This window comes from Reyranella sp. (genome assembly GCF_044224635.1).
Taxonomy (GTDB): Bacteria; Pseudomonadota; Alphaproteobacteria; order Reyranellales; family Reyranellaceae; genus Reyranella.
Genome location: NZ_JBGAKA010000010.1, coordinates 1 through 57,089, shown reverse-complemented (window position 1 = coordinate 57,089; position 57,089 = coordinate 1). Strand labels below are relative to the sequence as shown.

Annotated in this window: 53 protein-coding genes and 1 pseudogene (1 of these 54 running past the window's edge); 31 read left to right on the top strand and 23 right to left on the bottom strand. The window is 67.1% G+C overall.

The genetic code is table 11. From position 1 onward, the window contains the following. From ACILR9_RS11790 to kynB, 10 genes are all read left to right on the top strand, one after another. Positions 1-754, top strand: partial view of an aldo/keto reductase gene (locus tag ACILR9_RS11790; RefSeq protein ID WP_395710120.1) — the 3' portion only. The gene continues 326 nt to the left of window position 1, outside the view; the window shows 754 of its 1,080 coding nt (coding positions 327-1,080); the start codon falls outside the window, past its left edge; it ends in the stop codon at positions 752-754. 494 nt (positions 755-1,248) lie between these two features. Next, a complete protein-coding gene (locus ACILR9_RS11785) occupies positions 1,249-2,523 on the top strand; it encodes an ABC transporter substrate-binding protein (RefSeq protein WP_395710119.1) in 1,275 nt (424 codons plus the stop codon). A gap of 269 nt (positions 2,524-2,792) precedes the next feature. Next, positions 2,793-3,548: an ABC transporter ATP-binding protein gene (locus ACILR9_RS11780; RefSeq protein ID WP_395710118.1), complete on the top strand. Its 756-nt coding sequence runs from the start codon at positions 2,793-2,795 to the stop codon at positions 3,546-3,548. Beyond that, on the top strand, positions 3,545-4,297 hold the full coding sequence (locus ACILR9_RS11775) for an ABC transporter ATP-binding protein (protein ID WP_395710117.1): 753 nt from the start codon (positions 3,545-3,547) through the stop codon (positions 4,295-4,297). Before ACILR9_RS11780 ends, ACILR9_RS11775 begins: the two co-directional genes overlap by 4 nt. Then, complete coding sequence (locus ACILR9_RS11770) at positions 4,294-5,184, top strand: branched-chain amino acid ABC transporter permease (RefSeq protein WP_395710116.1); 891 nt, start codon at positions 4,294-4,296, stop codon at positions 5,182-5,184. The genes ACILR9_RS11775 and ACILR9_RS11770 overlap by 4 nt, the downstream gene beginning before the upstream one ends. After that, complete coding sequence (locus tag ACILR9_RS11765) at positions 5,184-6,134, top strand: branched-chain amino acid ABC transporter permease (RefSeq protein ID WP_395710115.1); 951 nt, start codon at positions 5,184-5,186, stop codon at positions 6,132-6,134. The genes ACILR9_RS11770 and ACILR9_RS11765 overlap by 1 nt, the downstream gene beginning before the upstream one ends. Before the next feature lie 526 nt (positions 6,135-6,660). Beyond that, positions 6,661-6,957: a hypothetical protein gene (locus ACILR9_RS11760; protein WP_395710114.1), complete on the top strand. Its 297-nt coding sequence runs from the start codon at positions 6,661-6,663 to the stop codon at positions 6,955-6,957. Between the two features lie 347 nt (positions 6,958-7,304). Then, entirely contained in the window at positions 7,305-8,444 is a 1,140-nt protein-coding gene (locus ACILR9_RS11755) for a DUF262 domain-containing protein (RefSeq protein ID WP_395710113.1), read from the top strand. A gap of 2 nt (positions 8,445-8,446) precedes the next feature. After that, positions 8,447-8,914, top strand: coding sequence for a HEPN domain-containing protein (locus ACILR9_RS11750; RefSeq protein ID WP_395710112.1), 468 nt, complete (start codon positions 8,447-8,449; stop codon positions 8,912-8,914). Positions 8,915-9,065: 151 nt separating this feature from the next. Further along, positions 9,066-9,692 (top strand): arylformamidase, encoded by a 627-nt coding sequence (gene kynB, locus ACILR9_RS11745; RefSeq protein ID WP_395710111.1) that lies wholly within the window; start codon positions 9,066-9,068, stop codon positions 9,690-9,692. Positions 9,693-9,775: 83 nt separating this feature from the next. On the opposite strand, the gene ACILR9_RS11740 is transcribed toward kynB, so the two are convergent. Continuing rightward, positions 9,776-10,840, bottom strand: coding sequence for a LacI family DNA-binding transcriptional regulator (locus ACILR9_RS11740; RefSeq protein ID WP_395710110.1), 1,065 nt, complete (start codon positions 10,838-10,840; stop codon positions 9,776-9,778). 149 nt (positions 10,841-10,989) lie between these two features. Between ACILR9_RS11740 and ACILR9_RS11735 the strand changes: the two genes are divergently transcribed. The 9 genes from ACILR9_RS11735 to ACILR9_RS11695 all read left to right on the top strand — a co-directional run bounded on the left by ACILR9_RS11735 (position 10,990) and on the right by ACILR9_RS11695 (position 20,082). Then, a complete protein-coding gene (locus tag ACILR9_RS11735; protein ID WP_395710109.1) occupies positions 10,990-12,096 on the top strand; it encodes a glycoside hydrolase family 172 protein in 1,107 nt (368 codons plus the stop codon). 36 nt (positions 12,097-12,132) lie between these two features. Then, positions 12,133-13,134 carry an ABC transporter permease gene (locus ACILR9_RS11730; RefSeq protein WP_395710108.1) on the top strand — a complete coding sequence of 334 codons (1,002 nt, stop codon included), beginning with the start codon at positions 12,133-12,135 and terminating at the stop codon, positions 13,132-13,134. Between the two features lie 4 nt (positions 13,135-13,138). After that, positions 13,139-13,960 carry an ABC transporter permease gene (locus tag ACILR9_RS11725; protein ID WP_395710107.1) on the top strand — a complete coding sequence of 274 codons (822 nt, stop codon included), beginning with the start codon at positions 13,139-13,141 and terminating at the stop codon, positions 13,958-13,960. Continuing rightward, positions 13,957-14,916: an ABC transporter ATP-binding protein gene (locus ACILR9_RS11720; protein ID WP_395710106.1), complete on the top strand. Its 960-nt coding sequence runs from the start codon at positions 13,957-13,959 to the stop codon at positions 14,914-14,916. Before ACILR9_RS11725 ends, ACILR9_RS11720 begins: the two co-directional genes overlap by 4 nt. Continuing rightward, positions 14,916-15,734: an ABC transporter ATP-binding protein gene (locus tag ACILR9_RS11715; protein ID WP_395710105.1), complete on the top strand. Its 819-nt coding sequence runs from the start codon at positions 14,916-14,918 to the stop codon at positions 15,732-15,734. The genes ACILR9_RS11720 and ACILR9_RS11715 overlap by 1 nt, the downstream gene beginning before the upstream one ends. A 17-nt stretch (positions 15,735-15,751) precedes the next feature. Further along, on the top strand, positions 15,752-17,629 hold the full coding sequence (locus ACILR9_RS11710) for an ABC transporter substrate-binding protein (RefSeq protein ID WP_395710104.1): 1,878 nt from the start codon (positions 15,752-15,754) through the stop codon (positions 17,627-17,629). A gap of 175 nt (positions 17,630-17,804) precedes the next feature. Further along, a complete protein-coding gene (locus ACILR9_RS11705; RefSeq protein ID WP_395710103.1) occupies positions 17,805-18,791 on the top strand; it encodes an aldo/keto reductase in 987 nt (328 codons plus the stop codon). After that, complete coding sequence (locus ACILR9_RS11700; protein ID WP_395710102.1) at positions 18,788-19,651, top strand: amidohydrolase family protein; 864 nt, start codon at positions 18,788-18,790, stop codon at positions 19,649-19,651. The genes ACILR9_RS11705 and ACILR9_RS11700 overlap by 4 nt, the downstream gene beginning before the upstream one ends. Further along, entirely contained in the window at positions 19,651-20,082 is a 432-nt protein-coding gene (locus ACILR9_RS11695; RefSeq protein WP_395710101.1) for an RbsD/FucU family protein, read from the top strand. The genes ACILR9_RS11700 and ACILR9_RS11695 overlap by 1 nt, the downstream gene beginning before the upstream one ends. Positions 20,083-20,301: 219 nt before the next feature. On the opposite strand, the gene ACILR9_RS11690 is transcribed toward ACILR9_RS11695, so the two are convergent. The 11 genes from ACILR9_RS11690 to ACILR9_RS11640 all read right to left on the bottom strand — a co-directional run bounded on the left by ACILR9_RS11690 (position 20,302) and on the right by ACILR9_RS11640 (position 30,531). Then, positions 20,302-21,606 (bottom strand): NtaA/DmoA family FMN-dependent monooxygenase, encoded by a 1,305-nt coding sequence (locus ACILR9_RS11690; protein ID WP_395710100.1) that lies wholly within the window; start codon positions 21,604-21,606, stop codon positions 20,302-20,304. Positions 21,607-21,608: 2 nt separating this feature from the next. Then, entirely contained in the window at positions 21,609-22,313 is a 705-nt protein-coding gene (locus ACILR9_RS11685; RefSeq protein WP_395710099.1) for a DUF1028 domain-containing protein, read from the bottom strand. 1 nt (position 22,314) lies between these two features. After that, positions 22,315-23,022 carry a DUF1028 domain-containing protein gene (locus ACILR9_RS11680; RefSeq protein ID WP_395710098.1) on the bottom strand — a complete coding sequence of 236 codons (708 nt, stop codon included), beginning with the start codon at positions 23,020-23,022 and terminating at the stop codon, positions 22,315-22,317. A 183-nt stretch (positions 23,023-23,205) separates the two neighbouring features. Next, positions 23,206-23,913 (bottom strand): DUF1028 domain-containing protein, encoded by a 708-nt coding sequence (locus ACILR9_RS11675; protein WP_395710097.1) that lies wholly within the window; start codon positions 23,911-23,913, stop codon positions 23,206-23,208. Beyond that, positions 23,910-24,623, bottom strand: a complete 714-nt coding sequence (locus ACILR9_RS11670) for a DUF1028 domain-containing protein (RefSeq protein WP_395710096.1) — start codon at positions 24,621-24,623, stop codon at positions 23,910-23,912. The genes ACILR9_RS11675 and ACILR9_RS11670 overlap by 4 nt, the downstream gene beginning before the upstream one ends. A 166-nt stretch (positions 24,624-24,789) precedes the next feature. Continuing rightward, positions 24,790-25,575: a GntR family transcriptional regulator gene (locus ACILR9_RS11665; protein ID WP_395710095.1), complete on the bottom strand. Its 786-nt coding sequence runs from the start codon at positions 25,573-25,575 to the stop codon at positions 24,790-24,792. 4 nt (positions 25,576-25,579) lie between these two features. Next, complete coding sequence (locus ACILR9_RS11660) at positions 25,580-26,422, bottom strand: ABC transporter permease (RefSeq protein WP_395710094.1); 843 nt, start codon at positions 26,420-26,422, stop codon at positions 25,580-25,582. Between the two features lie 5 nt (positions 26,423-26,427). Next, positions 26,428-27,342, bottom strand: a complete 915-nt coding sequence (locus tag ACILR9_RS11655; RefSeq protein ID WP_395710093.1) for an ABC transporter permease — start codon at positions 27,340-27,342, stop codon at positions 26,428-26,430. Between the two features lie 12 nt (positions 27,343-27,354). Further along, positions 27,355-28,857 (bottom strand): ABC transporter substrate-binding protein, encoded by a 1,503-nt coding sequence (locus ACILR9_RS11650; RefSeq protein ID WP_395710092.1) that lies wholly within the window; start codon positions 28,855-28,857, stop codon positions 27,355-27,357. A 256-nt stretch (positions 28,858-29,113) separates the two neighbouring features. Then, entirely contained in the window at positions 29,114-29,794 is a 681-nt protein-coding gene (locus tag ACILR9_RS11645) for a DUF1028 domain-containing protein (RefSeq protein WP_395710091.1), read from the bottom strand. Further along, positions 29,791-30,531 carry a DUF1028 domain-containing protein gene (locus ACILR9_RS11640; RefSeq protein ID WP_395710090.1) on the bottom strand — a complete coding sequence of 247 codons (741 nt, stop codon included), beginning with the start codon at positions 30,529-30,531 and terminating at the stop codon, positions 29,791-29,793. The genes ACILR9_RS11645 and ACILR9_RS11640 overlap by 4 nt, the downstream gene beginning before the upstream one ends. 93 nt (positions 30,532-30,624) lie before the next feature. Here ACILR9_RS11640 and ACILR9_RS11635 point away from each other — a divergent pair, with 93 nt between their 5' ends. The 9 genes and pseudogenes from ACILR9_RS11635 to ACILR9_RS11595 all read left to right on the top strand — a co-directional run bounded on the left by ACILR9_RS11635 (position 30,625) and on the right by ACILR9_RS11595 (position 36,852). After that, positions 30,625-31,641, top strand: a complete 1,017-nt coding sequence (locus ACILR9_RS11635; RefSeq protein WP_395710089.1) for an ABC transporter ATP-binding protein — start codon at positions 30,625-30,627, stop codon at positions 31,639-31,641. Beyond that, positions 31,638-32,615 carry an ABC transporter ATP-binding protein gene (locus ACILR9_RS11630; RefSeq protein ID WP_395710088.1) on the top strand — a complete coding sequence of 326 codons (978 nt, stop codon included), beginning with the start codon at positions 31,638-31,640 and terminating at the stop codon, positions 32,613-32,615. The genes ACILR9_RS11635 and ACILR9_RS11630 overlap by 4 nt, the downstream gene beginning before the upstream one ends. A gap of 230 nt (positions 32,616-32,845) precedes the next feature. Next, positions 32,846-33,088, top strand: a pseudogene (locus tag ACILR9_RS11625) (BrnT family toxin); the annotation flags it as partial. Next, positions 33,078-33,308 (top strand): CopG family antitoxin, encoded by a 231-nt coding sequence (locus tag ACILR9_RS11620; protein WP_395710087.1) that lies wholly within the window; start codon positions 33,078-33,080, stop codon positions 33,306-33,308. The pseudogene ACILR9_RS11625 and the gene ACILR9_RS11620, both read left to right, overlap by 11 nt. A gap of 382 nt (positions 33,309-33,690) precedes the next feature. Continuing rightward, positions 33,691-33,984, top strand: a complete 294-nt coding sequence (locus ACILR9_RS11615) for a hypothetical protein (protein WP_395710086.1) — start codon at positions 33,691-33,693, stop codon at positions 33,982-33,984. A gap of 199 nt (positions 33,985-34,183) precedes the next feature. Next, positions 34,184-34,591, top strand: a complete 408-nt coding sequence (locus tag ACILR9_RS11610) for a hypothetical protein (RefSeq protein WP_395710085.1) — start codon at positions 34,184-34,186, stop codon at positions 34,589-34,591. Then, positions 34,588-35,409, top strand: coding sequence for an ABC transporter ATP-binding protein (locus tag ACILR9_RS11605; RefSeq protein ID WP_395710084.1), 822 nt, complete (start codon positions 34,588-34,590; stop codon positions 35,407-35,409). Before ACILR9_RS11610 ends, ACILR9_RS11605 begins: the two co-directional genes overlap by 4 nt. Continuing rightward, the gene (locus ACILR9_RS11600) at positions 35,406-36,317 is read left to right on the top strand and encodes an ABC transporter permease (protein ID WP_395710083.1); all 912 of its coding nucleotides are present in this window, start codon (positions 35,406-35,408) and stop codon (positions 36,315-36,317) included. Before ACILR9_RS11605 ends, ACILR9_RS11600 begins: the two co-directional genes overlap by 4 nt. Positions 36,318-36,399: 82 nt before the next feature. Continuing rightward, positions 36,400-36,852, top strand: coding sequence for a hypothetical protein (locus tag ACILR9_RS11595; protein WP_395710082.1), 453 nt, complete (start codon positions 36,400-36,402; stop codon positions 36,850-36,852). Between the two features lie 178 nt (positions 36,853-37,030). On the opposite strand, the gene ACILR9_RS11590 is transcribed toward ACILR9_RS11595, so the two are convergent. From ACILR9_RS11590 to ACILR9_RS11560, 7 genes are all read right to left on the bottom strand, one after another. Next, positions 37,031-38,455, bottom strand: a complete 1,425-nt coding sequence (locus ACILR9_RS11590; RefSeq protein WP_395710081.1) for a L,D-transpeptidase family protein — start codon at positions 38,453-38,455, stop codon at positions 37,031-37,033. 483 nt (positions 38,456-38,938) lie between these two features. Continuing rightward, complete coding sequence (locus ACILR9_RS11585; protein ID WP_395710080.1) at positions 38,939-39,898, bottom strand: Bug family tripartite tricarboxylate transporter substrate binding protein; 960 nt, start codon at positions 39,896-39,898, stop codon at positions 38,939-38,941. A gap of 13 nt (positions 39,899-39,911) precedes the next feature. Continuing rightward, positions 39,912-41,288, bottom strand: coding sequence for an MmgE/PrpD family protein (locus ACILR9_RS11580; protein ID WP_395710079.1), 1,377 nt, complete (start codon positions 41,286-41,288; stop codon positions 39,912-39,914). Between the two features lie 10 nt (positions 41,289-41,298). Continuing rightward, complete coding sequence (locus ACILR9_RS11575) at positions 41,299-42,201, bottom strand: polysaccharide deacetylase family protein (RefSeq protein ID WP_395710078.1); 903 nt, start codon at positions 42,199-42,201, stop codon at positions 41,299-41,301. Next, a complete protein-coding gene (locus ACILR9_RS11570; RefSeq protein WP_395710077.1) occupies positions 42,198-43,160 on the bottom strand; it encodes an oxaloacetate decarboxylase in 963 nt (320 codons plus the stop codon). Before ACILR9_RS11570 ends, ACILR9_RS11575 begins: the two co-directional genes overlap by 4 nt. A 9-nt stretch (positions 43,161-43,169) precedes the next feature. Further along, positions 43,170-44,132 carry a tripartite tricarboxylate transporter substrate binding protein gene (locus ACILR9_RS11565; protein ID WP_395710076.1) on the bottom strand — a complete coding sequence of 321 codons (963 nt, stop codon included), beginning with the start codon at positions 44,130-44,132 and terminating at the stop codon, positions 43,170-43,172. Beyond that, positions 44,129-44,875 (bottom strand): GntR family transcriptional regulator, encoded by a 747-nt coding sequence (locus ACILR9_RS11560; protein ID WP_395710075.1) that lies wholly within the window; start codon positions 44,873-44,875, stop codon positions 44,129-44,131. Before ACILR9_RS11560 ends, ACILR9_RS11565 begins: the two co-directional genes overlap by 4 nt. Before the next feature lie 34 nt (positions 44,876-44,909). Here ACILR9_RS11560 and ACILR9_RS11555 point away from each other — a divergent pair, with 34 nt between their 5' ends. Beyond that, a complete protein-coding gene (locus ACILR9_RS11555) occupies positions 44,910-45,887 on the top strand; it encodes an isopenicillin N synthase family dioxygenase (RefSeq protein WP_395710074.1) in 978 nt (325 codons plus the stop codon). 48 nt (positions 45,888-45,935) lie between these two features. On the opposite strand, the gene ACILR9_RS11550 is transcribed toward ACILR9_RS11555, so the two are convergent. Then, the gene (locus ACILR9_RS11550; RefSeq protein WP_395710073.1) at positions 45,936-47,525 is read right to left on the bottom strand and encodes an ABC transporter substrate-binding protein; all 1,590 of its coding nucleotides are present in this window, start codon (positions 47,523-47,525) and stop codon (positions 45,936-45,938) included. A 262-nt stretch (positions 47,526-47,787) separates the two neighbouring features. Between ACILR9_RS11550 and ACILR9_RS11545 the strand changes: the two genes are divergently transcribed. Then, on the top strand, positions 47,788-48,747 hold the full coding sequence (locus ACILR9_RS11545) for a D-2-hydroxyacid dehydrogenase (RefSeq protein ID WP_395710072.1): 960 nt from the start codon (positions 47,788-47,790) through the stop codon (positions 48,745-48,747). Between the two features lie 5 nt (positions 48,748-48,752). On the opposite strand, the gene ACILR9_RS11540 is transcribed toward ACILR9_RS11545, so the two are convergent. Together ACILR9_RS11540 and ACILR9_RS11535 are read right to left on the bottom strand one after the other, a co-directional pair. After that, positions 48,753-49,481 (bottom strand): LytR/AlgR family response regulator transcription factor, encoded by a 729-nt coding sequence (locus ACILR9_RS11540; RefSeq protein WP_395710071.1) that lies wholly within the window; start codon positions 49,479-49,481, stop codon positions 48,753-48,755. Beyond that, a complete protein-coding gene (locus tag ACILR9_RS11535) occupies positions 49,466-50,563 on the bottom strand; it encodes a sensor histidine kinase (protein ID WP_395710222.1) in 1,098 nt (365 codons plus the stop codon). The genes ACILR9_RS11540 and ACILR9_RS11535 overlap by 16 nt, the downstream gene beginning before the upstream one ends. Positions 50,564-50,832: 269 nt before the next feature. On the opposite strand from ACILR9_RS11535, the gene ACILR9_RS11530 reads away from it, so the two are divergent. Then, the gene (locus ACILR9_RS11530) at positions 50,833-55,626 is read left to right on the top strand and encodes a Calx-beta domain-containing protein (protein ID WP_395710070.1); all 4,794 of its coding nucleotides are present in this window, start codon (positions 50,833-50,835) and stop codon (positions 55,624-55,626) included. A 255-nt stretch (positions 55,627-55,881) separates the two neighbouring features. On the opposite strand, the gene ACILR9_RS11525 is transcribed toward ACILR9_RS11530, so the two are convergent. Further along, positions 55,882-56,784 carry a 2-hydroxyacid dehydrogenase gene (locus tag ACILR9_RS11525; RefSeq protein ID WP_395710069.1) on the bottom strand — a complete coding sequence of 301 codons (903 nt, stop codon included), beginning with the start codon at positions 56,782-56,784 and terminating at the stop codon, positions 55,882-55,884. Positions 56,785-57,089 lie beyond the last annotated feature (305 nt).

Here is a 57,089-nt window from a genome sequence, read left to right as displayed (position 1 = left end):
ACGCCTCGGCGTCGACACGCTCGACCTGGTCCAGTTCTTCTGGTGGAACGCCAAGGTGCCCGGCGCGGTGGAAACCGCGCTGGTGCTGAAGGACCTCCAGCGCTCGGGCAAGATCCGGCACATCGGCGTCACCAACTTCACCACGCCGCAGCTCGGCGAGATGATCGCGGCCGGCGTGCCGGTCGCCGTCAACCAGCTGCAGTATTCGCTGGTCGACGGCCGGCCGGAACGCGGCCAGCTGCACTTCTGCCGCGCCAACAACATCGCCGTCGTCACCTATGGCCATCTGCTCGGCGGGTTCATCTCGGAGGCGTGGCTCGGCAAGCCGGAAGCCGGCGAGCCCTTCGCCAATCGCAGCCTGCGCAAGTACAAGCTGATCATCGAGGATTTCGGCGGCTGGCCGCTGTTCCAGGAATTGCTCGCGGCCCTGAAGGGGATCGGCGACCGGCTCGGCGTCGGCCCCGGCGAGGTGGCGCTGCGCTGGACGCTCGATCGGCCGGACATCGCCGGCTGCATCGTCGGCGCCACCTCGACGCGCCATCTGGCGCGCAACCAGAAGGTCTTCGACATCGCCCTCACAGATGCCGACCGCGCTGCGCTCGCTGGGATCTGCGCCCGCCGCACCGGTCCCCTGGGCGATTGCTACGAGCTCGAGAACGACCGCACCGGCCGCCATGGCCGGATCATGCGGCCCAACCAGAATTCGCTCGAGGACCGGCCGTGGCAGGACACCGGCACGGAAACTGCGACGTGACCAGCTTCATGGCAACACGGCAAATGCATATGACAATTTCTCCGCCATCCCGAGCGGAGCTGCCCGCTGGGGGCGCGCCACTCATAGGCGCCAACTTGCAAAGGGACCTCACCCTGAGGAGCGGCCCGGCGGGCCGCGTCTCTAAGGGTCGGCAACAGAGCAGGTGCTGCGACACCGCATATTCACGGATTTTGCGTGTGGCCCATCCTTCGAGACGGCCGCGGAGTTTATCCCGAGGAACTCGAGGGGCGGCCTCCTCAGGATGAGGATTTTGTTGGCCCGCCAACCAAAGTTGGCGCCTATGTGGCGCGCCACTCCCGTGGCGCGTCTTCTGTGTGATCGACGATGACCGCGCCACGGGAGTGGCGCGCCCCCAGCGCTCGGTTCTGGTCAGAATGAAGGGCTTTTTCAAGTGCGACGGCCCTGCATCATAGGCCCATAAGCGTCGTCAAATCGTCAGACAGGTGGAGAGGCAAGAAAGGGAGACTTCCATCATGAGCACATTCAAGACGTTGCTGCTCGCCGGCATTGCCGGGGCGCTGTTCGCGGGATCGGCCGCGGCCTGCCCGGCCAAGATCGGCGCGGTGCTGTCGATGACCGGCTCCTACGCGACCTTCGGACCGCCGATCAGCAATGCCGCGGCACTCGCCGTCGAGCAGCTGAACGCCGCGGGTTGGAAGGTCGGCGACTGCAGCAAGCTCGACTACATCGTGCGCGACGACCAGACCCAGCCATCGGTCGGCGTCGATGCGGCGCGGCGCCTGGTCGACCTCGATGCGGTCGGCGCCATCGTCGGGCCGGTCACGTCGGGCGTCACCGGCCCCGTGCTGACGTCGGTCACCGTCGACAAGGGCGTTCTGGTGATCGTCTCGGCCTCGTCGTCGCCGACCTTCACCGAGATGGCGCGCCAGGGCAAGCTGAAGGGCTTGTTCTTCCGAGTGCTGCCGTCCGATGCGCTGCAGGCCGTCGCCGCAGCCAAGATCGCGTGGGACGCCGGCTACCGCAAGATCGCGGTCTTCAACCTGAACAACGACTGGGGCAACAATCTCGGCAAGCAGTTCGCCGCCACCTTCAAGGCGATGGGCGGCGAGATCACCGGCACGGTCACCTACAACGCCGAGCAGCCGAGCTATCGCGCCGAGGTCAACAAGGCGCTCGAGGCCAAGCCCGAGGCCGTCTATATCGCCGCCACGCCGATCGACGGCAGCAAGATCCTGCGCGACTGGATCTCGCTCGGCGGCACGCAGAAATTCATCTTCCCGCTCGGCATGAACGACGCCAAGGTGGTCGAGCAGATCGGCGACCAGTACCTCAAGGACGCGTGGTTCGTGACGCCCGGTGCGCCGCAGCCCAACAGCCGCAGCGTGTTCTACGAGACCTACGAGAAGCGCTACAATCTCGATCCCGGCAAGGGACCCGGCCCGGGACGCGATTCGGGCTACGACGCCGCCGCCCTGATCGGCTTGGCCATGATGGCGGCCAAGGACTACAAGGACGGCAAGGCGATCGCCGCCGCCATCGGCAAGGTCACCGATCCCAACGGCACGCCGATCATGGCCACGGTCGACGACTACAAGAAGGCCGTCCAGCTGCTGGGCGACGGCAAGACCATCCGCTACGTCGGCGCCACCGGCCCGATGACCTACGACCAGTACGGCGATGTCTCGACGCCGTTCGTCGGCTGGCAGCTCGAGAACAAGATTTTTACGCAGAAGAAGAACGTGTCGGCCCAGGACGTCGCCGACATCAAGGCGAAGACGGGGACGTGACTATCATATTCCATCATATTCCTTCCCTGTAATCGGGCAGGGCATTCGCATTTGGACGCGCCTACATTCTCCTCCCCAGCTTCGCTGGGGAGGTGTCGCCGTCTTACGGCGACGGAGGGGTCATGAGGCATGGCCCCGTTGCCTCTTGTGACTCATGACCCCTCCGCCCCGTATGACCGGGCACCTCCCCAGCAAAGCTGGGGAGGAGATGATTTTTCTTGTCGTATGCGAATGCCCTGCCCCGACTACGGGAGAGGCGAGAGGATGTGATGCTTGCGTTGCACGGCGCCTCCAAGCATTTCGGCGGCGTGAAGGCCGTCGACGACGTGAGCTTCACGCTGGCGCGCGGCACCATCACCGGCCTGATCGGCCCCAACGGCGCCGGCAAGAGCACGCTGTTCAACATCGTCGCCGGCGCGCTCAGGCCAAGCGGCGGCCGCATCGTTTTCGGCGAGCGCCGCATCGACGGGCTGTCGCCACACCTGATCTACCGCCACGGCATCGCCCGCACGTTCCAGATTCCCCGGCCGTTCGGCACCATGTCGGTGTTGGAAAACGCCATGCTGGCGCCGCTCGGGCAATCCGGCGAGTCGTTCTGGAACACCCTGCTGCGCCCCGGCCGCGTCCGCGCCGAGGAGCGCGCCAACCGCGACAAGGCGCGCGAGATCCTGGCTTTCCTCAATCTCGTCCATCTCGCCAACGAGCCCGCGCGCAATCTCTCCGGCGGGCAGCTCAAGCTCCTGGAACTGGCGCGCGCGCTGATGTCCGACCCGTCCCTGATCCTGCTCGACGAGCCCGGCGCCGGCGTGAACCCGACGCTGCTCGGCCAGATCATGGAGCGCATCGCCGAGCTGAACGCGCGCGGCATCACCTTCCTGATCATCGAGCACAACATGGACCTCATCATGCGGTTGTGCCGCCCGCTGGTGGTGATGGCCGGCGGCCGGCTGCTGATGGAGGGCGAGCCTGAAGCCGTGCGCAACGACCCGCGGGTGCTCGACGCCTATCTCGGAGGCGCGGCGTGAGCGCTGCCGTGCCCCAGCCTGCCGTGCCGCATCTCGCCGTCACCGACCTGGTGGCGGGCTATGTCCCGGACGTGCCGATCCTGCGCGGCGCCTCGCTGCGGGTCGACGACGGCGAAATCGTCGCCGTGCTGGGGCCGAACGGAGCCGGCAAGTCGACCCTGGTCAAGGCAGTGGCCGGCCTGGTGCCGGCGCGCAGCGGCGACATTCTGGTTCGCGGCGAGAGCATCCGCGGCCTTGCCACGCACAAGCTGGTCGGCACCGGCGTGGCCTACGTCCCGCAGGTCGGCAACGTCTTCACGCGCCTCTCCGTCGAGGAAAATCTCGAGCTTGGCGGCCTCGGTGCACCCGCCAAGATGCGCCAGCGCATCGCCGAGATGTATGCGCTGTTTCCCGACCTCGCCCGCTTTCGCCGCCTGGCGGCCGGTCGCCTGTCGGGCGGACAGCGCCAGATGGTGGCCGTCGCCCGCGCCCTGATGGCCGAGCCGCATCTCCTCATGCTCGACGAGCCGTCGGCCGGCCTCAGCCCCAAGATGGTCGAGCTGGTGTTCCAGAAGCTCCTCGAAATCCGCTCAAACGCCGTCAGCATCCTGCTGGTCGAGCAGAACGCCAAGGCGGCGCTGGCGATCTGCGATCGCGGCTACGTGCTCGCCGAGGGACGCGAGCGCTTCGAGGGCAGCGGCCACGACCTGCTCGCCAGCCCCGAGGTCGGCGCGCTTTATCTCGGCTCGACGACGAGGCTGGCGTCGTGATCCAGGTGCTGGCCGACGGCGTCGTCGCCGCGTCGTTCATCGTGCTGGGCGTGGTCGGCCTCAGCATGATCTACAACATCCTGAATTTCCCGAGCTTCGCGCAGGGCGATCACATCGCCACCGGCGCCTACATCGCGCTCGGCGGCGTAGCGCTCGCCGGCACCGCCGGATCGATCGCCGGCCTCGCCTTCGGCTGGCCGCTGATCGGCGCGCTCGCCTGCGCCACCCTGCTCAACGGCCTGCTGGCGCTGCTGATCGACCGCTCGATCTACCGACAACTGCGGCTGCGCAACGCCTCGCGCATCAGCCTGATCATGGCCTCGTTCGGCGTCGCGCTGATGCTGCGCAACCTGGTCGTGCTGTTCGCCGGCCACGATCCGCAATTCTATGCCTTCGCGATCCAGCCGGCGCTCAGCATCGGCGGCGCCCGCATCACGCCGAACGACCTTTTAGCAGTCATCGTGACGACGGTGATGGTCGTCGCCCTGCACCTGTTCCTCTCGCGCACGACGCTCGGCAAGTCGATGCGCGCGGTGTCCGAGAATCCGTCGCTGGCGCGCGTCAACGGCATCGACGTCGATCGCGTGATCCGCTTTACGTGGCTGATCGGCGCCGGGCTGGCGGCGATCGCCGGCGTGCTGCTCGGCCTCTCGGTCCAGCTCAATCCGTCGATGGGCTTCGAGCTCCTGCTGCCGATGTTCGCGGCGATGATCGTGGGCGGCGTCACCAGTGTCTACGGCGCGGTGCTGGGCGCGCTGCTGATCGGCATCGCCGAGGCGATCACGGTGCAGTACATCGCGCCGGAATACCGGCAGGCTGTCGCCTTCCTGGTCGTCATCCTCGTGCTGCTGGTGCGACCGCAGGGCATCCTCGGGGAGAAGGCCTGATGGATATCCTGTCCTACCTGGTCTTCTTCTCCGTCGTGTCGGGCATCTACGCCATCGCCACCCTGGGCCTCAACCTGCAATGGGGTTTCACCGGCATCATGAATGTCGGGGTCGTCGGCTTCTTCGGCGTTGGCGCCTACGCCACGGCGTTCCTGACCGGGCCGACCTATGCCGACGCGTTCGGCGGCTTCGGCCTCTCGCCGCTGGCGGGGTATCTCGGCGCCATGATCGCCTCGGGGCTGGTCGCCCTGGTGGTCGGCCTGCTCACCATCCGGCTGCGCCACGATTTCCTCGCCATCGGCACGTTCGGCGCCGCCGTGTGCATCCAGCTGCTGGCGATGAACCTGAAGCCGATCACCCGCGGCTTCGACGGCCTGCACAGCCTGCCGCGGCCGTTCGCCGGGCTGGCCGCATCGCCGGTCGCCGCCAACACCTACTTCCTGGTGATGGTGGTCGCCATCATCGCCGCCGTGGTGTGGGCGCTCGAACGCATGGTGCGCTCGCCGTGGGGCCGCGTGCTGCGCGCCATCCGCGAGGATGAGGAGGCGAGCGCGGCGCTCGGCAAGAATGCCTTCGCCTTCCGCCTGCAGACCTTCGTCATGGGCTCCATGCTGATGGGCCTCGCAGGCGCGCTCTATGCCAGCTTCACCGGCTTCGTCAGCCCGCAGGACCTGCTGCCCATCCTGACCTTTCAGGTCTACGTGATGCTGATCGTCGGCGGCAGCGGCAACAACTACGGCGCCGTGCTGGGCGCGGTGCTGATCTGGGCGCTGTGGACCATGACCGAGACCGTCCTCGGCGCCGTCCTGCCGACCGGACTCAAGCAGCAGGCCTCGGCGCTGCGCGTCGTCCTGGTCGGCCTGATCCTGGTGCTGATGCTGCTCTATCGGCCGCAAGGCCTGCTGCCCGAGCGCGCGAACGTCTCGCGCGAGGCGCGGCTGCAGCGATAGCGGAGGGTCGGCCTGGATCAGGCATCGACAAGACGAAAGGTCCCCCGCTGCCTGGGATGACATCGGTTATCTCGACACCAACGCGGTCATCCTGAGCGAAGCGCCCTGCCCTGCGCGCTAAGCCTCATCTTCGCGAGGCATCTCAGATTTCCTTGACGTCACACAATGCAGGCGGGTGGCCGCCTCGAACGATCCAACGGCCGACAGCATCGATCCGCCAGCTGCAGGCGGGAAGCCTGTTCGGGAAGACGGTGACGGAAGTTCGCAATCGTCACCGGGAGAGGGCAGCGACACAGCATGTAGCTGTCCACGTTGTCCACGCTATTCAGTCCTATTGGACAGTTGTGGCGAGATTATCCCCAGGAATGGCCTGTACTCTGACGCTGTTCGCGGGTGGAGACGGCCACCTCTCCCAAGGTCAAGACCGTCATCCCCTCCCGGGATCTGCGAACTGGCAGGAGTGGGGTCGAGTGCCTAGTCCACCCGCGGCACTCGACCTTGCCGTCAAGCGTAACTTACCAGTGTCATGCGTCAACGAGACCATCCACAGAACGGGATATTTTGTCCCGACCTCGCATCGTCGGAATTCCTGCCGATCAGAGACCGGCTGGCGCACGCCTTTCTGGAGCACAAAACCGACCTGGACGTGCCGCTCTTCGACGACGTCGATGCGATCACTCACCTACTCGTCGACCGTGCCGGCATCGCGCTCTGCAACCGACCCTGGCTGGCGCGCTATCGATGGTTCGCCGAGATCATAGATGATCTGACAGAGCAACGACTCGACAAGCGGCTCGACGCGTACACGATCTCCCTTTCGTGATCCAGGGTGGCCAGCGTGCAAGACCAAGGTGCTCGCAAAGTGATGACACAATGTGGCCAATGCGAGCGCTTCGGAATCTCTCACAGTCTGTTAGATTGGCAGTCGATGGCTCATCGCAGGTACCATTGCGTACAGCGGCCAGCGAAGCGCAGGATCCTGCGACATGTCAGGCAGTCCGCTGTCGGGACATGGCGAGGCGAGGCAAGGAGTGCGCACCTCACGACGGCCAGCCGGGGCACGCTGGGCACGACTGCAGGATCGCAAGCCTCGACCCGCACCGGCTTCCCATTGTGCGTGGCTATTTGCGCCTGGGGCCAGTACAATTGAAAGGCGACGATGAGGTATTGATGGCAACCAAAACAACGCCAGCAGACGAAGAGGGTGTTCCTGAGGACCAGCCACCTGAGATCGAGGACGAGTACCGGCTGGCACTTGACGTTGATGTCGAGGATGAGTCGTTGCTCGAGCAACCGGGCGACGCGAAGTTTACGATCACGAGTTACGGTGTCGACTACACTGTCGATACGCTCGTCTCGCGGATGAACTCTGAAGCCTTCTTTGTTCCGCAATTCCAGCGCCGCTTCGTTTGGTCGCAAAGGCATGCCTCAAGATTCATCGAGAGCCTGCTCATGGGTTTGCCCATTCCAGGCATCTTCCTCTACAAGGAAGTAGAGACGGGTCGGCACATGGTTGTCGACGGCCAGCAACGACTACGCACGCTTCAGTTCTTCCATAGCGGCCTGTTCGGTGAACGCGCGTTCCGCCTCGTCGGGGTTCGCCAGCAATGGGCGAACTTGACCTACGGCGAGCTCAGTGCCGCCGACCGCCTCAAACTCAGCGACTCGGTAGTGCACACGACGGTATTCCAGCAGGATGAACCGAAGGACACGCTCAAGAGCCTCTATTTCGTGTTCGAGCGCATCAATACCGGCGGCATTCGCCTCTCGCCGCAGGAAATCCGCAACTGCATCAACGACGGCCCGTTCCTCGACACCATTCGGCTGCTGAATGAAGATAGGAACTGGCGAGCGGTCTTCGGAAGCCGCCGCAATGCGCGCCTCAAGGACCATGAACTCATCCTGCGCTTCTTGGCACTCAGGGAACGGCACGAAAAGTACAAGGCGCCTATGCGAGACTTCCTAAACACCTTCACAGCCGAGTACTCGAACGCCGATGCCGGGAAACTGATGGCACTGAAGAAGACGTTCGCAGACGCGATCAAAGCGTGCTTCGAGGCCAAGGGGGCGACGGTTTTCCGACCAATCCGGGCACTGAACGCTGCCGTGTACGAGGGCGTGATGTTAGGGGTCGCGGAGCGACTTGCGGATCACTCCAAGCCTCCTCCTACAACTGCGTCTCTTGCGGCGGCGTACGACACCCTACTGAAGGACAAGAACTTCCTGCGCTACTGCGAGCGTGCAACCGCGGTTGAGGACAGCGTCAAGAACCGCCGTTCTCTTGCCGTGAAGGCCTTTAGGGGCGCCTAGGTGTGTCCTTCACGACTGAAGCGAGGTTCGCCTCCCTAGAGAAACTCATCCTGGCCGCGAAGGCGACTTCACAGAGCGATCCTCTGATTGCGGAGCATCTGTGCCGACTGGCGTGCATACAGATTTGTGGAAATATCGAGCGGTGCGTTGAGTTGCTTATCATGGAACGCTTTGACAAGCGCATTCCACCACAAGTAGTGGAATTCCTCTCTCGATACTTCCGGCGCGGCACAAACTTCGACTGCGATGAGATATGCGCCTTTCTTTTCAGGTTTGACTCTAACTGGGGCCGCAAGTTTGAGGCGTTTGTCAACACGAACCACCAGGTGAAAACGCAAATCAATGGCTGCTATGGAATACGCAACGTTCTTGCGCACGGAGGCGGCCACACACCCGGATACAAAGCCGCACAAGAGTATTTTGATGCGAGCAAGATCCTCATTGCCAAGTTTGAAGAGGTCATCAAGTAGACGGCCATTCATGTGTGTACAAATTTGGGTACGAATGTTCGGCGCAGGCCCAAGAACCCGATAGAATGGGCGTCCTATGGGATTCATCAGCGCCTGCCCCGAGCGAAGTCGAAGGGAGGGATTTTTCGTTCAGAACCGACAGGAGTGCGCCATGCTGATCGATATCTCGCCGGTGCTCGAGCCGCGCCTGCCCGGCTGGCCGGGCGACACGCCGTTCACCATCGAGCGCGTGGTCAAGATCGGCCCGGGCTGCCCGGTCAATGTCTCGAGCATCGTCACCTCGAGCCAGATCGGCTCGCACGCCGACGCGCCGCTGCATTACAGGCAGGACGGCGCCGGCATCGCCGATCTGCCACTCGAGCCCTTCATCGGCCGCTGCTTCGTCGTCGATGCGCGCGGCGCCACCGGCCGCACGATCCGCGAAGCCGACGTGGTGCCGGCCTTGCCGGATCGCGTCGAACGCATCCTCATCCGGCAGTACGAGCGCTATCCCACCGAATGGGACGCCGACCTGAAGGGTCTCGACCCGGCCTTCGTCACCTCCCTTGCCCGCCGCGGCGTTCGGCTGATCGGCGTCGACGCCGCCTCCGTCGATCCCGCCGATTCGAAGACGCTCGACGCCCATCACGAAATTGACCGCCACGACATCCGCATCGTCGAGGGCCTCGTCCTCGACCGCGTCGAGCCCGGCGAGTACGAGCTGATCGCGCTCCCCATCAAGATCGCCGCCAGCGACGGCGCCCCGTTGCGCGCCGTGCTGCGGCCGCTTGCGCCATGATCGTTTTCCTCCCCAGCTTCGCTGGGGAGGTGTCGCGTCTTGCGCGACGGAGGGGTCATGAGCCTTCAAACATGAAGCCCGAATCATGGCTCATGACCCCTCCGCCCCGTGTGACGGGGCACCTCCCCACTTCGTGGGGAGGAGGATGAGGCCGGCAGCCGCGATGAATCCCGCACATTGAGGTGCGCCTTCAGGCGCACCAGGCGCGGCGGCAGGGCGCGGGCGGTGTCGTCGCGCATGCGTTCGAGCAGCATCATCATCGCCTGGATGCCGATCGCCTGGGTCGGCTGGGCGACCGTGGTCAGGCGCGGATGGAAGACCTCGGCCCAGTCGAAATCGTCGAAGCAGGCGACGGCGACGTCGTCCGGGCAGCGCAGGCCGGCATCGTGCAGGGCGCGCATCAGGCCGAGGCCCGACAGGTTGTTGCAGGCGAAGATCGCGGTCGGCCGGTCCTTCAGCGACAGGAGCTTGTTGGCCGCCTGGTAGCCGTCGTCGGCGCCGAAATGAGCGCTGCCGACCAGGGCGGGCTCGAAGGCGATACCGGCCTCGCTCAAGGCGCGGCGATAGCCCTCGTAGCGCTCGCGGCCGGTCGACAAGGTGCGCCGGCCGGTGATCAGGCCGATGCGGCGATGGCCAGCCAGCACCAGGTGCCCCACGGCATCGCGCGTCGCCGCCACGTTGTCGATCACCACGGCGTCGGCCTCGAGGCCATCGACGTGACGGTCGATCAGCACCACCGGCGCGCGGCCGCCTTCCACCAGGTCGCGCAGTTCCGGGGTTTCGCCGGCGGTGGCGACGATGAAACCGTCGACCATGCGATCGGCGAGCAGGCGCAGGTGGGTGCGCTCCTTGTCGGGGTCCTCGTCGCTGCAGCACAGCATCACGCTGTAATTGTGCCGGTGCGCCACCTCCTGGATGGCGTGGATCGCCGTGGTGAAGAACGGGTTGGTGATGTCGGCCACCATCAGCCCGATGGTCGAGGTCGTGCCGGTCTTGAGGCTGCGCGCGATGGCATTGGCCTTGTAGCCGACCCTCCTGATCGCCTTGTCGATGCGCGCCCGGGTCGCCTCGCTGACCGGCGCCGACTGGTTGATCGCCGCCGAAACCGTGGCCAGCGACACCTTCGCCGCCTTGGCGACGTCGATCATCGTGGGCTTCTTGTCGAATCGTTTCGGCATCCGGTCCGAGAATTACACACGGCATTGCGTCGATCAATGTGCATTGACCTGATCGAAACGTTTCGATACGAATCCGGCAAGCAATCGACGCAACGGTCCGATCCTGGGAGGGAACGGCGATGACGGGTTTCAACGGGCTTGGCCTGCATCTCGGCAACCTGTCGCGTCTGTCCGACGCCAGGACGCGCTCGATCAGCCCGGAGAATTTCACCGGCGAGCCCGGCAAGGGCGGCATGGCGACCGAGGGCACCGGCGCCTCGCCGGCGCGCTCGCTCGGTCAGGGCTGGAAGGTCTCGCCGTCGATCGACGTGGCGCCGGGCGCCACCACGGTGCTGGCCGACATCGACGGGCCGGGCGCGCTGCAGCACATCTGGGCGACCATCCGCGGCGGCCGCTGGCGCTTCCTCATCGTGCGCATCTATTGGGACAATGCGGCCAATCCCTCGGTCGAATGCCCGATCGGCGACTTCTTCGCCAACGGCTGGGAGCGCTACGCCCACGTCAACTCGCTGGCGGTCTGCGTCAATCCGGGACGCGCCTTCAACTGCTACTGGGAGATGCCGTTCCGCAAGCATTGCCGGGTCACGCTGACCAACCTCGACGAGGTCGAGACGCGCATCTACTACCAGATCGACTACACGCTGACCGACGTGCCGGCCGACGCCGCCTATTTCCACGCGAGCTTCCGGCGCTCCAATCCGCTGGCCTACAAGACCGACCACACCATCATCGACGGCATCACGGGCAAGGGCCACTACGTCGGCACCTACATGGCGTGGGGCAGCAACAACACCGGCTGGTGGGGCGAAGGCGAGATCAAGTTCTTCATGGACGGCGACGGCCAGTTCCCGACCATCTGCGGCACCGGCACCGAGGATTATTTCTGCGGCGCCTACAATTTCGACGTCGGCATCTGCGAGCCGGAAAAGCCGCATGCCTACAGCGAGTTCAGCACGCCCTACGCCGGCCTGTGCCAGGTCATCCGGCCGGACGGCATCTACAAGTCGCAGCAGCGCTTCGGCATGTACCGCTGGCACATCATGGACCCGGTGCGCTTCGACAAGGGACTGCGCGTCACCATCCAGGCGCTGGGCTGGCGGCCGGACAAGGAGCGCCGCTACCTGCCGCTGCAGGACGACCTCGCCTCGGTGGCGTTCTGGTACCAGACCCTGCCGCACGCGCCGCTGAAGCCGCTGCCCGACCGCGATTACCTCGAAGTGATCTGACAACGCCAAGCGATCCGACGAACGGCTTGCCCGGCGATGGCCCGCTACGCCCAGTTCCTTCTCGGACGCCTGGCAAGCTACGTCGCCGTGGTGCTGTTCGGCATCACCTTCATCTTCGTCATCCCGCGCCTGATGCCGGTCAATCCGGTCGAGGCGATGCTCGGCCGCATGATGTCGCAAGGCGCCTACATGCAACAGGAGCAGGTGACCGCACTGCGCGAGTCGCTGAGCGATGCGTTTGGCCTCAACGGCACCATCCTCGAGCAGTATTTCGGCTTCCTGCGCCGCATCCTGTTCAGCCAGGATTTCGGCCCCTCGCTCGCCATGTATCCAACGCCGGTGCGCGAGCTGATCGCCCAGGCGCTGCCCTGGACCTTCGGCCTGCTGCTGTGCTCGGTGCTGATCGCCTGGCTGATCGGCAACGCCATCGGCCTCGTCATCGGCACCATGCCGGGCCGCCGCGTCTCGCGCGTGCTCGAGGCGGTGGCGATCGTGCTCTACCCGATCCCCTACTTCATCCTCGCCCTCGTGCTCAGCATCCTGTTCAGCTTCGTCTGGAAGGTCTTCCCGCTGACCACGACGGTGCGCGGCCCGGCCTGGAGCTGGGAGCTGCTGACCAGCATCGTCTACAATTCCTTCCTTCCGGCGCTCTCCATCATCGCCGTCACCTTCGGCTGGTGGATGCTGTCGATGCGCGCCCTGTCGTCGGCCCTGATGGACGAGGATTTCATCGTCTATGCCCAGCTGAAGGGCATCGGCCGGCCGCGCCTGCTGCTGCGCTACGTCGTGCCCAACGCCATGCTGCCGCAGGTCACCTTCCTCGCCCTGCAGCTCGGCCTGATGTTCAACGGCTCGATCATCGCCGAGATCGTGTTCAACTACCCGGGGCTGGGCTCGCTGATCTACACGGCGATCCTGCAGGGCGACTACAATCTTCTGATGGGCACGGTCTCGCTGTCGATCGTCGCCGTCGCCACCGCCACCCTGCTGATCGACCTGCTCTATCCGCTGCTCGATCCGCGCATCCGGGTGACGTGACGCGATGAACGGACGCCTGATCCTGGGATGCACCATCGTCGGCCTGATCGTGCTGGTCGGCCCGGTGGCGGCGTTCTTCGCGCCCGACGACCCGCGCATCTGGCAAACCCATCCGCGCAACATGCTGCCCCAACTCGATCATTGGCTGGGCACCACGGCGCTCGGCCAGGATACGTTCTGGCTGCTCTCCTGGTCGGTGCGCAACTCGCTGATGCTGGGCGTCAGCGTGGCCGCACTCGCCACCATCATCGGCGTCGCCGTCGGCCTGCTGGCCGGCTATCGCGGCGGCCCGCTCGATCGCGTGCTGTCCTTCGTCATGGACGTGCTGATCGTGATACCGAGCCTGCCGCTCTTGATCCTGCTGTCGTCGATGACCAAGGGCCAGACCTCGCTGCTCGCGGTCGGCACCATCCTGGTGATCTTCAACTGGCCGTTCCCGGCGCGCCAGATCCGTGCCGTGGCGCTCACCCTGCGCGAACGCGACTTCGTCAACCTCGCCTGGTTCTCCGGCGAATCGATCGGCCGCATCCTGTGGCGCCAGATGGTGCCCTACCTGCGCGGCTGGGCGGCCGCCAACTTCATCAACACCATCCTGGTGGTCGTCGCGGTCGAGGCGAGTCTCGCCTTCCTCGGCCTGTCGAACGACAACGTGCCGACCATCGGCACCATGATCTACTGGGCGCTCAAGTACCAGGCGCTGATCGCCGGCCGCTGGTGGTGGCTGCTGCCGCCGATCATCTCCATCGTGCTCACCTTCGTGGGCTTCTTCCTGGTGTCGAACGAGCTTGCCGAGCGGCTGCGCGTCAACCCGGCGAGGGCGCAGTGATCATCGTCGACAACGTGACGGCCGGCTACCGCACGCCGCGCGGCCTGGTGAAAGCGGTCGACCGCGTCTCGCTCGAGATCCGCGACGGCGAGATCCTGGGCATCGCCGGCGAATCGGGCTGCGGCAAGACCACGTTGCTGAAGCTGCTCTACGGCAATTTCGGCGACGGGCTGGAGATCTTTTCCGGCCGCGTGCTGTGGCGCGATCCCGACGGCCGGCGCACCATCGACTGCGCCGACTTCCATCGCCACTGGTGGGAGATCTTCTCCTATGTGCCGCAGGGCTCGATGAGCGCCCTCAACCCGCTGATGCGCATCGCCCCGCAGATGCTCGACGCCGGCACTGCCAATGCCAGCCCCGACCGGGCGGCGCGACGGGCGCGCGTGGTGCAGACCCTGACCGAGCTCGATCTCGCTGAGCGCACCTTGCGCCTGCATCCCCATCAGCTCTCGGGCGGCATGCGCCAGCGCGTGCTGATCGGGCTCGCCGCCTACGTCGATCCCGCGGTGGTGCTGGCCGATGAGCCGACGACGGCGCTCGACGTCGTGGTGCAGCGCCAGATCCTGGAAAGCCTGGTGCGCCTGCAGCGGGCGCGGAAGAACTCGATCGTCATCGTCTCGCACGATCTCGGCCTGCATGCCCAGGTCGCCGACCGCGTCGCCGTCCTCTATGCCGGCCGCCTGGCCGAGATCGGCCCGGCCGAGGACGTGCTGCATCGGCCGGCCCATCCCTACACGCGCGGCCTGGTCGAGGCGCTGCCGCGGGTCGGCGACAAGCAGCCGAGGATCGGCATCGACGGCCGGCCGCCCGACTTTTTAGACATGCCCCAGGGCTGCCGCTTCCGGCCGCGCTGCGTCAGCGCGTTCGGGGACTGCGCCACGACCGACCCCGATCCTCTGCAGGCCGGCGGAGATCGCACCGCCGCCTGCCTGCTCATGCGCGGGCCGGTGGCGTGATGGCAGGCGAGCCCATCCTCGAGGTGCGCGACCTGCGCAAGATCTACCGCCAAGGCGGCCTTCTAGGCGGCAAGACGCATGCGGCGCTGGCCGGCGTGTCGCTGGCGCTGCGGCCCGAGGACGGCAAGGTGCTGGCGATCGTGGGCGAATCGGGCAGCGGCAAGACCACGCTCGCCCGCATCCTGTTGCGCCTGGTGACGGCCGATGCCGGCGAAGTTTCCGTATCAGGCCAGCGCATCGTGGCGCCCGGCGCGCGCACCGTCGACAACCGCACACTCCGCAAGCTGGTCCAGCCGATCTTCCAGAACCCGTTCGAGGCGTTCAGCCTGCAGCTGCCGCTCGAGGAGTATCTTACCCGCACGGCAGTCAACCTGGGGGATGCGGCGATGCGGGCCAACCCGCGACCCGCCGTCGAGGAGTCGCTGGCCGCGGTCGGCTTGAGCTACGCCAAGGTCGCCGGCAAGGGCATCCGCGCCTTCTCCGGCGGAGAGCTGCAGCGCATCTCGGTGGCGCGCGCGCTGATCGCCAAGCCGCTGCTGATCGTGGCCGACGAGCCGGTCAGCATGGTCGATGCGTCGTTGCGCATGACCATCGTCAATCTGTTCAAGGAGCTGAGCGCCAGTCTCGGTGTAGCCTTCGTCTACATCACGCACGACCTCAGCACGGCCTATTACCTGTCGGATGTCATGGCGATCATGCGACAGGGCGAGCTGGTCGAGTTCGGCCGGCCCGAAGCGATCCTGCAATCGCCACGCAGCGACTATACGAGGGCCCTGCTCGACGCGATCCCGACCCTCGATCGCCGCTGGAATATCTGAGGAGGGAGGAAACAACGATGCGACTACGCCTGCTCATCGCCGCCGCCGCGCTGTCGGCGCTCGGCTTCGCGGAGGCTGCCTTGGCGCAGCAGACCGACATCGGCACGCCGCGCAAGGAGACCCTGGTGGTCGATATCCTGTCGGGCCGGGTCGGCAATCCGCGCCGCATGAACCCGTACCTGGAGGGCAACATCGTCGTCCAGGGCCTGCACCAGCTCGCCTACTCGAACCTGTGGGACATCGACACGGTCAAGGGCACGCAGTACCCGGCGCTCGCCGCGACCATGCCCGAGGCGCTCGACGACACCTACACGAAGTGGCGCTTCAAGGTGCGCAAGGGGCTGGCCTGGTCGGACGGCGCGCCGTTCAGCGCGGCCGACGTGGTGTTCACCGCACGCATGGCGCTCGACAACCCGAAGCTGCCCTACAACCGATTCATCGCCGCCAACATCAAGGACATCCGCGCGGTCGACGACGAGACGGTCGAGATCGACACGGTCAACCCGCTGCCCAAGATCACCTACTCGTTCGGCGCGGTGATCTTCGGCAACGCCTTCCGCGTGGTCCCCAAGCACATCTGGGAGAAGGTCGATCCGCTGACCTTCGAGAACTATCCGCCGGTGACGATCGGCCCCTACAAGCTGAAGGACACCGATCCCAACGGCTACTGGTTCCTGTGGGAGAAGCGCGACGACTGGCAGCGCACCGACGTCGGCCAGATCATCGGCGAGCCCAAGCCGAAATACGTGCTGTTCCGCTCCTATGGGCCGGAGGAGAAGCGCATCATCGCCATGGCGCAGAACGATCTCGATATTCTCACCGACATCAGCCCGGAGGGCCTCGAGATCCTGCGCCTGCGCAACAACAAGGTGAAGGCGTGGTACGACGCCTTCCCGTGGGCCAACCTCGACGATCCGTGCGAGCGCGGCATCTCGTTCAACACCACGACGCCGCCCTACGACAAGTGGCAGGTGCGCTGGGCGCTGGCGCTCGCCACCAAGATCGACGATGTCAGCATCGCCACCTTCTCCGGCATGCTGCGCGCCTCGCCGATCCACGTGCCGCCGATCTCGATCCTGATGAAGTCCTATCACGAGCCGATGACCGACTGGCTGAAGGCCTTCGCTCTGCCCGACGGCTACAAGCCGTTCGACTCGGAGTTCGCCGTCCGCATGGGCAAGCGGCTGGCGGCCGAGCGCATCGACGGCCTGCCCAAGGACGAGGCCGGCCTGCGCAAGCTTTTGGGCGTCGGCTGGTGGAAGCACGATCCAGCCAAGGCGGCGCAACTGCTGCAGGAGGCCGGCTTCAAGAAAAACGGCAACGCCTGGATGCTGCCCGACGGCACGCCGTGGAAGATGACGATCAACGCGCCGGCCGATTTCGAGATCGAATCGCAGCGGCTGGCGTTCGCCGTCGCCAACGAATGGAAGAAGTTCGGCATCGACGTCAACGTGCAGCAGCAGCAGGGCGGCGTGTTCGCCACCGAGTACGCCACCGGCAACTTCCAGGCCGGCTCGTACTGGAACCAGAACTGCGCCATCGGCCCCGACGTCTGGGTGCGCCTGGAATGGTGGCACGAGAAATACGTCAGCCCGAACGGCCAGCCGGCCTCGTTCAACCGCGAGCGCTACAAGAACCCCGAGGTCAGCAAGATCATCGACCAGATGGCCAAGCTCAAGGTCGACGACCCGAAGAACGTCGAGTACGGCACCGCGCTCCTGCAGGAGCTGGTCAAGGGCATGCCGCTGATCCCGATGTTCGGCACCTCGAAGTTCGTGCCGGTCAACACGACCTACTGGAAGAACTATCCCGACGCCAAGAACTACTACGAGGGCCCGTGGTGGTGGTGGTCGAACTTCAAGTACATCGTCGCCCGTCTCGAGCCGGCGCAATGAGGGCCTTGTCTTCTCCTCCCCAGCTCCGCTGGGGAGGTGTCGCGTCTTACGCGACGGAGGGGTCATGAGCAGCGGGACTGGGGCCTCTGACCCCTCCGTCTGCGTCGGCATTTTGGCCGCGAGCGGCCAAAAGCCTGTAGACGCGGACACCTCCCCAGCGAAGCTGGGGAGGAATATGAGTCGCGCCCCGCTCGGCCGCAGCGGGGTCGAGATCACGCGGATCGGGCTCGGCTCGGCGCCGCTCGGCGGGTTGTTCACGCCGGTCAGCGAGGCCGATGCCGAGGCGACCATCGCGCGCGCCTGGGACTTGGGCGTGCGCTACTTCGACACCGCGCCGCTCTACGGCTTCGGCAGCGCCGAGCGGCGCATGGGTGCCGTGCTGCGCGACAAGCCACGTGACTCGTTCGTGCTGTCGAGCAAGGTCGGCCGGCTGCTGCGGCGGCGCGACCGGCCGCCGCGAGAGGACCGGCTCTACAAGGACACGCCGGAAGAACGCCCGGTGTTCGACTACAGCTACGACGGCGTGATGCGGTCGGTCGACGAGAGCCTGGGCCGGCTCGGCCTCGACCGCATCGACATCCTCTACATCCACGATCCCGACAATCACCACGACGAGGCGATCGACGGCGCCTTCCGCGCCCTCGACCGCCTGCGCAGCGACGGCTCGGTGCGCGCCATCGGCGCCGGCATGAACCAGCACGAGATGCTGGCGCGCTTCGCCCAGGAAGCGCCGTTCGATTGCTTCCTGCTGGCCGGCCGCTACTCGCTGCTCGACCAGGGCGCGCTCCACGGCCTGTTCGACATCTGCGGCGCCAAGGGCATTGGCGTGGTGCTGGGTGGCGTGTTCAACAGCGGCATCCTCGCCGCGCCGCATCCCGGCGCGACCTTCGACTACCGCGAGGCCGATGCTGCACTGATCGCCCGCGCCCAGCGCCTCGATGCGATCTGCCGCGCGCACCGCGCCGATCTCAAGTCGGCCGCCATCCAGTTCGCGCTGGCCCATCCTGCCGTGAGCGGCATCGTGCTGGGCGCGCGCACCGCCGGCGAGATCGAGCAGAATCTCGGCGTCGCACGCCAGGCGGTTCCCGCCGCGGTGTGGCAGCAGATCAGACGGGAGAGCCTCATCGATGCGAAGGCGCCGCTGCCGGGAGACCCGGTTTGAGCCTGCCCGTCATCGATGCGCACCATCATTTCTGGGATCCCGGCAACGCCGACTATCCGTGGATGGCCGGCGCGGAGATGGCGCCGATCCGCCGGCCCTTCGGACCGGCCGATCTCGCGCCGGTGCTGGCGGAAAATGGCATCGACGCCAGCATCGTCGTGCAGTGCCGCTCGGACGAAACCGAGACCGAATATTTCCTCGCGACCGCCGCCGCGACGGACGTCGTCGCGGGCGTCGTCGGCTGGGTCGACCTCGAGCACCCTGAGGTCGGCGCGTGTCTCGATCGCCTCCTGCAGCGACCGGACGGCGGCAAGCTCGTCGGCATTCGCCATCAGGTCCATGACGAAGCCGATCCCGACTGGCTCATCCGCCCCGCCGTGCGGCGCGGCCTCGCCGCGGTGTTCGAGCGCCGCCTGACCTACGACCTGCTGGTCCGCAGCCGCGAGCTGCCGGCTGCCACGGCCGTCGCCCGCGACTTCCCGGCCGGCCGCTTCGTGCTCGACCATGCCGCCAAGCCGCCGATCGCGACCGGCTTCGACCAGACCTGGGCGGATCGGCTGGCGACGCTCGCCGGTTGCGCCAATGTCTGGTGCAAGATCTCCGGCCTCGCGACCGAGGCAAGCTGGCACGACTGGGACGCCGACCGCCTGCGTCCGTCGATCGACCACGCCTGGCGCTGCTTCGGCGAGGACCGCCTGATCTTCGGATCGGACTGGCCGGTCTGTCTGCTGGCCGGCGACTACACGCGCATCAAGACGGCCGCGCAGACATGCCTGGCGGCGCACGGACCATCGACCCTCGACAAGGCGCGCGGCGCCAACGCCATCGCCGCCTACATGCTCAAGCTTGGAGAACGATGATGCTGATCGGCCTCGACCCCTTGCTCGGACCCGATCTGCTGCAGGCTTTGCGCGCCATGGGTCACGGCGACACGATCGTCCTGGCCGACGCCAACTTCCCCGCTGAATCGGTCGCGCGACGCCTGATCCGCGCCGATGGGTCCGATCTGCCGAGCCTCCTCGCCGCCGTGTTGAGCGTCCTGCCGATCGACCAGATGGAGCCCGAGCCGGCAGTCGGCATGGAGGTGGTCGGCGATGCCGCGCGACGCGAGCCGGTCCATCTCGACATGGAACGCCTGCTATTGCGCCATGCGCAACCCGCGGCCCAACTCACGCTGATCGAACGCCACGCCTTCTACGAGCGCGCCCGTGCCGCCTTCGCTGTCGTGGCGACCGGCGAACGCCGCTTCTACGGCAACCTCATCCTGCGCAAGGGTGTCGTCGCGCCCTGACTCTTCGCTGGGGGTGCGCGACTCCAGTGGTGCGTCTTCTCACTTTCCTCCCCAACGAAGTTGGGGAGGTGTCCGCGTAATCGCGGACGGAGGGGTCATGAGTCGCGTGAGGGGGCCTATGACCCCTCCGTCGGCGAAGACGCCGACACCTCCCCAGCGAAGCTGGGGAGGACAATGAAGAGCGCCACAGGAGTGGCGCGCTCCCGGCCACGAGGGGCGTCAAAACTCCATCAGATTGTCCTTGAGGTGCTTGTGGGCGTAGGCCTTGCGGGTGAGGCCGCGGCGCTGCAGCTCGGGCACCAGGCCGTCGCACACTTCCATGATGTAGCGGCGGTCGAACAGGCCGTTGAACAGCAGGAAGCCGTCGCCGCCCACCTCCTCCATGATCTCCTGCATCAGGCCGGCGACGTGATCGATGGTGCCGGTGTAGTCGATGCCCTGCTTGGTCGCGAGGCTCATGGCCAGGGAGCGCGGCGTCTTGCCGATCCATTTGGCAAGCGAGGATTGGTGGCCGTTGGTGGTGAGCTCGGGCGGCAGCGGCTGGTCGGGATCGAACTTCGAGAAGTCGATGCCGGTGATGCGCGACATGCTCGAGAACTGCATGTCGATATGCTTGGCCGCATCGGCCTGCTCGATCAGCCGGCGCTCGCGCGCTGCCTCCATCGAGACGTCGACGATCGGATAGGCGAGGAACAGCACCTTGATCTCGTCCGGATTGCGGCCCAGCGCCTTTGCCCGGCCGCGGACGTCCTCGCGATAGGCCTTCATCGCCTCGACGGTCGGCGCGTTGGTGATGATCGTGTCGGCCCAGCGCGAAGCAAAGGCCTGGCCGCGCGGCGAGCCGCCGGCCTGGCAGATCGGCACGCGGCCCTGCGGCGAGCGCGGCGCGTTGATCGGGCCGCGGCACTTGAAGTACCTGCCCTCGTGGTTGACCGCGTGGACCTTGCTGCCGTCGGCGAAGATGTGGTTCTCGCGGTCGAGCACGACGGCATCGGGCTCCCACGCCTCCCATAGCTTGGTGACGAGGTCGGCGAACTCGTCGGCGACATCGTAGCGTTCGTCGTGCGGCCTGTGCTTCTCGTGACCGTAGTTCTGTGCCCCGCCATCGTTGCTGCCGGTGACGCAGTTCCAGCCGATCCGGCCTTCGGTCACATGGTCGAGCGTGTTGACCAGCCGGGCCAGCAGGTAGGGTGGGTACTCGCTGACCGACAGCGTCGGCACCAGGCCGAGATGGGTCGTCGCCTGCGCGAGATAGGGCACCAGCACGGCCGGATCGAGCTTGGGCGTGCTGGCGGCGTACTTGAGGTAGGTGTCGTGCGAGCCCTGGTAGGTGTAGGGCAGGTTCGACGAATCCTCGATGATCAGATAGTCGAAGCACGCCCGGTCCATGCCTTTGGCGAGATCGACGAACAGGTCGGGCATCATCCAGCGCGACACGTCGCTGCCCGGCCACAGGCCGCGCCAGGTCTTGGGCCCGTAGCCTTGCGAGAGGAACCACGCCAGATGGAAGGGACGCTTGGACATGTTCAGGCTCCGCGTTCCAGGCGGGCGACGAACTCGTCCTGGGTGATCGCCTCGCGCGGCTTGCGCCCGCGCTCGCGATAGAAGACCTCGTAGCGCTTGAACTCCTCGAGCACGCGGCGCAGCTCGACAACCGCGTCGTCGTGCAGATCGACCCGCACGTCGATGTCGGGATAGTCGGGATCGGCGACGACGCGGATCGCCGCCGAGCGCTCCGTCAGATGGCCCTCCGCGCCGACCTGGCCGCCGGCATTTCGGCCGCCTTCGAGCGCACTGAGCAGCCGGAACTCGAGCGGCGCCTCGGGATCGGCGAGGAAACCGGCAACGATCGCGTCGACGACCTGCGGCCCGGCCAGCACGTTGCCGAAGGCGACATAGCCCGGGCCGATCTTATGGCCCGACCAGGGACGGGTGCCCGAGCCGGTATGGCCGACGCCGTTGCCGTCGCGGTCCATGATGGCGATCTGGCGATACGCGTGGTCCGGATCGTTGGCGGCGAGCCGGCTCATGACATGCGCCGGCGTGAAGCCCTGCGCTAAAAGGTCGATCGCCAGCGGATCGTTGCCGCGATTGACATAGGCCTGCGTCTTGCAGATGCCGACGCCGGCCAGGATGCCCTCGCAGCGGCCGCCCGCGGCGATCGAGAAGGTGGTGATGCCGAGGCCGAGACGACCGGTTTTGGGGCAACGCGCGATGATCGAGTAGGTCATGTCACGCCTCCGCCGCGGCAAGCTTGGCCATGAAGGCTTCCTGGCCGATGGCGCCGCGCGGGTTGCGGCCACGATCGTGGTAGTAGGCCTCGTACTTCTTGTATTCGAGCCAGACACGGCGCAGCTCCTCGATGGCCGTGGCATGCAGATCGACGCGCAGGTCGATGTCGGCATAGTCATGCTGCGAATAGACGATCAGCGCCGCCGAGCGCTCGGGCTTGTGGCGGTCGACGGTGCCCTGCCCGCCGGCATCACGGCCGGCCTCGATGCCCATCAGCAGGCGATGCTCGAGATCGGACTCCGGCTCGGCGAGGAAACCGGCGGCAATGGCGTCGGCGACCTTCGGCCCGACCAGCCCGTTGCCGAAGGCGACGTAATTGTCGCCCGTCACGTGGCCCGACCAGCCGCGCGTGCGCGGCCCGGTGTGGGCCACGGCGTTGCCAGTGCGATCGATGACGCCGATCTGGCGGTATTCCTCGTCAGGGTCGTTGGCGACGAGCTGCGCCAGGACCGAACCAGCCGTAAAACCCTGCTTCAGCAGACGCAGCGCCAACCGGTTGTTGCGCTGATTGACGAACGCCTGGCTGATCGTGACGCCGGTATTGGCCGCCACGCCGTTGCAGTAGAGGCCGACGGTGATCGAGAAGGTCGCGATGCCGATGCCCAGGCGCCCCGTGCGCTGGCAGCGGCCGAGGATGGTGTATGTCATGGGTGCCTCATTTCTTTCTTCTCCTCCCCAGCTTCTTTCTCCTCCTCCCCAGCTTCGCTGGGGAGGTGTCGCCGTCTTCGGCGACGGAGGGGTCATGAGCCACAGTCGCGATGCCCATGACCCCTCCGTCCGCGAAGACGCGGACACCTCCCCGGCGAAGCTGGGGAGGAATCATGAGAGGAATCACGTGCGCCTCGCCTGCAGGCTGGCGACGAAGACGTCCTGCGGGATGGCGCGGCTCGGATGGCGGCCGCGCTCGCGGTAGAAATCCTCGTAGAGCTTGAATTCCTCGAGCACGCGGCGCAGCTCGGCGACGGCGACCGGATGGACGTCGACGCGCACGTCGATCTCCGGATAGTCGAGGCGGTCGACGACCTTGACGGCGGCGGAGCGCTCCGGCTTGTGCGTCGTCGCCGTGCCCTGCCCGCCGGCGTCGCGGCCGCCTTCGATCGCCTGCATCAGTCGGTACTCGAGCGCGTCGCCCGGCTTGGCGAGGAAGCCCTCGATCAGCCCATCGAGCACCTGCGGTCCGACCAGGCCGTTGCCGAAGGCAAGGCAGTCTGCCCCCTCCTTGTGGCCCGACCAGCCGCGCGTGCCCGAACCGGTGTGGGCGGCGACGCGGCCTTCGCGGTCCATGATGGCGATCTGGCGGTAGTCGTGCTCGCTGTCGTTGGCCGCGAGCAGCGCCATCACGCGCGCCGGCAGCAGGCCTTGCGCCAGGAGCTTGATCGCCAGCGGATCGTTGGTGCGGTTGGGGAAGGCCTGCGTCTTGGCGACACCGACATTGGCTGCGATGCCCTCGCAGCGCCCGCCGACGGCCAGCGAGAAGGTGGTGATGCCGAGGCCTAGCCGGCCAGTACGCGCGCAGCGTCCGATGATCGAGTAAGTCATCGAGCGCCTCCCTTCGCCGCGAGCTGCGCCACGAAGGCATCCTGGGGAATCGCCTCGCGCGGATTTTTTCCGCGATCGCGATAGTAGCCGCGATAAAGGTCGTACTCCTCGAAGGCGCGGCGCAGCTCGTCGACGGCGTGATCGTGCAGGTCGACGCGCAGGTCGAGCTCGGCATGGTCGTGGGCGCCATGCACGAACACCGCCGCCGAACGCTCGGTGAGGTGACCGTCGTTGCCGACCTGGCCGCCGGCATCGCGGCCGGCCTCGATGGCGGCGAGCAGCCGGCGCTCGAACGAGTCGCCAGCCGTCGCCTCGTAGCTTTTGGCGATCGCCTCGACGACGTGATGCCCGGCCAGCACGTTGCCCATGGCGACATAGCCGTCGCCGACCTCGTGCCCGGCATAGCCGCGCGTCTTGGAACCGCTATGCGCCACTGCGCGGCCCTCGCGATCGACCACGGCGATCTGGCGATAGGCGAAGTCGGGATCGTTGGCTGCCAGCTCGTCGAGCACATGGGCCGGCGTGAAACCTTCGGCCAGCAGCCGCAGCGCCAGGGTGTTGTTGCCCTGGTTGACGAAGGCCTGGGTCATGGTCGCGCCGACATTGCCGCGCAGGCCATTGCAATAGAGGCCGACGCAGATCGAGTAGGTCGCGATGCCGATGCCGACCTGCCCGGACCTGGGGCAGCGGGCCACGATGGTGAAGGTCATGGGTGCCTCATTTCAAACGATCTCCTCCCCAGCTTCGCTGGGGAGGTGTCGGCGTCTTCGCCGACGGAGGGGTCATAGGCCCCAGTCCCGCTGCTCATGACCCCTCCGTCCGCGATTACGCGGACACCTCCCCAGCGAAGACGCTGGGGAGGAATCCGATTCGCCGTCACGCCTCGTCCTCCTCGTCGGAGAAGCGCGACAGGGCGACGTTCTGGCGGTGGCGGAACAGCTCGATCTTCTGCAGGTAGCGGTCGGAGCGGACGAACAGGTCGGAGTAGTAGATCGGTCGACCTTCGATATCGAAGTAGGTGCGCTGCAGCAGCAGGAGCGGTGCGCCCGGCGCCACGTCGAGACGGTGGGCCAATGCCTCGTCCGCCGCGATCGCCAGCGAGACCTGCTGCACGCGAAAGGCGCGCACGTCGCAATGCTTCTCGATCAGCGGGATGACGCGCGAGGTGTTGAGCTGCTCGGCGAGATCCTCCGGAAGACGGGCCGCCAGGTCCTGCGCCAGGTGGGCGGCGCAATAGGCGATCGGCCCGTCGGCCCGCACGCGGCTCCAGGCGATGCGCATCACCTTGTCCGTCGCCGGCACCTGCAGCATGGCCGCGGGGTGCGACGCTTCCGACGCCTCGACATGCTCGATCTTGTCGAGCCTGAAATCGGCCTCGGCGGCGCGGATCTGAAGATCCTCGAGCGCCTGGGCGCTCCAGTCGGTCGACTTTGCGGCATCGACCTCCTGCACGAACGAGCCGCGCCCCGGGAAGCGGGTCACCAGGTGGCGCCCCACCAGCTCCTCGACGGCCGACCGCGCGGTGTGCCGGCTGACCGCGAACTCGGTCATGATCTCGTTGTCGGTCGGCAGTTGCGTGCCGACCTTGTAGGTGCCGGCGGTAATGCGCTCGCGCAGCACCTGGTAGATCCGGTAGTAGGCCGGAATGGGGTCGCGTCTCATCTGATCACCGCCTGTCTGCCCGACGTGGGTCGAGGGTTTCGCGCAGTCCGTTGCCGAGAAGGTTCACGCCCAGCACCAGCAGCACGATGGCGCAGCCGGCGAGGTTGGCGATCCACGGCGCCACCAGCAGCCGGTCGCGTCCTTCGGCCAGGATGTTGCCCCACGTCGCGGTCGGCGGCGGCAGGCCGAGGCCGAGGAAGCTCAGCGCCGTCTCCTGCAGGATGAGCTGGCCGACCTGCAGGGTGGCGATCACGGTCAGCACTGGCGACATCTGCGGCAGGATGTGGCGCCACATCACATAGCGCCCGCGCCCGCCCGAGGCGATCGCTGCCTCGACGAACGGCCGCTCGCGCAACGAACGCGTCAGGTTGAAGGCGACGCGAGTGTAGGTCTCCCAGCCGGCGAAGCCCAGCACCAGGACCAGCACGGTGACGCCGCCGCCGAACACGGCGACGACGACGATCGCCAGCAGGATCTCGGGGATCGCCTGGTAGGCGTCGGCGAAGCGCATGATCGCCTGCTCGGTGCGCCCGCCGAGATAGCCGGCCAGCAGGCCGAGGGAGGTGCCGATCGAGAGCGCCACGACCATCGCCAGAAGCCCGACGACGATCGACAGCCGCGAGCCATAGATCAGGCGCGACAGCAGATCGCGGCCAAGATTATCGGTGCCCAGCGGATGGACCCAGCTGCCGCGGTCGGCCCATACCGGCGGGCGCAGACGCAGCATCAGGTTCTGGGTATAGGGATCGTGCGGCGCGAGCACGCTGGCGAAAATCGCGATCAGGCACATGCCGAGCACCAGCGCGGCGCCGATCTGGATCTTCAGGCGGGGACCGAACCACCTCACCGCGCTCACCTCAGCCGGATGCGCGGATCGATCGCCGCCTGCACGAGGTCGACCAGGAGATTGGCCAGGATGATGGTGATGGCGACGATGAACACCGAGGCGATGACGATCGGCACGTCGCGCTGGAAGATCGCGCTCACCATCAGGCGGCCGACGCCCGGCCAGGCGAAGATCGTCTCGGTGATCACCGCGCCGCCCATCAGGCGGCCGAGTTGCAGGCCGATCAGGCTCACCACGGGGTTGATGGCGTTGGGAAGGACGTGGCGCCACAGCGCGCGCGCCGCGCCGGCGCCGCGTGCCCGCGCCGTGACGACGAACTGCTCGCGCATGGTCTCGAGCACGCTCACCCGCGTGACCAGGATGAAATTGGGGATCAGGAAGGTCGCCAGGGTGACGGTCGGCAGCACAAGGTGCTCGACGCCGCCCCGCCCCGAGGTCGGCAGCCAGCCGAGATCGAGCGCGAACAGCTGGATCAGCAGGATGCCCAGCCAGAAGCTCGGCATCGACTGGCCGATCACCGCCAGCACCGAGAGCACGAAGTCGGGCAGCTTATCCTTGTAGACGGCGCAGGCCACGCCGGCGGGGATGCCGAGCAGGATGGCGAGCGACAGACCGAGCGTCAGGAGCTGCAGGGTGGCGCCCAGCCGCTCCATCACCACGTCCATCGCCGCGCGCTTGAACTGGATGCTGGTGCCGAAATCGCCCTGCACGAGATCGCTCAAGAAGTAGCCGAACTGCACGAACACGGGCTTGTCGAGATGCAGCTCGGCGCGCAGCACCGCCTCCTGCTCCGGGGTCGCGTCGAGGCCTAGATAGATCGCCACGGGATCGCCGGTCAGCCGCAGCACGACGAACACGAAGGCGATCACGAAGATCAGCGGGACCGGCACCAGCAGCAGGCGGCGCAGGAGGTAGCGCATGGCGAGGAGTGCCTACTTCACGCTCACCTTGTGCAGGCGCAGCAGCGAATCGCGCGAGGGCTGCCAGCCGCTGACGTTGGCCGAGCGGCCGGAGATGCGCGGCAGCCCGAACAGGAAGACCGACGGCAGCTCCTCGTGCATGATCTCCATCATGCGGTTGTAGGCCTTGAGTCGCGCGGCCTCATCGAGCGTCGAGCGCGCCTCCTCCCAGAGCTTGTTGTACTCGGCGTTGCTCCAGTAGTTGCGCTTGCTGTCGTCGGTGTACCAGACGGTGTTGAAATCGGCGTCGCCGACGCTGAACCAGCCGACCTGGTAGATCGGCCCCTGGTCGCGGGCGCGGTCGAGCTGGGCCCACACGGCGCCCTCGAGAACGTTCACGGTCGTGCGCGCGCCCACTTCCGTCATCATGCCGGCCGCGGCATTGGCAATGTCGACGTCGGACAGGTAGCGGCCCGACATGGTGTTGATCCTGGTGTCGAAGCCCTTGGCGTAGCCCGCCTCGGCCATCAGCGCCTTGGCCTTGGCGCGATCGAACGGCCGCGCCTTGATGGTCGGGTTGTAGCCGAAGGTCGACTTGGTCACGAGCTGGCCGTCGAGCACCGAGCCGTAGCCGCCCAGCATCTGCTGCAGCATGGTCTTCTTGTCGATGGCGTAGTCCATCGCCTGGCGCACGCGCACGTCGTTGAACGGCGGCTTGCGCACGTCGAAGCTCAGCACCAGGCTGACCGACGATTCGACGGCATCGATCTTGAGGTTGCGCCGCTTCTCGATCGACGGCAGCAGGTCGACCGGCACTTCCTCGATGATGTGGGTTTCACCGGCGACCAGGGAGGCGACGCGGGTCGCGCCCTCGGGAAGGGAGCGGATGCGCAGGTTCTTCATCGCCGGCGGGCCGCCCCAGTAATCGGGATTGGCGGTGAGGTCGTAATGGTCGCCGGCGATCCATTCGACGTATTTCCACGGGCCGGTGCCGATCGGCTTGCGATGCGCCTCCTTGATGCCGAGCTTCTCGGTCGTGGCTTTCTGCTCGATCGCGATGTCGGCAAGCCCGCGCACCAGCAGGGCCGACGGCGTCGCCGTGCGAATCTCCACCGTGTGGTCGTCGACGATGTCGGTGCCGACGACGCCCGCGATCCGGCTCTTGCGCGCATAGACCGTCTGCGGATTGGTCACGTAGTCGATGGTGAACTTGACGTCGGCCGCGGTGAACGGCGTGCCGTCGTGCCATTTGACGCCGCGCCGCAGATGGAAGCGCCACTTTGTCGGCTCGACCGCTTCCCAACGCTCGGCCAGGGCTGGCACCAGCTTGTCGTCACCATCGCGCGCCACCAGCGGCTCCCAGGTCTGGTAGACGAAGCTCAACGTGAGGTAGCCGCCCGCCGCCGGGCTGATCGAATCGGAGAACACAGCCGCGCCGATCACCAGCGTATCCTTGGGAGTCTGCGCCAGGCTCGCGCCGATTGTTGCCCAGACGGCCAACGCCGCCATCCCGATCGCACCCCAGAATCGCTTCATGCCACCCCTCCTCTGCTCAGACTCTTCCGCACCACGTCATGCTCCTCCCCAGCTCCGCTGGGGAGGAGAATGCAAGACGCCCGCGCCGCATCATCGTCCTCCCTAGCGAAGCTGGGGAGGTGTCGCCGTCTTCGGCGACGGAGGGGTCATGAGCACCACCACTGACGCTCATAACCCCTCCGTCAGCGTAAGACGCTGACACCTCCCCAGCGGAGCTGGGGAGGAAGATGAAGGAAGACGCAAAATGCGCGCCGCATCACCGCTTCTGCGCCTCGCGCCAGCGATCGTCGCGCGGCAGGCGTGGATTGTAGGGGCGCTCGCTGTAGTAAGGCAGCAGCGGGCGGAACCATTCGAAGATGCGGCGCAGCTCGCCGATCGGCTCCTCGTGCACGTCGACGCGCAGGTCGATGTAGGCGAAGGGCTCGTCGCCGAACACCAGGAGCGAGGACGAGAAATGGCCGTCGGCCTGCCCGCCGGCGCGGCCGCCCGCCTCGACGGCGCGCACCAGCCGCTCCTCGAAGACCTCATCGCCACTGGCGCGCATCGAGGCCGCCATGCCTTCGGTCACCTGCGGCCCGACGATGCCGTTGCCCATCACCAGCCAGCCGTCGCCGATGATGTGGCCGGCATAGGCGCCGTTCTCCGAGCCGGTCATGGCGGCGGCATTGCCCCACGCATCGACGACGCCGATCTGGCGCAGCGGCGCATTGGGATCGCTGCTTTCCAGCTCATGGATGATCTTGCCGGCGTGATAGCCCAGCCCCATCAGCTTCGTGCACAGCAGGGTGAGCCGCGGATCGGCGATCGATTGCACCGATGCCGCGGCCATGCGCGGGATCACCACCGGGCAGCGGTTGCCGACGGCCGGCGCGTGCGTCGCCATCGCGACGCCCAGCATCTTGGTCCTGGGGCAGCGCCCGACAACGGTGAAAGTCACGACTTCTTCCCTTTGCTTTTCTCGCGGCTCTTCTCGCGCGCGATGACCCAGTCCTCGACGACGCCCAGCGCGTCGGGCTGCCACGGGCGCGTCTCGTAGTATTCGATCTGCGGGCGGTAGATGTCGAAGATGCGGCGCAGCTCGGCGATCGGCTCCTCGTGCTCGTCGACGCGCAGATCGACCAGCGGATATTCCTGGTTGCGATAGACGACCAGCGCCGACGAATGCTGCCCGCCATGCTGGCCGCCGGCGTCGCGCCCGGCCTCGAGCGCCGACATCAGCCGCGCCTCGAGATCGTCGCCCTTCATCTTCCGGAAAGTCTCGGCCATCGCCGAGGCGGTGCGCTCGGAGATCAGGCCGTTGCCCATCGCCACCATGTCGGGCTCGCAGAAATGGCCCGACCAATCCTTGTTGTCGCTGCCCGTGCGCGCCACCGCGTTGCCGTCGCGATCGATCACCGAGATCTGGCGGAACTCGATGTGCGGGTCGCTGGCCGCGATCTCGTCGAGCACGCGGCTCGCCGAATATCCAAGGCCGAGCAGGCGCAGGCCGAGCGGCCCGAGGCGCGGATCGGTCACCGCCATGGTGACGACGACGCCCAGCCCCGGCTTGATGAACGGGCAGCGCGAGCCGACCGCGAGCGGCCGGGTCGAGATGGCGACGCCGTACTTGCCGGTGTCCGGACAGCGTGCCGAGATGGCGAAGGTGGAAAATTCCTCGCCGAATGGCCCCAACATTGCTCGACCTCCCTCTGCGCACCAACCCTGACGGCAAACATTGCCGACCATATTGTCCGAATGTATGGTCAACCGGACAATTGAGAAGATTGCATGCCTCTCATCGAACTTGAAGACGTCGCCGTCGCCTTTGGCCCGCCGGGCCGGGAGGTCACGGTCGTCGACGGGGCGAGCTTTTCGATCGACGCCGGCGAGACCGTGGCGCTGGTCGGCGAGAGCGGCAGCGGCAAGAGCGTCACCGCGCTCGCCATCATGGGGCTCCTGCAGGATCCGGGCCGGGTGACGCGTGGCACCATCCGCTACGACGGCCGCGATCTCACCAAACTCGACGATCGCGCCCTGTCGGCGATCCGCGGCGATCGCATCGCCATGATCTTCCAGGAGCCGATGTCGTCGCTGAACCCGATGCTCTCGGTCGGCGGCCACGTCGCCGAGCCGTTGCGCCTGCATCGCGGCCTGTCGCGCGGCGAGGCGCGCCGCCAGGCGATCGCCCTGCTCGACCGCGTCGGCATCCCCTCGGCGGCGCGCCGCTTCGACGATTATCCGCACCGCATGTCGGGCGGCATGCGCCAGCGCGTGATGATCGCCGCGGCGCTCGCCTGCCGGCCGGCGCTGCTGATCGCCGACGAGCCGACGACGGCGCTCGACGTCACCATCCAGGCGCAGATCATGGACCTGCTGGCCGACCTCCAGGCCGAGTTCGGCATGGGCATCCTGTTCATCACCCACGATCTCGGCGTCGTCGCCGCGCACGCCCATCGCGTGGTGGTGATGTATGCCGGCCGCGTCGTCGAACGCTCCGACACGGCGACCCTGTTCGATGCCGCCGCCCATCCCTATACCGCGGCCCTGCTGCGCTGCGTGCCGGGCGAGGACGAGGACGAGCGCCTCGCGGTGATCGAGGGCACGGTGCCGCCGCCGGGATCTCTGCCATCGGGCTGCCGCTTCGAGCCGCGCTGCCCGCGCGCCGCACCCGCCTGTCGTGCCGCGGAGCCGGCGCTCGCCAGCATCGGCACCCGCCACGAGGCAGCCTGTGTCCGGCCGATCGGGCCCCTCATCGGGCCGGGCATCGGCCCATCGATCGGCCCATCGATCGGCAACGGCGCATGAGCCCGCCGCTGCTGCGGGCCGAAGGCCTCGCCAAGCACTTTCCCGTGCTGGGCGGGCCGCTCGGCATCTCGGAGGTCGGCTCGGTGCGCGCCGTCGACGGCGTCGATCTCACCGTGGCGCGCGGCGAGGTGCTCGGCCTGGTGGGCGAGAGCGGTTGCGGCAAGTCGACCCTGGGCCGCCTGCTCATCCGCCTGCTCGACCCGACCGCGGGCTCGATCCATTTCGACGGCGGCGACCTGATGGCCGCCGATGGTCCCGCCCTGCAGGCGCTGCGCCGACGCTTCCAGATGATCTTCCAGGACCCCTACGGCTCGCTCAATCCGCGCATGCGGGTCGACGAGATCGTCACCGAGCCGCTGCGCCTTGCCGGCAGGTCGCGCCAGGAATGCCGCGAGCGCGCGCCCGAGCTTTTAGCCATGGTCGGGCTCACACGGGAGCATGGCGCGCGCTACGCCCATCAATTCTCCGGCGGCCAGCGCCAGCGCATCGGCATCGCCCGGGCGCTGGCGCTCGATCCCGACTTGGTGGTGTGCGACGAGCCGGTGTCGGCGCTCGACGTCTCGGTGCAGGGCCAGGTGGTGAACCTGCTGCGCGACCTGCAGCGCCAGCGCGGCCTCAGCTACGTCTTCGTCTCGCACGATCTGCGGATCGTGCGCCACATCTCCGACCGCGTGGCGGTGATGTATCTCGGCCGCATCGTCGAGACCGGCGACACCAAGACGATCTACCGCAAGCCGCTGCATCCCTACACCGAGGCGCTGCTCGCCGCCGTGCCGGCGACCCGTCCCGGCGCGCCGCGCAAGCGCGCCGTGGTCCAGGGCGAGATCCCGAGCGCCCTCGACCCGCCGGCCGGCTGCGCCTTCCACCCGCGCTGCCCGCTGGCAACCGACCGCTGCCGGATCGAGCGGCCGGCGTTGCGCACGATCGACGACCGCGAGGTTGCCTGCCACGTGGCGGAGACGCGGGTCTCATAGCCGGGAGCGCGCCACTTAAGGCGGAGTAACCTCCGCCGACGTGGCGCTCATGGGATGTATGATCGACAGGAAGAGCGCCACAGGAGCGGCGCGCTCCCAGCCATGAGCCCGCTCTGGTCCCGGCGCCGAGCGCCGGCATTGCATTTGTATGTACAAATGTATATAGAAGACCTGTGCCGATAGCAGGTTTCGACTGGGACGCCGGCAACTGGCCCTAGTGTGCAAAGCACGGTGTCGAAAAACGCGAGATCGAGCATGTGATCATACACGCCCGCTTCGTGGTCGACGATCCAAGCCCGGCGGAGAAGCGTCTTCGCACGGCCGGCAAAGCCCCTTCAGGTCGGCATGTGTTCGTCGCCTTCACCTTCCGGGAGAAGGAAGGCAAGACGTACATCCGGCCGATCAGCGCCCGCTACATGCACAGGAAGGAGATCGAGAGCTATGAAAAAGAAATGGCCAAGATTGAGAAGTGACGAGGAGGCCGAGCGATTCGTCGAGAAGGCCGACCTGACCGACTACGATTTCTCGCAGATGAAGCCCGTCCAGTTCGAGTTCGAGAAGAAGGCGGCGACGCTGAACATGCGCATCCCGGAGTCTCTTCTGGCTGCCGTGAAGCGCAAGGCCCTGCGCAAAGGCGTACCGTTCACGCGCTATGTCCGCATGCTGATCGAGCGCGACGTGTCACGGCCGTAGGCCGGCATGCCCCACGAGGCAGCGAAAGCACCAGCCTTTGGGTCCCTTAGCGCCTGTCACGAAATAAGTGCTTCATTTCGCGGAGTCACTGGGAGGCCGCCGTGGGACGAAGGTGTAGTTCCATTCAGGATGAAAAGCGTCGTATCTGATCTTGATCGCCAGATGGCGAATTCACGACCTTACCAATCGTGTTTGTCGTGGGCCGAAGTTGAAGGTTCGAGCCGACGCCGAACACAGCGTCTGCCCTGAGTCAGTCGGCCCGGACCCCGATCAGGGCCCGTTGCTGCGGCGCTCTCTTGACGCCATGACAAACCCGCCTAGCGTGGGTGGGCGTGGCGATGGGCTATCGTCCGTGAAGGCGCAACATCAAGGAGGATGTGATATGCGCAAGCCTGCGCTCGTGCCGCGCGTGGACAACAACGCGATGCCGACTCTCCACGACTGCCCGCGGAAGCACGCCGACACCATGATCGAGCACGACGGCGGCATGCGTCCGACCGCAAGACACCGTTCCCGAACGCAAGCGACCGCACCGACCGGTGTTTTGCGGTCGGCTAACCCCTTGATTCAAAAGGCTCCGAACGCACCGAACGCACCGAACGCAAAAATGCAGGGTGATTCTTTCGCGTCGGCAGCGGGCGGCGCCCTCGATCCCGCCCGGGATCGGGTGGCCTAGCAATTGCTGCCTCTCCCTCCAGCCACCCAGGGGGAAACCATGCCGAACGCCCGCTATCGCCTGTCCCGCCGCGCCAGCCTGGGCCTCGCCGGCGCCGCGGCGGCCGGCTCGGTCCTCGTCAGGCTGCCCGGTCGCAGCGCCAGCGCCCAGGTGCTCGACAAGGTGAGCTACCAGACGAACTGGCGCGTCCAGGCCGAGCATGGAGTCGGGCAACGACAGCTTCGACAACGACAACACCACGCTGGCGGCCTCGCGCAAGCTGGTGACCGAGAAGAAGGACCTGGTGCAGCGCTTCGTCACCGCGACCCTGGAAGGCTGGGCCGAGTACCTCGAGGGCGGGCCCGGGATCGAGACGGCCAACGCGCAGATCAGGAAGGACAACCCGGACATGACCGATGATAAGATCGCCTATGCGATCAAGGTCATGAACGAGAACGGCATTGTCCACTCCGGCGACGCGCTCACCCTGGGCATCGGGGCGGTGACCGACGCCCGCTGGCAGCGCTTCTACAAGTCGATGGCCGAGCTCGGCGTGCTGCCAGCCGGCGTCGATCCGGCCAAGGGCTACAGCCTCGACTTCGTGAACAAGGGCGTGGGCAAGGCGTGACGGCGCCGGCGCCCCTCACGACGCCGGCCGACGTCGCGCGCAACGCCGCCGGCCGGCCTGTCGTCCAGCTCAGGGGCGTCGGCAAGCGCTATTCCAACGGCACGCTCGCGGTCGCCGGGGTCGATCTCGACCTCCGCCGCGGCGAGTTCGCGAGCCTGCTCGGGCCCTCGGGCTGCGGCAAGTCGACGGTGCTGCGCATGATCGCGGGCCTCGGCGAGCCGAGCGCGGGGCGGATCGACTGGCCCGGCGCCCCGCGCGACGGGCGCGGGCAGCCGGTGCGCGACGTCGGCTTCGTCTTCCAGGAGCCCACCCTGATGCCGTGGGCGACGGCGCTGCAGAACGTCATGCTGCCGCTCCGGCTCGAGAAGGTGCCGTCGCGCGAGGCCGCCGACCGGGCGGCCGCGGCGCTGCAGTCGGTCGGGCTCGACGCCTTCCTGCGCGCCTATCCGCGCGAGCTGTCGGGCGGCATGAAGATGCGGGTGTCGATCGCCCGCGCCCTGGTGACCGAGCCGCGCATCCTGCTGCTCGACGAGCCGTTCGCCGCCCTCGACGAGATCACGCGCCACAAGCTCAACGACGACCTGCTGGCGCTGTGGGCCAAGGCGGGCTTCACGGTTTTGTTCGTCACCCATTCGGTGTTCGAATCGGTCTACCTGTCGCAGCGCATCGTGGTCATGGCGGCGCGGCCCGGCCGCATCGTCGCCGACTTGGGCATCGACGCCCCGTTCCCGCGCGACGCCGCCTTCCGGACCTCGGTCGAGTATGCCGAGGCGTGCAAGATCGTCTCCGCGCGGCTGGCCCAGGCGATCGTGTCATGACCGACACTTTTGCCCGCCCCTCTGCGGCCCGCCCCTCGCCGGCGCGCGCCGCCCCGGCCGCCAACGGCACGGACGAGGCGGCGCGCCCGGTCGCCGTGGTCGAGAAGCGCTGGCTCGGGCTCACCGTCGAGAGCTGGCAGAAGATCCTGGCGCCGCTCGTGATCGGCGTGATCGTGCTCGGCCTGTGGGAGCTCATCGTCCGCCAGGCCGGCATCCCGCATTACATCCTGCCCGGCCCGCTGCTGATCTTCCGCACCCTGATCACCGACTGGGGCACCTTGTCGGGCTCGCTGTGGATCACGCTGCAGATCACCGGCCTCGCCCTGCTCGCCGCGGTGGTCGTGGGCGGGCTGCTGTCGATCCTGTTCACCCAGTCGAAATGGCTGGAACTGTCGCTGTTCCCCTACGCCATCATCCTGCAGGTGACGCCGATCGTGGCGATCGCGCCGCTGATCATCATCTGGGTCAACGACACGCTGCTGTCGCTGCTGATCTGCGCCTGGATCGTGGCGTTCTTCCCGATCCTGTCCAACACGATCCTTGGCCTCAACTCGGCCGACCACAATCTGGTCAACCTGTTCCAGCTTTACGGCGCGAGCCGCTGGCAGACCCTGATCTATCTCCGCCTGCCGGCAGCGCTACCCTATTTCCTCGGTGGCTTGCGCATCTCAGGCGGGCTGGCGCTGATCGGCGCCGTCGTCGCCGAGTTCGTCGCCGGCTCAGGAGGCACTGCGTCGGGCCTCGCTTTCCGCATCCTCGAAGCAAGCTACCAGCTCAAGATTCCGCGCATGTTCGCCGCCCTCGTCATGGTGTCGATGAGCGGCATCGCGATCTTTCTGGTGCTGAGCCTGATCTCTCATCTGTTGCTGCGTCGCTGGCACGAAAGCGCCATGCGTCGGGAGAACTGACCATGCTGGCCACGCAACAAGCGGTTCTGCGCCGGTTCTGGTATCCGAGCGCCTGACGTATGGCTTCGTCGCCCGCTCCGACGTGCCGGTCTACAACAACGAACTCCAGAAGAAAAACCTGCGCGACGACAGCGCCTTCACGATGCGCCATATAACGGCACATTGGTACATGCCGTTCCTGCGCCGCCTGCATATTCGTTATCCCAACGGCCTCGACCACATCATCGTCACCGCCGCCACCCCGCTCGACGACGAGCGCTCCCAAATCGTGCAGTTCTGCTTCCGCAGCGACAGCGAGGCGGAGGCGCCGGCCAGCGACATCATCGCCTTCGACCGCCGCGTGACCGAGGAGGATCGCGACGTGCTCGAAAGCACCGATTTCGACGTGCCGCTCGACATGAACTCGGGCATCGAACGCCACATGCCATCCGACCAGCCAGGCCTCGTGATGCGGCGCATGCTGCTCGAGCTCCTGGCGGCGCACGGCGAGAACCAACAGACGCGTCACTACGGGAGCCGCGTCGCGCCGGAGTAGCGGCGCCTGGGGCAGGATTGCTTCAAGCGAACTCTCGCCTCCCGAGGAACGGCCGCGCAGCCGCCTTTCTGTCGTCCTGAGCGCAGCGAAGGATCTCATCGCCATTTGCCACAAGCATGCTTTGATACTTCTGGCGATGAGGTCCTTCGCTACGCTCAGGACGACCAGAAATGTGATGTCAACGCCCGCGCGGCTCGCGCACCTCGCGTTCCGCCACCGCTCGTCCCTTTGGATCCAGGTGCTGCGGATCCAGGTGCTGCCAAATTTCGGCGTCGCGTCCGTAGATATCGGCGCGAAACTGCACCCTGCCATCGTCATCCGCGAACGCCGTCTCATAGACCACGAACACCGGCACGGGCTTGGGCAGAACGCTCCAGGTGGTGTTGCCGGTCGCGATCGCCTGATCGATCGCCTCGATCGGCTGCTGCATCAGCAGCGCGGCCAGCTTCCGGGGATCCTCTACCCTGATGCATCCATGGCTGATGCGCCGATCGTCGCGGCTGAACAGGTTCTTGGACGGAGTATCATGCAGGTAGACGTCGAACCGGTTGTGCATGTGAAACATCAGCTGGCCGAGCGCCGAGTTGCCGCCCTGCTGCTGCAGCCCGCCATCCGGCAGCATGACCATGTTGTGCCGCGCCAAGTAACCCGGGTCGCGACGGGCCTTCGGCAGGATCTCTTCGGTGGCGATGTCCTTCGGGACGTTCCACGGGGGATTGAACCACAATCCATCGATCGAGGCCTGCAGCTCCGGGCTCTGGTTGCGCCGGTCGTTCTGGCCGACGATGACCCGCGTCGAGAAGACCGGCCGACCGTCGCGATACAGCACCAGCCGCCCGTCGGCCACGTTGACCCAGACGCGGTCCGCCGGCAGCCGCCGCGGCAGCCAGCGCTCGCGTTCGAGGTTCACCTTGATCTCGCGCAAGCGGGTCGGCGCGGTCCCGCCACGCGCCGCGGTGTCCGCGCCAAGATCTTTCAAGGCCTGGCGCAGCAGCCGGTAGGTCGGCGTCGTCGGCGCCAGCGCTTCGAGCGCCGACGCGGGATCGGGGCTGGCGAGGGCGGCGTCGAGCGCGGCGGTGACGTCGATCGGCTCGGGCGTCAAGGTTTCGTCATCGCGTCGGCGCTCGACCGGCATGGCGCCGCGCGCCAGCGCGTCGGCATAGGACAGGAAGACACTCGACAGCAGCATGTCCCGCTCAGGTGTCGGCATGGTCGGCAGCGACCGCAGCAGGTCCCTGTGAAACAGCTCCGGGGCGAGGCCATGATCGCTGGCGCGCCAGACGGCATCCATGAGCGAGTTCGCCTGGCCCTGCCGGGTCTCCCAGACCGGCGCAAAGCCATGGCGGGCGTAGAAGCGTCGCAGCAAGTCGACATTCCGCCGCTCGCCGGCGCCGTCCGACTTGGGCGTGCGCGCGATCAGGTCGTCCAGCCTGGTGCCGGCAGACGCAGCCATCGGCGAGGGCCGGGCCGCCACCAGGGAAGCTGCCGGCGCCAGGTCTGCCGCGCGGACTGTCGGTTCGGCAGGTGCACAGGCGGCGACGAGCGCAACCGCGCCGAGGGAGGCCGCCCCCGCCCTGATGCGTCCCGGAAGGCCTCTCGTCATGTCGCCGCGGACGGGGAACGACATCGTTTCACCGACAGTGCCTCCATGACGAACCTGCTTCAAACGGTTGCAGGAGCAGGATTTTCCTTAACCGACTTCCAGGAAGATCGCATCGCCAATATTTGCGCCATCCGCCGGGAACCAGAACGCCTCCTCGACGTTATATTGGGTCGGTCACTCTCCGGGCTTTTTCCAGGCGTTGTAGCGTGCCCGACTCCCTCAACTCCGGAGGAAACGGATGTACGACGTTGCCGAAAAAGTGGCTCGCCTCGGGCGGCTGCGCAATGCCGCGCTGCTTGCCATCGTGATTCCGGCGGCGCTGGTCGCGGGATGCTCCTCGCCGCAACCCCCGCCGCCACAGCCGGTTGCCGCTTCGCCACCGCCGCCACCGCCGCCTCCAATGCCACCCGTTCGCGGCTGACGAGCGGCGCGGCTGGACTGAGAGCCGATCCCTCGCAGGTCGATCCAACGACCTGCGAGGGGCTAATCCACCTTGATCCCGACCTCGCGGATCAGGGTGCCCCACTTCGTCGAATCGGTGCGGACGAACTCGGCGAATTGGCCGGGCGTCATCCATTGCGCCTCGGCGCCCTGCTTGGCGACCATGGCCTTGAGCCCATCGTTCGTCAGCACCGTCTTCAGCGCGGCGCTGAGGCGCTCGATGATGGCGGCTTGCGTCCTGGCCGGCAGGAAGATGCCGTACCAGGTGCCGGCGGCGTAGCCCGGCAGGCCCGCCTCGGCGACGGTCGGCAGGTCGGGCATCACGCTCGAGCGCGTGCGGCCGCTCACCGCCAGGGCCTTCAGCGTGCCCGCCCTGGCATGCTCGGCGACCAGCGGCACGTCGGCGAACAGGACCTGGATCTGGCCGGCCAGCAGGTCGGCCACCGCCGGCCCGAGGCCGCGATAGGGCACGTGCACCATCTTGATGCCGGCCATCGAGGCGAACAGCTCGGTCGCGAGCTGCGGCGCGCCGCCCTTGCCCGACGAGCCGAAATTGAGCTTGCCTGGATTGGCCTTGGCATAGGCAATCAACGACTGCACCGAATCGACCGGCAGGGACTTGGTCACCGTCAGCACGAACGGGCTGGTCGCCGCCAGCGACACGGGGATCAGGTCGCGCGCCGGATCGAACGGCAGCGGCTCGCCGAGATGCGGCGCCACCGCCAGGGTGCCGGCGACGCCCAGCAGGATCGTGTAGCCGTCCGGCGCCGCCTTGGCCGCAATGTCGCTGCCGACCACGCCGTTGGCGCCGGCGCGGTTCTCGACCACCACGGTCTGGCCGAGCTGCTCGCCGAGCAGCGGCGCGACGGCGCGCGCGGTAAAATCGGCGCCGCCGCCCGGCGCGAAGGGCGCGATCAGGCGGATCGGCCGGTCGGGCCAGGTCTGGGCTGCGGCCGTCAAAGGCAGCAGCGCCGGCAGCAGGACCAGGGTTCGGCGCAGCATGAACTTTCCTCCCCTATGCGGCGAATGCGTCGACGGTCTGGCGCCAACCGCGCTGCAGCGCCGTCGGCTCGAGCGCGCGGATGGGCGCCAGCACCTCGGCGATGGCGGGATAGGCGGGTACGGCAAGCTGCGCGAGCTTGTCGTCCACGGTTGAAGGCGGCAGCGGGCGGTCGGCGCCGCCGCGCGCGCTGAGGCATTCGGCCGACAGCACGCGGCCGTCACGCAATCTGATCTCGGCGCGCGCCGGCCGGTCGTTGGGCGGCGGCAGCTTGGTCTCGTAAGGCCTCACCGTCACCCGCTGTCGCAGCGCGTCGATCTCGGGGCGCGCCAGCGTGTCGAAGGCGAACGCTTCCGCCCCGCCGGACCCCAGGACCAGCGCCGCGGCGACGGCGTGGGGCAGCGAGAATTTGGCGCCGAGCGTGGTGTCGGGCCGCACATTCATCAGCGGCCGGGCGAGCGCATGGGTGGCGACCTCGACCGAGTCGATCGCCTCGACCGGACCCGCGGCGATCAGCGCCGGCCGCAGATCGAGCAACGCCTCGACCGTGGCATGCAGGTGCTGGCAGCAGGCATAGAGCTTGGTGTAGCCGTCGAGCAGCGCCCACGATTGGCCGAGGCCTTCGGTCAGCCTCTCCGGCTGGGCGGTTCCGCCCAGCACGTCGCTGTAGACGTCGTACAAGGCGTCGGTCGAACCGCCGATGCCCAGGTCGGCCCATTCGACCGCCATCATCCCCGACCAGGCGCCCTGCGCCGGCCAGACATTGCGCACCAGGGCGCCGGCCACCAGGTGCGTGCGCGGCGAGGGATTGACCAGCGTGGCGGCGGCGCTCATCGCCGCGAACAGAGTCTCGCGATCGAGCCGGCGCAGCAGCGCGGTTGCCGTCGCGGCGCCGATCGCCGCGTAGCGGCCGTGCGATTGCATGTTGAGCGCGCGCTGCTTCCAGCCGCGGGCGATGCGCGTCACCACCTCGTAGGCGAGCACGAGCGCGCGCAGCAGCGCGTCGGTCGGCGCATCGTCGGTCTCGGCCGTGGCGAGCAGCGCCGGCAGGACATAGAGGCCGGCATGGCAGGGCGTGCGGCGATAGCCCTCGTCGAGCTCCAGCCAGTTGGCGGCGACGGCATTGGCCACCGCGGCATCGATCTTCGCCACCCGCGCCGCGCCGCCGCGCAGCACCGTCGCCTCGTGATGGCGGGCGCGGTGGATCACCTGAGCGTGGAAGCGCGCCACCTCGGGCTCGTCGCGCGCGCCGATCATCGCCGCCAGATCGTCGGTCAGCACAGTCGCCGCGCGGGCCAGGACCTCGGCAGGGATGTCGGCCAACTTGCAGCAGGCCGCCCAGTCGGTGAGCTGGCGCGCCGCGCGCGCGACGGCCTCGCGCTCGCCGCTCATGACATCGCCCTCATGACATTGCCTTCTCGAAGTCGGAGGCGAGATAATGCTGCACGATCTCCCAGCCGGTCGCCTTCCACACCCCGTCATGGGCCGAGATGTAGTCGAGGGCCCGGTCGAGCGCCTGGATACGATGGGCCTGGCCGGTGACGAAGGGATGCACGGCGATCGCCATGACCCGGCCCGACTCGGCGCCCTCGCGGTAGAGCGTGTCGAAGGCGCGGCGGATCATCTGCTCGAACTCCGGCACCGACTGCTTCATGTCGAAATAGGCCGGGACGTCGTTGATCTGCACCGAGTATGGCAGCGACACCAGGCGCGGATTGCCGACCTCCATGGTGTAGGGCTGGTCGTCGTTGACCCAGTCGCAGACATAGCGCACGCCGCCCTCGCTGAGATGGTCAAGCGTGTGCCAGGTCTCGGCGAGGCCGGCGCCCAGCCAGCCCTTGGGCCGCTGGCCGCTCACCCGCTCGATCGTGTCGAGCGCCGACAGGATCGACGTACGCTCGGCCTCGGGCTTCATCTCGGTGAGGCGCAGCGCATTGGTCTCGTTGTGGCCCATCAGCTCCCAGCCGAGCCGCACCATCTCGGCGATCATCTCGGGATGATGGTTGCAGACCTCGCTGTTCAGCGCCGCCGTGCCGCGCATGCCGTGGCGGCTCATGGTCTCCATAAGACGCCACACGCCGACCCGATTGCCGTAGTCGCGCACCGACCAGTTCCGCACGTTGGGCACATGCGCGTGGTCGCGCGCCACCCGCTCGTTGTTGTTGCCCGGCATCACGTCGTCGAGGGCGAAGAACTCGACATTGGGGTTGATCCACAGCGCCACCTTGGCGCCGCCGGGCCATTCGAGCCTGGGACGGCCCCGGATCGGCCGGTACTTGAACGGGCCGTACTTGGCGGGCGTCATGGCTTGGCTCCCGCGCCGACGACGTAGGCGCGCTCGTGGCCACGATACTTCCGCTCGAGATCTTCCTCGGCGGTGAATTCCTGCTCGAGCGCCTCGATCCTGCGATAGTCGAACAGGCCGGTGATGTCCTCCATCGAGGCCAGCAGGTCGGGCCGGTCGGCCAGCTCGCCGGTCAGCATGCAGTGCTGCATCACCTCCAGCGCCTTGCGCATGCCGGAGATCGCCGCCGCGGTCAGCATGCGCGGCGCGCTGACCCGCGCGACGCCGAGCTCCTTCAGCCGCTTCAGCGGGATCAGCGGCGAGGTCGGGCGCTGGCGGATGCCGAAGCCCATGTTGATGTTGACCGGCGTGTCGCCCGCCGCCTCGACGGCACGGGCGATGTCGTCCTCGCCGCGGATCGCATCGACATAGATCATGTCGGCACCGGCCCGGGCATAGGCCTTCACGCGCTCGACGGTGCCGCCGATATCCTCGACGGCGATGGCATCGGTGCGGGCGTTGATGATGAAGTCGGGATCCTTCTTGGCCTTCAGGCCGGCCTCGATCTTCTTCACCATCTCAGCCGTAGAGATCAGCTCCTTGCCGCGCATGTGGCCGCAGCGCTTGGGCATCACCTGATCCTCAATGTTGATGCCGACGATGCCGGCCTCCTCGAAATACTGGACCACGTGATAGACGGTGACGGCGTTGCCGTAGCCGGTGTCGGCGTCGGCGGTGAGCGGAATGGAGACGCTGCGCGCCAGATGACGGCAGGCATCGACATTGTCGCGCAGGCCGAAGATGCCGATGTCGGGCTGCACGATCACGCTGTTGGTCAGGCCGGCGCCGGTGGTCGCCGCCGTCTTGAAGCCCATGATCTCGACCAGGCGGGCGCTGTAGCCGTCATAGACACCTGGCGACACGACCGGCCGGGCGGTGCGCAGCAGCTCGCGCAGGCGTCGCGCCTTGGTTTCCGCCATCGCTCTCTCCTATTGCGCCTGGATGTTGGCGTCCTTGATCACGCGCGACCATTTGCTGGCCTCGTCGCGGATCAGGGCCTGGAACTCGGCCGGCGTGTCGAACGCCGGAACCTGGCCGATCTTGCGATAGCCCTCCTGGATCGAGGGGTCCTGGAGCGCCTTCACAACAGCGGCGTGGAGCTTGTCGATGATCGGCTGCGGCGTCCCGGCCGGCGCCAGCAAGCCGTTCCAGGTGACGGCCGCATAGTTCTTCACGCCCGCTTCCATCATGGTCGGCACGTTGGGCAGCACCGCGGCGCGCTCGGCGCTGGTGACGGCGAGCGCGCGCAGCTTGCCGCTCTCGATGTAGGGCAGCGCGACGCCCAGGACCTGGAACATCATCTCGGGCTTGCCGGCCAGCACGTCGGTCATCGCCTGCGCGCCGCCCTTGTAGGGCACGTGCACGATGTCGATCTTCTCCAGCGCCTTGAACAGCTCGGCCGACAGATGGAGCGACGACCCCGCGCCAGGCGAGGCGAAGTTGAGCTTGCCGGGCTCCTTGCGCGCCAGCGCCACCAGCTCGGCGACGCTGTGGACCGGCAGGGCGGGGTTCACCACCAGCACGTTAGGCACGGTGCCGATCAGCGAGATCGGCGCGAAATCCTTCAGCGGATCGAACGGCAGGTCTTTATAGAGCGACGGGTTGATCGCCAGTCCCGGCGAGCCCATCAGCAGCGTGTAGCCGTCGGGCGCCGCCTTGGCCACGAGATCCATGGCGAGGTTGGCGCCCGCTCCCGGGCGATAATCGATGATCAGCTGCTGACCCAGCATCTCGCCCAGCTTGGGCAGCAGGGTGCGCAGCAGCAGGTCGGTGCCGCCGCCCGGCGCGAAGCCGTTCACCACCTTGATCGGCTTGTCCGGGTAGGTCTGCGCCGCGGCACCTCCTGCCAGCAGCACGGCGAGCCCGATCGCGAGCCAGCGTCCCATCCTCATCTGCCCCCTCCCTTGCGTCCGTTCGCTGTGCGCCCTCCGGCCGGCCGCTTCCACTCGACCTCGGCCTGGTAGGCGAAGCGCTCCTCGCGGAAATAATTGTCGGTCCAGCGGATCGGCCGTCCGTCGTCGAGATAGGCCTTGGCCTGGACGTGCAGCACCGGCTCGGCGATCGCCACGCCGAGCAGCGGCGCCACCATGGTGTCGGCGCGGCCGACGCCGATGCGATGCACGCTGCGCTTCTGCAACAGGCCGTGGCGGCGCCACAGATGCTCGTGCACCGACTGCTTCAGGCTACGCGGCGCGTAGCGCTGCGGCATCCAGGTCACGACCACGGAGAGCGGCGCGTCCTGCAGGACGTGCACCCGCACCAGCCGCGTCACCGCCTCGCCTCCGATGTCGAGAAAGGCGCGCACCTCGGCCGGCGGCTTGGCACGCGCGATCGACACGACCTTCTCGACCGTGCCGAGACCGGCATGGAGCGGATCGCCGATCGAGCCGACCAGGCGTTGCGCCGCCGGCTCGCCGACGAAGCGCGTGCCGACTCCGCGCCGGCTCTGCAGCAGGCCGTCCTGCTTCAGCACGCCGAGCGCCTGGCGGACCGTGGTGCGGCTGACGCCGAACTCGGCGCAAAGCTGCTGCTCGGTCGCCAGCGCGCCATTCTCGGCCCGCGCCCGCAGGGTCAGCGCGATCTGGTGATAGAGCGGGACGGCGTTGCTGAAGGGGATGGCGGGCGGGCTGGACATTTGTATCTTTGACCATACAATCAGTCAAAGAACCATGGCAAGCTCCAGTCTCCGCGAATTCCAATCGGTCCCCGTCATCGACGTGGCGCCGCTGTTCGACGGCTCTGATGCGGCGGCGCGCGCTGTCGCGGCCGAGATCCGGCGCTCCGCGATCGAGGTCGGCTTCTTCTACGTGCGCAGCCACAACGTGCCGCCCCAGCTGACCAGGGACATGCTGGCAGCGGCGAAGGCGTTCTTCGCCCGGCCTGACCCGGAGAAGCGGCGCATCCAGGTCAACACGGCGCATCGCGGCTACGTGCCGTTCGCGCAAACGACGCTCGGCCGCGCCTACAAGCCCGACCTGAAGGAAAGCCTGAACTTCGCCTTCCCCTTCCAGGCGGGCGATCCCTACCTGGCGGACGGCAAGCCGCTGATCGGGCTGAACCAGTGGCCCGACGACGAGCCCGACCTGCGCTGCACTGCCGAGACCTATTATGCCCAGGTGTTCGAGCTCGGCCAGCGCCTGCTGGAAGGCTTCGCCCTGGCGCTCCACATCGAGCGCGCATTCTTCCGCGACCTCTATCGCCATCCGCTGGTGCGGGCGCGGCTGGTCCACTATCCACCGCAACCGGCTGGCGCCGGCACCGGCCAGTTCGGCGCCGCCCCGCACACCGACTGGGGCTGCATAACGGTGCTGTGGCAGGACGATGTCGGCGGGCTGGAGGTGCGCAACCGCGCCGGCCAGTGGATCGCCGCGCCGCCGATCGAGGACACGTTCGTGATCAATATCGGCGACATGCTGGAGCGCTGGTCGAACGACCTGTTCGTCTCGACGCCGCACCGCGTCGTCAACGAGTCGGGCCGCGAGCGCTATTCGATCCCGGTGTTCTACGATCCCGACTTCGAGACGGTCGTCGAATGCCTGCCCAACTGTTCCGGCCCGGGCAACCCGCCCCGCCATCCCCGCACCATCGCCGGCGAGTACATCACGGCGCAGTACGACAAGGCGTACGCCTATCGCCAGAAGGCGTAGGCTAGCAATGTCGGCGGCAAGACGCCGCCCAACACGATCAGTATGTTCCTACCGATCGAGCCAGACGTCCTCGAAGCGGGTGCCGTTGTAGATGCTGTTGACGTGCAGCGTGACACCCTTGACGTAGGGTTGCCAGCAGCCGGCGGCGCGGTTGTGGGCGATGATCGGGCGGGCGATGTCCTCCTGCAGCTTGCGGTCGGCCTCCCACACCATCTGCAGGCGCTTCTTCTGGTCGGTCTCGCGCGACTGCTCCTCGAACAGCCTGGTCATCTCGGGATTGCAGTAGTTGTTGTAGTTGCGCAGCGAGCCGCAGGCGTAGCCTTCGAAGAAGGTGACGTCGGGATCGTCGACGGCGCTGCCGGTAAGATTCAGGGCGACCACGTAGTCCTTCTTGAAGACGCGGTTGTAGTAGATCGAAGTGTCGATCACCTCGAGCTCGCCGTCGATGTAGATGTGCTTGAGATGGTCGATCAGGATGGTCGCCGGATCGCGATAGGTGGCGATGTTGCGCGTGCTGACCTTGATCTTCAGGCGCTTGTCGGGGCCGTAGCCCGCCTGTCGCATCAGCTCGCGCGCCTCTTCGCGGCTCTTGGCGACGTCGCCATAGCCGATGATGCCCTCCAGCATGTCGGGCGGCAGGCCCCATACGCCGCTGGGCGGCGGCAGCATCGCGCCGCCCATCTGCGCCTCGCCTTCGGACAGGATGTCGATGAAGGCCTGCCGGTCGAGCGACAGCGCCATGGCGCGGCGGATGCGAACGTCGTCGAACGGCGGCATGTCGCGGTTGACGATCAGGTTGGTAGACACCCCCGTGGAGCGCATGGTGCACTGGACATGCGGCGCGTCGCGCTTGAGGTTCTTGAGGAGCGGCACCGTGACGTCGGTCGGGAACGTCATGTCGTACTTGCCACTGGCGAAGGACAGCATGCGGGTCGAACGGTCGGGGATGATGGTAAACTCGATGGCGTCGAGATACGGCCGCCCCTTCTTCCAGTAGTTGGTGTTCTTGGTGAGCTTGACGCCCTCGTTCATCTTGAGCTCGACGAACTTGAACGGACCGGTGCCGATCGGCCGGCGCCGCATGTCGGCGCCCGAGACGTGGCAAGGATAGATCGGCGTGTAGCCCGACGCGAGCAATGCCAGCAAGGCGGGCTGTCTCTGCTTCAGGTGCAGGGTGACATCGAAGTCGCCTTCCGACGTCGCTTTCTCGACGTTGCCGTACCATGCCGCACGCGGGTTGCGCCGGATGTTTTCCTTGCCGAGCAACAGGTCGACGGTGCAACGCACGTCCTGCGAGGTGAACGGCTTGCCGTCGTGCCACTTCACGCCTTCGCGCAGCTTGAAGGTAAGCCTGGTGCCGTCGCCGTTCCAGCTCCAGCTCGTCGCCAGGTCGGGTACGATCGAGTCGAGGCTGTTGCGAGCCACGTTCTGATCGAACATGACCAGATTGTTGTAGACCGACATGAAGGGCACCGCGACCGAGACGGTCGCTTCTTCGTGGATGGAAGCGCTGGGCGGCGTGTCGATGTGCTGGATGCGCAGCACGCCACCGTATTTCTGAGCCCAACCAGGACCCGCCGTTACGCTCAACGCCATGACAACGCACAGCAACGCACAACGCGAGGTTCGGCTCTTCATGATGGTTCCTCCCGTCCGCCGGTCCCCGCTGTCGCGGCACCGCGGCTGCACACCTGCTTCTTTGTGAACTCCTCCTTGAACGCACTCGGACTGCATCTTAGAGCACATCCCGGCCGACTGAAATCAAACTACCGGCAAATCCAGCATCATCCGCGCGCGCATCCTCGTCTGGATCGTCGGAAAACAGCAGTCATCAGCCGCCTTGGCCCTGACCGCCGGCCTCGGCTAGTCTGGCGCTTTCCCCACACCAGGAGCCGTTTCTGTGACCAACCGAGCCCATATTCTATTGTGGACCGACCAGACCGCCCCCTATCTCGACGCCATCGCCGCGGCCGGGCTCGCCGACCGCGTTGCCGTCGACACGCTGCCGCGCAAGGACAAGCCGTCGGCCCAGCAGCTGGCACGGACGGAAGCGCTGATGGCCGGCGCCGTTCCGCCCGGCCTGCTGCCGACCATGCCGAAGCTGCGCTGGGCCCAGGCGATGAGCGCCGGTGTCGAGGGCTGGCTCGCCCTGCCCGACCTGCCATCCGGCCTCGCGCTCACCTGCGCGCGCGGCACGCACACCGAATCGATGCCCGAAAACATCATCGGCGCGATCTTCCACATCGCCAAGCCGTATGCCGTGGCGGTCGAGAACCAGAAGCGCGGCAAGTGGGTCCATACCGTCGCCCAGCCGCTGACCGGCAAGACGCTCGGCATCCTGGGGCTGGGCGCGATCGGCCAGGAGGTGGCCCGCATCGCCTCTGCGCTCGGCATGCGCGTGATCGGCACCAAGCGCCGGCCGGCGCCGATGCCCGACGTCGCCGAGGTCCTGCCGCCCGACCGCACCACCGACGTGCTGGCGCAATCGGATTTCGTCCTGCTGCTGCTGCCCGCCACGACCGACACCGAGAACCTGATCGACGCCAAGCGGCTCGCCCGCATGAAGTCGACGGCCTGGCTGCTCAATTTCGGCCGCGGTCATCTCATCAAGGACGACGACCTGATCGCCGCCGTGACGTCGAAGAAGATCGCCGGTGCGCTGCTCGACGTGTTCCGCCAAGAGCCGCTGCCGCCCGATCATCCGTTCTGGAAGACCGACGGCATCATCGTGCTACCGCACATCGGCGGCCCGCACCCTCAGCGCGACAAGTTCGTCGCCCGCCTGTTCGTCGACAACCTGCGCCGCTTCCTCGACGGCGCCCCGCTGAAGGAGGTCGTGGACCGCGCGGCGGGGTACTGAGGAATCTAAACCTCATCCGGTGAGACCAGCTCGCGCAGGCGGGCGGCGGCGGCTCGGCCGAGCTCGAAGGGCGCGGCGATGCCCTGCAGGATGATGCGCGCACCGGCGCGCGAGGGGGCCTCGATCTTGCGCAAGCGGTCGCGGTTGATGATCAGCGAACGGCCGAGCCGCAGGAACGGCGGCGAGGGCAGCAGGCTCTCGAAATGACCCAGCGTCCGCAAGATCATCACTGTCGGGTGATCGGCGACAAAGACATGGGTGAAATCGCCGTCGGCGCGCAGGGCAGCAATCTCGGAAGGCGCCGTGAGGACTGTCTGCTTCGGCGTCCGCAGCGCGATCATGCCCTCGACCTGCTGCCCTGAGGCGGCGACGACGCGGATCAGGTGCTGCTCGACCCGCGCCAGGGTCTCGGCGAGGCGCTCGGGCAGGACCGGCTTCAGGAGATAGTCGACGGCGTTGACCGAAAACGCGTCGACCGCGTACTCGGCGTAGGCAGTGACGAACACGATCAACGGCGGCCGCGCCAGCCGGGCCAGGAGATCGAAGCCGTCGCCCCGGTTGCCCAGCTCGATGTCGAGGAAGACGAGCTGCGGCTCGGTCCGCTCGATGGCGGCGACGGCCTCGTCGAGGGTCTCGGCCTCTCCCACGATCTCGACGTTGGGATGGGCGGCCAGCAGGCGGCGCATCGCCTGGCGCGCCAGGCGCTCGTCGTCGACGATCAGGGCGCGGAGCACGGCTCGCCTTCCAGGATCATGGTCGCGATGACGCGGCTCTCGCCGCTCTCCGCCTGTTGCAGGACGAACTGATGGCGATTGGGATAATGCAGCGCCAGCCGCCGCCGCACATTCTCCAGGCCGATCCCGGTATGATGCCGGCGCGGCGTGGCGTGATCGTCGAGCGTCCCGGTATTGTCGATCGTGATGTAGAGCCGATCGCCGGCGGCGCGGATGTCGATGCCGACATCGAGCCCATGATCGCGATTGCCGTGCTGCACGGCGTTCTCGACCAGAGGCTGCAGCAGGAAGCTCGCGATGCGGCGCAACGCCGCCTCCGGATCGACGTGCAGCGAGGTGCGCAGGCGCTCGCCGAAGCGCGCGCGTTGGACTCCCAGATAGGCCGACAGGCCGGCGACCTCGGCCTCCACCGTCACCACGGTCTGATGGATGCCGTCGAGCGAATGCCGAAGATAGGCGGTGAGGTCGCGCAGCATCGCCAGCGCCGATTTGGGATGCTCGGGAATCTCCTCGGCGACGCCGTTCAGGGCGTTGAACAGGAAGTGTGGATCGAGCTGCAGGCGCAGCTCCTCGAGCCGCGCACGCAGCGCCTCCGCTTCGGCCCGCATGGCATGGCGATGCTCGGCCTGCTTGGCAGTCTCGGCGCGCAGCCAGAAATAGCACAGGCTCCAGCCGCACAGCACGATCGAGTAGTGGATCAGGGGAAAGGCGAAATCGTCGACCGGATCGCGGCCCGGCACCGACCAGTTGAACCATTCGTTGGCGGCGAACGCGAAGATCGCGACCGGCAGGGCCATGCCGATCGACAGCCCCAGAATCCAGGTCACGGTGCGCCGGGTGAGGCCACCGTCGAAGCGGCGCGACGTGTAGATCGAATGCAGGATCGACGAGACGACAACCAGCGACAGGACCGTCGGCAGGGCACGCGACGCGGCCAGCCAAATCTCGTGATAGATCAGCCGCTGGTAGACCAGGTCGAGGATGGCAAAGAAACCCCAACCCAGGATCTGCGCCCGCCAGAACAGGCGCAGGCCGTTCCAGTGCTCGGTGATCGATCCAGCTGTCCTGACGATGGCGTTCACCGACAAGGTTGAACACTCCAAGGCTTTGTTATGCGGTGAATGCAATCGCCAACACATGCCGATTCGCGCATATGTGAACATACCCCAAGGGTCATGCCGATTTCACCAGGTCGCCGCAATTCGCTTCGTTCATCGACAATCCTGCCATATTCAACGAGTGAAAGTCCCGGGCCGGCTGTCAACTTGCACCGGCCATGACATATCGCGGCAAGAGACATCCGGGACTGCGCCGCATCGCATGACGCGGCATCGACACGGGAGAGGCAGCGATGGCGACGGTCAACTATGTCGTGGGAGACAATTGGGGTTCGGGGTTCATCGGCAACATGACGGTCGCCGGCGGCAGCCAAGCCCTGCAAGGCTGGACCGTCGAGTTCGATGCGGGCTTCCTGATCACCAACATCTGGGGCGCCGAGATCGTCAGCCACGTCGGCAACCACTATGTCCTGCGCAACCTCTCGTACAATGCCAGCGTACCGGCCAACGGCCAGGTCTCGTTCGGCTTCCAGGCCACGACCTCGAGCGGCGCCTCGGCCAGCAACCTCGCGCTCAATGGCACGGCGACCACGCCGCCGACGCCGGTGCTGCCGACCCTGTCGATCGACGACGCCTCGGTGAGCGAAGGCAATTCCGGCACGACGCAGATCACTTTCACGGTCAAGCTCTCGCAGGCGGCCAGCGGATCGGTGACGGTGAACTACGCAACGGCCGACGGCACCGCGCTCGCCGGCACAGACTACACGGCGCGCACCGGCACCATCACCTTCGCCGCCGGCGAGACGTCCAAGACCATTCAGATCACCGTCGCCGGCGACGGCAGCGTCGAGAGCAACGAGACCTTCACCGTCAGCCTGTCCGGCCCGTCCGGCGCCACGATCGCCGACGGCTCGGCGGTGGGCACGATCACCAACGACGACGTCCAAGCGCCACCGCCCCCGCCGGCCGGCGGCGTCGGGCTCGCCTACGCGATCACCAGCAACTGGGGGTCGGGCTTCAACGCCTCGATGACGGTGACCGCCGGCAGCACCGCGTTCAGTGGCTGGACCGTCGAGTTCAACAGCTCGGCCAACATCACCAACATCTGGAACGCCGTAATCGTGAGTCATGTCGGCGACCATTACGTCGTGAAGAACGCCTCGTGGAACGGCCAGCTCGGCGCCGGCCAGTCGACGTCGTTCGGCTTCCAGGCGACTCCGGGCAACGGCGGGACCGCGGCAACCGACTTCACCGTGAACGGCGTCGCCATCGGCACCGACCCGGTGTTGCCGAGCCTCTCTGTCGCCGATGCCTCGGTTGCCGAAGGCGACAGCGGCGTACGCGATCTGGTCTTCACGGTGACCCTGTCGAAGGCGGCGAGCGGACCGGTCAGCGTCGCCTACGCGACCAGCAACGGTACGGCGAGCGCCGGCTCGGACTACACCGCCGCCAGCGGCACGGTCACCTTCGCCGCCGGCGAGACGTCCAAGACCGTTCGCGTCCAGGTCTCGGGCGACACGGCGGTCGAGAGCAACGAGACCCTGGCGCTCACCCTGTCGGCGCCGAGCGGCGCCACCGTCGGCAAGGCCACGGCCACCGGCACCATCACCAACGACGACACTGCGCCGCTGCCGACGCTCGCCATCGGCGATTCGAGCTTCGCCGAGGGCAGCGCCGCCTCGCCGGGCAGCGGCACCTTCACAGTGACCCTGTCGGCGGCATCCAGCTCGACGGTGACAGTGAAGTATGCGACCGCCGACGGCACCGCGATCGCCGGCAGCGACTATGTCGCCCAGTCCGGCACCCTCACCTTCGCGCCGGGCGAGACACAGAAGACCATCAAGGTGACGGCGATCGGCGATGCGACCGTCGAATCCAACGAGACGCTGAGCGTCCTGCTGTCCAGCGCGTCGGGCGCAACCCTCTTCGACGCCACCGGGGCCGGCACCATCACCAACGACGACGCCGCGCCGCTACCGACGCTCGCCATCGGCGATTCGAGCTTCGCCGAGGGCAGCGCCGCCACGCCAGGAAGCGGCACTTTCACGGTGACCCTGTCGGCGGCATCCAGCTCGACGGTGACAGTGAAGTATGCGACCGCCGACGGCACCGCGACCGCCGGCAGCGACTACGTCGCCCAGTCCGGCACCCTCACCTTCGCCCCGGGCGAGACGCAGAAGACCATCAAGATCACGGCGATCGGTGACTCGACCGTCGAGCCCAGCGAGACCTTCGGCATCGCGCTCTCGAGCGCCTCCGGCGCCACCCTCTTCGACGGCGCCGGGGCCGGGACCATCACCAACGACGACATCGCGCCGCCGGTCACGCCGTCGCTGTCGGTCGCCGACACCTCGGTGGTCGAGGGCAATCCAGGCGGCGGAAGCGCGGCCGCCGGCTGGCTCAGCACCTCGGGAAACCAGATCATCGACTCGGCCGGCCATTCAGTGCAGATCGCCGGCGTCAACTGGTTCGGCTTCGAATCGTCGAACATGGCACCGCACGGCCTGTGGACGCGCGGCTACAAGTCGATGATGGACCAGATGGTGGGCCTGGGCTTCAACACCATCCGCCTGCCCTTCGCCAGCGACATGCTGCATTCGACCGGCACCCCCAACGGCATCGACTTCTCCAAGAATCCCGACCTGCAAGGCCTGAGCGCGCTGCAGATCATGGACAAGATCGTCGACTATGCCGGCCAGATCGGGCTCAAGATCATCCTCGACCATCATCGCAGCGACCTCGGCGCCGGCACCTCGGCCAACGGCCTGTGGTACGACAGCAACCACAGCCAGGCGCAATGGATCGCCGACTGGCAGATGCTGGCGGCGCGCTACGCCGCCAAGCCGCAGGTGATCGGCGCCGACCTGCATAACGAGCCGTACAACGGCACCTGGGGCGGCGGCGGGGCCAACGATTGGGCGCTGGCCGCCGAGCAGGCCGGCAACGCCATCCACGACGTCAATGCCAACTGGCTGATCTTCGTCGAGGGCATCGGCACCTACCAGGGCCAGCCCTACTGGTGGGGCGGCAACCTGATGGGCGTCAAGGACCGGCCGATCCAGCTTGAGGTCGCCAACAAGCTGGTCTACTCGGCGCACGACTATCCCAACTCGGTGTGGCCGCAGCCGTGGTTCCAGGGCAGCGACTTCCCGGCCAACCTGCCGGCGAAGTTCGACCAGATGTGGGGCTACATCTACAAGCAGAACATCGCCCCGGTGTGGATCGGCGAGTTCGGCACCAAGCTGGTCGATCCCAAGGACGCGCCTTGGCTCGAGGCCATCACCTCCTATCTCTCCGGCGACTTCGACAACAACGGCACCAACGACCTCGCCGCCGGCAAGCAGGGCATCAGCTGGACCTACTGGTCGTGGAACCCGAACTCGGGCGACACCGGCGGCATCCTGGCCGACGACTGGAACACGCCGATCCAGGCCAAGCTCGCCTATCTGACACCGATCCAGTTCGACTTCGACAGCGACGTTCCGGGCGGCACGCCAACGACCACCATGGCCACCTTCGTGGTGACCCTGTCTCAGGCCGCCACGAGCGCGATCACGATCGACTATCATACCGTCGCCGGCACCGCCGGCGCCGCCGACTTCACCGGCGCGACGGGCTCGATCACCTTCGCGCCCGGCGAGACGACCAAGGTCGTTGCCATCGCCATCACGCCGGACCTGCTGGTCGAGGGCAACGAGAATTTCAGCCTCGTGCTGACCAACGCCGCCGGCGCCACCATCGCGCGCGCCACCGCCGCGGGCACGATCGTCGACGACGACGCCACGCCGCCGCCGCCCGACCCGGTGCCACCCACACCGCCGACACCGCCGACCGACCCGTCGGGCGATTTCAGCGGCACCTTCACGGTGACCGATTCGTGGAGCAGCGGCTTCAACGGCACGGTGAAGGTGCACAACGACGGCGCGGCCGCGACCAGCTGGCAGATCGCGATCGACATGCCGAACCAGATCACCGACATCTGGAACGCCAGGATCATCTCGCACGATGCCACCGGCTACGTGATCGGCAACGCGACGTGGAACGGCACGCTCGCCGCCAACGGCGAGACCAGCTTCGGCTTCGTCGCCTCGGGCGCGCTCAATCCGGCGACCGTGCATGTCCACGGCATCGAGAGCACGCCGCCGACCACTGATCCGACCGATCCGCCGACGAGCCTGGACTACGCCACCATGTTCTCGCCCTACATCGACATGGCGATGACGGTCGCGGCCGACCTCGGCGGCATCTCGCAGACGTCCGGCATCAAGAACTTCACCCTGGCCTTCGTGCTCGACTCCAACAAGGGCATCGGCTGGCAGGGCGTGGGCGGCATCGCCGACGACGGGCTGGCCAACGGCTCGACCATCCTGCAGCAGGTGCAGGCAATCCAGGCGGCCGGCGGCAACATCACCATCTCGTTCGGCGGCGCGGCTGGCCAGGAAGCGGCCCTGAACGTGCCCGACGCCGCCACCCTGCAGGCCGAGTACCAGTCGGTGATCGACCGCTACCACATCACCTCGATCGATTTCGACATCGAGGGCGCGGCCGTCGTCGACCTGGCGTCGATCCATTTGCGCAACCAGGCGATCGTGGGCCTCGAGGCAGCCAATGCCGACCTCGAGGTGCGCTTCACCCTGCCGGTGCTGCCGACCGGCCTCGACGCCAACGGCCTGGCTCTCCTGCAGCACGCCAAGGCGGACGGCGTCGACATCGACATCGTCAACATCATGGCGATGGATTACGGGCCGGCGGTCGACAATGGCGGCCAGATGGGGCTGAACGCCATCAATGCCGCCAAGGCCACCGCCCAGCAGCTCCAGAGCCTGGGCCTCGACGCCAAGATCGGCATCACGCCGATGATCGGCGTCAATGACGTCGCCGGCGAGGTCTTCACCCTGGCCGATGCGCAGGCGCTGCTCGACTACGCGCGCAGCGATCCCAACATCGCGCTGCTCTCGATGTGGTCGGTGGCACGCGACAACGGCAACGGCGCCGGCTCGCCCTGGGCCTCGCCCGAATTCAGCGGCCTCGCCCAGCAGCCGTTCGCGTTCTCGGGAATCCTCAAGGGCTTCGACGTGCTGGCGTGACGGTATTCATCCTCCTCCCTGGCGTCATCGCCGGGGAGGTGTCCGCGTAATCGCGGACGGCGCGCTCCCAGCCATGAGACGCATGACCCCTCCGTCCGCGAAGACGCGACACCTCCCCAGCGAAGCTGGGGAGGAGGATGACATGACTACGCGTTCTCCACCTGGCGGTGCTTGGTGATGTTCTTCCAGACGTGCTCGCCCGACATGTCGTCCCGAGTGCAGCGAGGGGCCTTTCACCCCATCCATAGACCGGACTCACCCCGCCGCGGCGAGGTCGATGGCGCGGCGGTACATGGTCTTGGCGGCTTCCGGGGTGTTGTAGCCGGCGTGCGCCGTCAGGGTCACGTTGTCGAGCTTGAGCAGCGGCTCGTCCGGGTTCACCGGCTCCTGGTTGAAGACGTCGGTGGCGTAGTGGCCGACCTGGCCAGACTTCAGCGCGTCGATCAGCGCCGCCTCGTCGACGACGCCGGCGCGCGCCGTGTTGATCACGATGACGCCCTTCCTGGTCCTGGCGAGCTTCGCGCGGTCGAGGAAGCCGCGCGTGCCGTCGTTCAGGCCCAAGTGCAGGCTGATGATGTCGGCCTTCGCCAGCAACTCGTCGAGCCCGACCATGGGGACCGACGGGTCGGCGACGGGCGAGCGGTTCCAGGCGATCGGCGCGAGACCGATGCCCTGGGCGATGCGCGCCATCTCCTTGCCGATGCCGCCCAGGCCGACGATGCCCAGCGTCTTGCCGCGCAGCTCCATGCCCTGCATCGGCCGCCAGCCGCCGGTGCGCACCATGCCGTGCATGGTGGCGATGTGGCGGGCCGCGGCGAACACCAGGCCCATGGCGTGCTCGGCGACCGTGGTGTCGCCATAGCCGGCGATGGTCGATACCTTGATGCCGAGCTTCGCTGCCGCCGCCAGGTCTACGAAGCTCGCCGCGCCGGTGCCGAGGAAGACGATGTGCTTCAGGCTCTTGCACTGGCCGAGCGTCGCCTCGTTGAAGTAGCTCGCGTCGTTGATCACGGTGTCGTAGCCCGCGATCAGCGCCGGGATGTTCGCGGGGTTAGCCGGCCCCATGTTGACGGTGATGGGGATGTCGTTGGCGCCATGAACCTGGCGCCATACCAGATCGATGTCGGGCGTCGAATCGATAAACAGCGTTTTCGGCATCGTTTTATCGCTCTTGGTTGGATCTCTGACACGTTGGTTGGGTTCGTTGTATCGGCACTAACAAGAAACAGGCTCATCCGCTGGAAGCTTCTCCTCCCCAGCTTCGCTGGGGAGGTGTCGCCGTCTTACGGCGACGGAGGGGTCATGAGCAGCGGGACTGAGGCCCATGACCCCTCCGCCCCGTATGACGGGGCACCTCCCCAGCGAAGCCTAACTTGAGCACAGATGTTGCGCTGCGAGATGGTAACCATCAGCGATAGCGTAGAAGCGTTCGAGTCCGTCGCGCATAGTGATGGGGCCATTTG

Bases quoted from the DNA above. Each gene is read 5' to 3' on its own strand.
- ACILR9_RS11785 (WP_395710119.1), top strand. From the start codon at position 1,249: ATGAGCACATTCAAGACGTTGCTGCTCGCCGGCATTGCCGGGGCGCTG.
- ACILR9_RS11780 (WP_395710118.1), top strand. From the start codon at position 2,793: ATGCTTGCGTTGCACGGCGCCTCCAAGCATTTCGGCGGCGTGAAGGCC.
- ACILR9_RS11765 (WP_395710115.1), top strand. From the start codon at position 5,184: ATGGATATCCTGTCCTACCTGGTCTTCTTCTCCGTCGTGTCGGGCATC.
- ACILR9_RS11760 (WP_395710114.1), top strand. From the start codon at position 6,661: ATGCGTCAACGAGACCATCCACAGAACGGGATATTTTGTCCCGACCTC.
- ACILR9_RS11755 (WP_395710113.1), top strand. From the start codon at position 7,305: ATGGCAACCAAAACAACGCCAGCAGACGAAGAGGGTGTTCCTGAGGAC.
- kynB (WP_395710111.1), top strand. From the start codon at position 9,066: ATGCTGATCGATATCTCGCCGGTGCTCGAGCCGCGCCTGCCCGGCTGG.
- ACILR9_RS11740 (WP_395710110.1), bottom strand. From the start codon at position 10,840: ATGATCGACGTCGCCAAGGCGGCGAAGGTGTCGCTGGCCACGGTTTCG.
- ACILR9_RS11735 (WP_395710109.1), top strand. From the start codon at position 10,990: ATGACGGGTTTCAACGGGCTTGGCCTGCATCTCGGCAACCTGTCGCGT.
- ACILR9_RS11730 (WP_395710108.1), top strand. From the start codon at position 12,133: ATGGCCCGCTACGCCCAGTTCCTTCTCGGACGCCTGGCAAGCTACGTC.
- ACILR9_RS11725 (WP_395710107.1), top strand. From the start codon at position 13,139: ATGAACGGACGCCTGATCCTGGGATGCACCATCGTCGGCCTGATCGTG.
- ACILR9_RS11715 (WP_395710105.1), top strand. From the start codon at position 14,916: ATGGCAGGCGAGCCCATCCTCGAGGTGCGCGACCTGCGCAAGATCTAC.
- ACILR9_RS11710 (WP_395710104.1), top strand. From the start codon at position 15,752: ATGCGACTACGCCTGCTCATCGCCGCCGCCGCGCTGTCGGCGCTCGGC.
- ACILR9_RS11705 (WP_395710103.1), top strand. From the start codon at position 17,805: ATGAGTCGCGCCCCGCTCGGCCGCAGCGGGGTCGAGATCACGCGGATC.
- ACILR9_RS11695 (WP_395710101.1), top strand. From the start codon at position 19,651: ATGCTGATCGGCCTCGACCCCTTGCTCGGACCCGATCTGCTGCAGGCT.
- ACILR9_RS11690 (WP_395710100.1), bottom strand. From the start codon at position 21,606: ATGTCCAAGCGTCCCTTCCATCTGGCGTGGTTCCTCTCGCAAGGCTAC.
- ACILR9_RS11685 (WP_395710099.1), bottom strand. From the start codon at position 22,313: ATGACCTACTCGATCATCGCGCGTTGCCCCAAAACCGGTCGTCTCGGC.
- ACILR9_RS11680 (WP_395710098.1), bottom strand. From the start codon at position 23,022: ATGACATACACCATCCTCGGCCGCTGCCAGCGCACGGGGCGCCTGGGC.
- ACILR9_RS11675 (WP_395710097.1), bottom strand. From the start codon at position 23,913: ATGACTTACTCGATCATCGGACGCTGCGCGCGTACTGGCCGGCTAGGC.
- ACILR9_RS11670 (WP_395710096.1), bottom strand. From the start codon at position 24,623: ATGACCTTCACCATCGTGGCCCGCTGCCCCAGGTCCGGGCAGGTCGGC.
- ACILR9_RS11665 (WP_395710095.1), bottom strand. From the start codon at position 25,575: ATGAGACGCGACCCCATTCCGGCCTACTACCGGATCTACCAGGTGCTG.
- ACILR9_RS11655 (WP_395710093.1), bottom strand. From the start codon at position 27,342: ATGCGCTACCTCCTGCGCCGCCTGCTGCTGGTGCCGGTCCCGCTGATC.
- ACILR9_RS11650 (WP_395710092.1), bottom strand. From the start codon at position 28,857: ATGAAGCGATTCTGGGGTGCGATCGGGATGGCGGCGTTGGCCGTCTGG.
- ACILR9_RS11640 (WP_395710090.1), bottom strand. From the start codon at position 30,531: ATGTTGGGGCCATTCGGCGAGGAATTTTCCACCTTCGCCATCTCGGCA.
- ACILR9_RS11635 (WP_395710089.1), top strand. From the start codon at position 30,625: ATGCCTCTCATCGAACTTGAAGACGTCGCCGTCGCCTTTGGCCCGCCG.
- ACILR9_RS11630 (WP_395710088.1), top strand. From the start codon at position 31,638: ATGAGCCCGCCGCTGCTGCGGGCCGAAGGCCTCGCCAAGCACTTTCCC.
- ACILR9_RS11615 (WP_395710086.1), top strand. From the start codon at position 33,691: ATGCGCAAGCCTGCGCTCGTGCCGCGCGTGGACAACAACGCGATGCCG.
- ACILR9_RS11610 (WP_395710085.1), top strand. From the start codon at position 34,184: ATGGAGTCGGGCAACGACAGCTTCGACAACGACAACACCACGCTGGCG.
- ACILR9_RS11600 (WP_395710083.1), top strand. From the start codon at position 35,406: ATGACCGACACTTTTGCCCGCCCCTCTGCGGCCCGCCCCTCGCCGGCG.
- ACILR9_RS11590 (WP_395710081.1), bottom strand. From the start codon at position 38,455: ATGACGAGAGGCCTTCCGGGACGCATCAGGGCGGGGGCGGCCTCCCTC.
- ACILR9_RS11585 (WP_395710080.1), bottom strand. From the start codon at position 39,898: ATGCTGCGCCGAACCCTGGTCCTGCTGCCGGCGCTGCTGCCTTTGACG.
- ACILR9_RS11580 (WP_395710079.1), bottom strand. From the start codon at position 41,288: ATGAGCGGCGAGCGCGAGGCCGTCGCGCGCGCGGCGCGCCAGCTCACC.
- ACILR9_RS11575 (WP_395710078.1), bottom strand. From the start codon at position 42,201: ATGACGCCCGCCAAGTACGGCCCGTTCAAGTACCGGCCGATCCGGGGC.
- ACILR9_RS11570 (WP_395710077.1), bottom strand. From the start codon at position 43,160: ATGGCGGAAACCAAGGCGCGACGCCTGCGCGAGCTGCTGCGCACCGCC.
- ACILR9_RS11565 (WP_395710076.1), bottom strand. From the start codon at position 44,132: ATGAGGATGGGACGCTGGCTCGCGATCGGGCTCGCCGTGCTGCTGGCA.
- ACILR9_RS11560 (WP_395710075.1), bottom strand. From the start codon at position 44,875: ATGTCCAGCCCGCCCGCCATCCCCTTCAGCAACGCCGTCCCGCTCTAT.
- ACILR9_RS11555 (WP_395710074.1), top strand. From the start codon at position 44,910: ATGGCAAGCTCCAGTCTCCGCGAATTCCAATCGGTCCCCGTCATCGAC.
- ACILR9_RS11550 (WP_395710073.1), bottom strand. From the start codon at position 47,525: ATGAAGAGCCGAACCTCGCGTTGTGCGTTGCTGTGCGTTGTCATGGCG.
- ACILR9_RS11530 (WP_395710070.1), top strand. From the start codon at position 50,833: ATGGCGACGGTCAACTATGTCGTGGGAGACAATTGGGGTTCGGGGTTC.
- ACILR9_RS11525 (WP_395710069.1), bottom strand. From the start codon at position 56,784: ATGCCGAAAACGCTGTTTATCGATTCGACGCCCGACATCGATCTGGTA.